At 64.3% G+C, this 57,141-nt stretch carries 52 protein-coding genes (2 of these 52 running past the window's edge); 17 read left to right on the forward strand and 35 right to left on the reverse strand.

From position 1 onward, the window contains the following. Positions 1 to 1,155 carry the 3' portion of a caspase family protein gene (locus XH98_RS21755; protein WP_271619873.1) on the forward strand. 588 nt of this gene lie to the left of the window's left edge, so only the last 1,155 of its 1,743 coding nucleotides appear in the window; its start codon lies off the left edge, out of view; the stop codon is at positions 1,153 to 1,155. Between the two features lie 203 nt (positions 1,156 to 1,358). Here the strand turns inward: XH98_RS21755 and XH98_RS21760 are convergent, their stop codons facing one another. From XH98_RS21760 to thiD, 4 genes are all read right to left on the reverse strand, one after another. Then, entirely contained in the window at positions 1,359 to 2,342 is a 984-nt protein-coding gene (locus XH98_RS21760; RefSeq protein ID WP_271619874.1) for a threonine/serine dehydratase, read from the reverse strand. Between the two features lie 122 nt (positions 2,343 to 2,464). Then, entirely contained in the window at positions 2,465 to 3,508 is a 1,044-nt protein-coding gene (locus tag XH98_RS21765; protein WP_271619875.1) for a glycosyltransferase family 4 protein, read from the reverse strand. Continuing rightward, positions 3,508 to 4,320 (reverse strand): UDP-2,3-diacylglucosamine diphosphatase, encoded by an 813-nt coding sequence (locus XH98_RS21770; protein WP_057749037.1) that lies wholly within the window; start codon positions 4,318 to 4,320, stop codon positions 3,508 to 3,510. Before XH98_RS21770 ends, XH98_RS21765 begins: the two co-directional genes overlap by 1 nt. A 216-nt stretch (positions 4,321 to 4,536) precedes the next feature. Then, positions 4,537 to 5,337, reverse strand: coding sequence for a bifunctional hydroxymethylpyrimidine kinase/phosphomethylpyrimidine kinase (gene thiD, locus XH98_RS21775; protein WP_271619930.1), 801 nt, complete (start codon positions 5,335 to 5,337; stop codon positions 4,537 to 4,539). 261 nt (positions 5,338 to 5,598) lie between these two features. Between thiD and XH98_RS21780 the strand changes: the two genes are divergently transcribed. Continuing rightward, entirely contained in the window at positions 5,599 to 7,578 is a 1,980-nt protein-coding gene (locus tag XH98_RS21780) for a PAS domain S-box protein (RefSeq protein ID WP_271619876.1), read from the forward strand. Positions 7,579 to 7,675: 97 nt separating this feature from the next. Then, positions 7,676 to 7,921, forward strand: coding sequence for an Lrp/AsnC ligand binding domain-containing protein (locus XH98_RS21785; protein ID WP_018642903.1), 246 nt, complete (start codon positions 7,676 to 7,678; stop codon positions 7,919 to 7,921). Positions 7,922 to 8,059: 138 nt separating this feature from the next. Here XH98_RS21785 and XH98_RS21790 read toward each other — a convergent pair whose 3' ends face one another. Further along, positions 8,060 to 8,986: a c-type cytochrome gene (locus tag XH98_RS21790; RefSeq protein WP_271619877.1), complete on the reverse strand. Its 927-nt coding sequence runs from the start codon at positions 8,984 to 8,986 to the stop codon at positions 8,060 to 8,062. 153 nt (positions 8,987 to 9,139) lie between these two features. Between XH98_RS21790 and XH98_RS21795 the strand changes: the two genes are divergently transcribed. After that, complete coding sequence (locus tag XH98_RS21795; RefSeq protein WP_057749031.1) at positions 9,140 to 9,559, forward strand: CHRD domain-containing protein; 420 nt, start codon at positions 9,140 to 9,142, stop codon at positions 9,557 to 9,559. 83 nt (positions 9,560 to 9,642) lie between these two features. Here XH98_RS21795 and XH98_RS21800 read toward each other — a convergent pair whose 3' ends face one another. The 5 genes from XH98_RS21800 to XH98_RS21820 all read right to left on the reverse strand — a co-directional run bounded on the left by XH98_RS21800 (position 9,643) and on the right by XH98_RS21820 (position 15,257). Continuing rightward, entirely contained in the window at positions 9,643 to 10,926 is a 1,284-nt protein-coding gene (locus XH98_RS21800; RefSeq protein ID WP_220003068.1) for a cystathionine gamma-synthase family protein, read from the reverse strand. A 304-nt stretch (positions 10,927 to 11,230) separates the two neighbouring features. Continuing rightward, positions 11,231 to 11,680 carry a cytochrome c gene (locus XH98_RS21805; protein ID WP_271619878.1) on the reverse strand — a complete coding sequence of 150 codons (450 nt, stop codon included), beginning with the start codon at positions 11,678 to 11,680 and terminating at the stop codon, positions 11,231 to 11,233. 102 nt (positions 11,681 to 11,782) lie between these two features. Continuing rightward, positions 11,783 to 14,092, reverse strand: coding sequence for a xanthine dehydrogenase family protein molybdopterin-binding subunit (locus XH98_RS21810; protein WP_271619879.1), 2,310 nt, complete (start codon positions 14,090 to 14,092; stop codon positions 11,783 to 11,785). A gap of 172 nt (positions 14,093 to 14,264) precedes the next feature. Continuing rightward, positions 14,265 to 14,825, reverse strand: a complete 561-nt coding sequence (locus XH98_RS21815; protein ID WP_271599877.1) for a GNAT family N-acetyltransferase — start codon at positions 14,823 to 14,825, stop codon at positions 14,265 to 14,267. A gap of 39 nt (positions 14,826 to 14,864) precedes the next feature. After that, positions 14,865 to 15,257, reverse strand: coding sequence for a DUF1127 domain-containing protein (locus XH98_RS21820; RefSeq protein ID WP_271619880.1), 393 nt, complete (start codon positions 15,255 to 15,257; stop codon positions 14,865 to 14,867). Between the two features lie 346 nt (positions 15,258 to 15,603). Here XH98_RS21820 and XH98_RS21825 point away from each other — a divergent pair, with 346 nt between their 5' ends. Further along, positions 15,604 to 16,101: a hypothetical protein gene (locus XH98_RS21825; protein WP_271619881.1), complete on the forward strand. Its 498-nt coding sequence runs from the start codon at positions 15,604 to 15,606 to the stop codon at positions 16,099 to 16,101. 258 nt (positions 16,102 to 16,359) lie between these two features. On the opposite strand, the gene XH98_RS21830 is transcribed toward XH98_RS21825, so the two are convergent. Both XH98_RS21830 and XH98_RS21835 read right to left on the reverse strand, forming a co-directional pair. Next, on the reverse strand, positions 16,360 to 16,785 hold the full coding sequence (locus XH98_RS21830) for a GFA family protein (protein WP_271599875.1): 426 nt from the start codon (positions 16,783 to 16,785) through the stop codon (positions 16,360 to 16,362). Between the two features lie 88 nt (positions 16,786 to 16,873). Further along, a complete protein-coding gene (locus XH98_RS21835; protein WP_271619882.1) occupies positions 16,874 to 17,299 on the reverse strand; it encodes an SRPBCC family protein in 426 nt (141 codons plus the stop codon). Between the two features lie 274 nt (positions 17,300 to 17,573). On the opposite strand from XH98_RS21835, the gene XH98_RS21840 reads away from it, so the two are divergent. After that, a complete protein-coding gene (locus XH98_RS21840; protein ID WP_271619883.1) occupies positions 17,574 to 18,272 on the forward strand; it encodes a winged helix-turn-helix transcriptional regulator in 699 nt (232 codons plus the stop codon). Between the two features lie 21 nt (positions 18,273 to 18,293). Here XH98_RS21840 and murJ read toward each other — a convergent pair whose 3' ends face one another. From murJ to XH98_RS21865, 5 genes are all read right to left on the reverse strand, one after another. After that, entirely contained in the window at positions 18,294 to 19,820 is a 1,527-nt protein-coding gene (gene murJ / locus XH98_RS21845) for a murein biosynthesis integral membrane protein MurJ (protein WP_271619884.1), read from the reverse strand. Between the two features lie 189 nt (positions 19,821 to 20,009). Continuing rightward, positions 20,010 to 21,197 (reverse strand): DegT/DnrJ/EryC1/StrS family aminotransferase, encoded by a 1,188-nt coding sequence (locus XH98_RS21850; protein ID WP_271619885.1) that lies wholly within the window; start codon positions 21,195 to 21,197, stop codon positions 20,010 to 20,012. Between the two features lie 10 nt (positions 21,198 to 21,207). Next, complete coding sequence (locus XH98_RS21855; protein WP_271619886.1) at positions 21,208 to 22,212, reverse strand: Gfo/Idh/MocA family protein; 1,005 nt, start codon at positions 22,210 to 22,212, stop codon at positions 21,208 to 21,210. A gap of 180 nt (positions 22,213 to 22,392) precedes the next feature. Next, positions 22,393 to 23,805 (reverse strand): mannose-1-phosphate guanylyltransferase/mannose-6-phosphate isomerase, encoded by a 1,413-nt coding sequence (locus XH98_RS21860; RefSeq protein WP_271619887.1) that lies wholly within the window; start codon positions 23,803 to 23,805, stop codon positions 22,393 to 22,395. Between the two features lie 7 nt (positions 23,806 to 23,812). Continuing rightward, complete coding sequence (locus tag XH98_RS21865) at positions 23,813 to 24,802, reverse strand: SDR family NAD(P)-dependent oxidoreductase (protein ID WP_271619888.1); 990 nt, start codon at positions 24,800 to 24,802, stop codon at positions 23,813 to 23,815. Between the two features lie 290 nt (positions 24,803 to 25,092). Here XH98_RS21865 and XH98_RS21870 point away from each other — a divergent pair, with 290 nt between their 5' ends. Next, on the forward strand, positions 25,093 to 26,052 hold the full coding sequence (locus XH98_RS21870; RefSeq protein ID WP_271619889.1) for a lysylphosphatidylglycerol synthase transmembrane domain-containing protein: 960 nt from the start codon (positions 25,093 to 25,095) through the stop codon (positions 26,050 to 26,052). Further along, the gene (locus tag XH98_RS21875; protein WP_271619890.1) at positions 26,049 to 27,056 is read left to right on the forward strand and encodes an MraY family glycosyltransferase; all 1,008 of its coding nucleotides are present in this window, start codon (positions 26,049 to 26,051) and stop codon (positions 27,054 to 27,056) included. Before XH98_RS21870 ends, XH98_RS21875 begins: the two co-directional genes overlap by 4 nt. Here the strand turns inward: XH98_RS21875 and XH98_RS21880 are convergent. The 6 genes from XH98_RS21880 to rfaD form a co-directional block, all read right to left on the reverse strand. Continuing rightward, positions 27,044 to 27,991, reverse strand: a complete 948-nt coding sequence (locus XH98_RS21880) for an NAD-dependent epimerase/dehydratase family protein (RefSeq protein WP_271619891.1) — start codon at positions 27,989 to 27,991, stop codon at positions 27,044 to 27,046. The two genes, XH98_RS21875 and XH98_RS21880, sit on opposite strands and share 13 nt — an antisense overlap. Continuing rightward, on the reverse strand, positions 27,988 to 29,220 hold the full coding sequence (locus XH98_RS21885; RefSeq protein ID WP_271619892.1) for a glycosyltransferase family 4 protein: 1,233 nt from the start codon (positions 29,218 to 29,220) through the stop codon (positions 27,988 to 27,990). The genes XH98_RS21880 and XH98_RS21885 overlap by 4 nt, the downstream gene beginning before the upstream one ends. 2 nt (positions 29,221 to 29,222) lie before the next feature. Beyond that, on the reverse strand, positions 29,223 to 31,133 hold the full coding sequence (locus XH98_RS21890) for a nucleoside-diphosphate sugar epimerase/dehydratase (RefSeq protein WP_271619893.1): 1,911 nt from the start codon (positions 31,131 to 31,133) through the stop codon (positions 29,223 to 29,225). 84 nt (positions 31,134 to 31,217) lie between these two features. After that, complete coding sequence (locus XH98_RS21895) at positions 31,218 to 32,516, reverse strand: O-antigen ligase family protein (RefSeq protein ID WP_271619894.1); 1,299 nt, start codon at positions 32,514 to 32,516, stop codon at positions 31,218 to 31,220. Further along, a complete protein-coding gene (rfaE1, locus tag XH98_RS21900) occupies positions 32,513 to 33,997 on the reverse strand; it encodes a D-glycero-beta-D-manno-heptose-7-phosphate kinase (RefSeq protein WP_271619895.1) in 1,485 nt (494 codons plus the stop codon). The genes XH98_RS21895 and rfaE1 overlap by 4 nt, the downstream gene beginning before the upstream one ends. A gap of 13 nt (positions 33,998 to 34,010) precedes the next feature. Further along, the gene (gene rfaD / locus XH98_RS21905; RefSeq protein WP_271619896.1) at positions 34,011 to 34,991 is read right to left on the reverse strand and encodes an ADP-glyceromanno-heptose 6-epimerase; all 981 of its coding nucleotides are present in this window, start codon (positions 34,989 to 34,991) and stop codon (positions 34,011 to 34,013) included. 172 nt (positions 34,992 to 35,163) lie between these two features. Here rfaD and waaF point away from each other — a divergent pair, with 172 nt between their 5' ends. The 3 genes from waaF to XH98_RS21920 all read left to right on the forward strand — a co-directional run bounded on the left by waaF (position 35,164) and on the right by XH98_RS21920 (position 36,821). Next, positions 35,164 to 36,234 (forward strand): lipopolysaccharide heptosyltransferase II, encoded by a 1,071-nt coding sequence (waaF, locus tag XH98_RS21910; protein WP_271619897.1) that lies wholly within the window; start codon positions 35,164 to 35,166, stop codon positions 36,232 to 36,234. 93 nt (positions 36,235 to 36,327) lie between these two features. Then, positions 36,328 to 36,510, forward strand: coding sequence for a hypothetical protein (locus XH98_RS21915; RefSeq protein WP_271619898.1), 183 nt, complete (start codon positions 36,328 to 36,330; stop codon positions 36,508 to 36,510). 2 nt (positions 36,511 to 36,512) lie between these two features. After that, on the forward strand, positions 36,513 to 36,821 hold the full coding sequence (locus tag XH98_RS21920) for a hypothetical protein (RefSeq protein ID WP_271619899.1): 309 nt from the start codon (positions 36,513 to 36,515) through the stop codon (positions 36,819 to 36,821). 221 nt (positions 36,822 to 37,042) lie between these two features. Here XH98_RS21920 and XH98_RS21925 read toward each other — a convergent pair whose 3' ends face one another. Beyond that, positions 37,043 to 38,080, reverse strand: coding sequence for a glycosyltransferase family 4 protein (locus XH98_RS21925; protein ID WP_271619900.1), 1,038 nt, complete (start codon positions 38,078 to 38,080; stop codon positions 37,043 to 37,045). A 125-nt stretch (positions 38,081 to 38,205) separates the two neighbouring features. Here XH98_RS21925 and galE point away from each other — a divergent pair, with 125 nt between their 5' ends. The 3 genes from galE (at position 38,206) to XH98_RS21940 (ending at position 41,877) form a co-directional block, all read left to right on the forward strand. After that, on the forward strand, positions 38,206 to 39,219 hold the full coding sequence (gene galE / locus XH98_RS21930; RefSeq protein ID WP_271619901.1) for a UDP-glucose 4-epimerase GalE: 1,014 nt from the start codon (positions 38,206 to 38,208) through the stop codon (positions 39,217 to 39,219). 118 nt (positions 39,220 to 39,337) lie between these two features. Beyond that, positions 39,338 to 41,140: an ABC transporter ATP-binding protein gene (locus XH98_RS21935; RefSeq protein WP_271619902.1), complete on the forward strand. Its 1,803-nt coding sequence runs from the start codon at positions 39,338 to 39,340 to the stop codon at positions 41,138 to 41,140. Between the two features lie 35 nt (positions 41,141 to 41,175). Next, complete coding sequence (locus XH98_RS21940) at positions 41,176 to 41,877, forward strand: fumarylacetoacetate hydrolase family protein (protein WP_271619903.1); 702 nt, start codon at positions 41,176 to 41,178, stop codon at positions 41,875 to 41,877. Between the two features lie 62 nt (positions 41,878 to 41,939). On the opposite strand, the gene XH98_RS21945 is transcribed toward XH98_RS21940, so the two are convergent. From XH98_RS21945 to XH98_RS21960, 4 genes are all read right to left on the reverse strand, one after another. Continuing rightward, positions 41,940 to 42,398: a YybH family protein gene (locus XH98_RS21945; protein ID WP_271619931.1), complete on the reverse strand. Its 459-nt coding sequence runs from the start codon at positions 42,396 to 42,398 to the stop codon at positions 41,940 to 41,942. A 6-nt stretch (positions 42,399 to 42,404) separates the two neighbouring features. Further along, a complete protein-coding gene (locus tag XH98_RS21950; protein WP_271619904.1) occupies positions 42,405 to 43,334 on the reverse strand; it encodes an aspartyl/asparaginyl beta-hydroxylase domain-containing protein in 930 nt (309 codons plus the stop codon). 141 nt (positions 43,335 to 43,475) lie between these two features. Further along, positions 43,476 to 43,631, reverse strand: a complete 156-nt coding sequence (locus XH98_RS21955) for a hypothetical protein (protein WP_162832013.1) — start codon at positions 43,629 to 43,631, stop codon at positions 43,476 to 43,478. A 153-nt stretch (positions 43,632 to 43,784) separates the two neighbouring features. Further along, a complete protein-coding gene (locus tag XH98_RS21960) occupies positions 43,785 to 44,708 on the reverse strand; it encodes a LysR family transcriptional regulator (RefSeq protein ID WP_271619905.1) in 924 nt (307 codons plus the stop codon). 204 nt (positions 44,709 to 44,912) lie between these two features. Here XH98_RS21960 and XH98_RS21965 point away from each other — a divergent pair, with 204 nt between their 5' ends. Together XH98_RS21965 and XH98_RS21970 are read left to right on the forward strand one after the other, a co-directional pair. Beyond that, on the forward strand, positions 44,913 to 45,623 hold the full coding sequence (locus XH98_RS21965) for an SDR family NAD(P)-dependent oxidoreductase (protein ID WP_271619906.1): 711 nt from the start codon (positions 44,913 to 44,915) through the stop codon (positions 45,621 to 45,623). Positions 45,624 to 45,643: 20 nt separating this feature from the next. Continuing rightward, entirely contained in the window at positions 45,644 to 46,939 is a 1,296-nt protein-coding gene (locus tag XH98_RS21970; RefSeq protein ID WP_271619907.1) for a YbfB/YjiJ family MFS transporter, read from the forward strand. Here the strand turns inward: XH98_RS21970 and XH98_RS21975 are convergent. The 6 genes from XH98_RS21975 to XH98_RS22000 all read right to left on the reverse strand — a co-directional run bounded on the left by XH98_RS21975 (position 46,901) and on the right by XH98_RS22000 (position 54,026). Further along, a complete protein-coding gene (locus XH98_RS21975) occupies positions 46,901 to 47,527 on the reverse strand; it encodes a phasin family protein (protein WP_271619908.1) in 627 nt (208 codons plus the stop codon). The two genes, XH98_RS21970 and XH98_RS21975, sit on opposite strands and share 39 nt — an antisense overlap. Then, complete coding sequence (locus tag XH98_RS21980; protein ID WP_271619909.1) at positions 47,496 to 48,155, reverse strand: ParA family protein; 660 nt, start codon at positions 48,153 to 48,155, stop codon at positions 47,496 to 47,498. The genes XH98_RS21975 and XH98_RS21980 overlap by 32 nt, the downstream gene beginning before the upstream one ends. Positions 48,156 to 48,295: 140 nt before the next feature. Further along, positions 48,296 to 49,756 carry a flavin-containing monooxygenase gene (locus tag XH98_RS21985; RefSeq protein ID WP_271619910.1) on the reverse strand — a complete coding sequence of 487 codons (1,461 nt, stop codon included), beginning with the start codon at positions 49,754 to 49,756 and terminating at the stop codon, positions 48,296 to 48,298. Positions 49,757 to 49,917: 161 nt separating this feature from the next. Beyond that, entirely contained in the window at positions 49,918 to 51,339 is a 1,422-nt protein-coding gene (gene ahcY, locus XH98_RS21990; protein ID WP_271619911.1) for an adenosylhomocysteinase, read from the reverse strand. A gap of 73 nt (positions 51,340 to 51,412) precedes the next feature. After that, the gene (gene metK, locus XH98_RS21995; RefSeq protein WP_057749239.1) at positions 51,413 to 52,609 is read right to left on the reverse strand and encodes a methionine adenosyltransferase; all 1,197 of its coding nucleotides are present in this window, start codon (positions 52,607 to 52,609) and stop codon (positions 51,413 to 51,415) included. Positions 52,610 to 52,670: 61 nt separating this feature from the next. Further along, positions 52,671 to 54,026 carry a hypothetical protein gene (locus XH98_RS22000; protein WP_057749242.1) on the reverse strand — a complete coding sequence of 452 codons (1,356 nt, stop codon included), beginning with the start codon at positions 54,024 to 54,026 and terminating at the stop codon, positions 52,671 to 52,673. Between the two features lie 163 nt (positions 54,027 to 54,189). On the opposite strand from XH98_RS22000, the gene XH98_RS22005 reads away from it, so the two are divergent. Then, positions 54,190 to 55,920: a caspase family protein gene (locus XH98_RS22005; RefSeq protein ID WP_271619912.1), complete on the forward strand. Its 1,731-nt coding sequence runs from the start codon at positions 54,190 to 54,192 to the stop codon at positions 55,918 to 55,920. 193 nt (positions 55,921 to 56,113) lie between these two features. Here the strand turns inward: XH98_RS22005 and XH98_RS22010 are convergent, their stop codons facing one another. Continuing rightward, on the reverse strand, positions 56,114 to 57,141 hold the 3' portion of the coding sequence (locus XH98_RS22010; protein WP_271619913.1) for a cobalamin-independent methionine synthase II family protein. Its footprint extends 91 nt past the window's final position; 1,028 of the gene's 1,119 nt are visible here — the last part of the coding sequence; its start codon lies beyond the right edge, outside the window — the gene reads right to left on this strand; its stop codon occupies positions 56,114 to 56,116.

The raw sequence follows: 57,141 nt of genomic DNA on the forward strand, positions 1-57,141 counted from the left end.
ATTGTCGGCTATTCGACCGCGCCGGGCGCCGAAGCGCTCGACGGCACGGGCGGCCACAGCCCCTATACGCAGGCCTTCCTGAACGTCGCGCGCGAGCCCAACGTGCCGATCGAGCAGCTGTTCAAGCGCGTGCGGCTCGCGGTGAACCAGACCACCAGCGGTGCGCAGGTCCCCTGGGAGAGTTCCTCGCTGACCTCGGACTTCACCTTCTTCGGCGACACGGCCGTGGCCGCGAGCCGTGCGCCGGTGCATGCGCCGGTGGTGCAGATGGCCTCCAACCTGCCGAGCCGCTCGGCGCGCCAGGCCTATGATTACGTGCTGTCCGAGGGCAAGCCGGAATATTATCAGGAGTTCGTCGCGATGTATCCGCACGACCCGCTATGCGATCATATCCGCTGGCTGCTGGCGAACCTCTTGATCTCGCAGGCCTGGCACGAAGCGGTGCTCGCGAACTCGCCGATCGGCTACCAGACCTTCTACAGCCACTACAGCAACAGCCCCTATGCACAAGCCGCGCTGAAGCTCGAGGCGCAACCCAAAATCATCCCGCTGCTGCAGGCGACGAAGTTCCTGGCTCCGCAGAACATTGCCCCGACCTTGAAGATCGGCAATCTCGGTCAGCCCAAATACATGCCGCTGATCCAGCAGCAGGGCAATGGCGGCTCGCCGACGAACGGCAACCTGCCGGTCGTGCAGAAGCCGGTCGATGGCAAAGTGATCAGCAAGATCGTCACCCTGCCGGCGCCGACCAAGGCCACGACGAACAATGCCGGCATCAGCAAGATCGTGACCTTGCCGGTGACCAACACCACGCCGAACACCGGCAACAACAATGCCGGCCCGGCGGGCAAGATCGTGAGCATGCCGGTGAATGTCGCCAAGGGTGGCTCGACGGTTGATGTCAAGAGCACCGACGTGAAGACGACGAATGTTCAGCCCCAGAACCAGCCGATCCGGGTCAATAACGGCAACACCGGCATCGTGAAGCTCAACAACAACCCGGTGAACAAGGTGCAGGTGCAGAACGGCCAGGTGAACAACCACCCGCAGTTCAATGCGATCGGCAACGGCGGCGGCAACAACAACTTCCGCCAGTCGATGAACCAGTCGCCCGCGATGAACGGCGGCAACAACCACCGCGGCTTCATGCATTGATCGCAGAGGGAGCGCTCCCTCCCCCACTTGCGGGGCAAGCACGATATAAGGGGCAGAGCGGCAACGCTCTGCCCCTTTCTTGGTATCAGCTCTTGGATTTTGTCATTCCGGGATGCGCCGTAAGGCGCAGACCCGGAATCCATTGTGCGGCAGAGAAACGGGATGGATTCCTGGCTCTCGCTTCGCGAGCCCCGGAATGACGCCTAAGCCACCAGCTCGGCGAACAGATCCGCATCGACATTGCCGCCCGAGAGCACGATGACGACGCTCTTGCCGGCGACATCGAGACGTCCCGCCAGCAGCGCGGCAAGGCCGACCGCTCCGCCCGGCTCGACCACGAGCTTCAGCTCGTGATAGGCGAAGGCAACCGCCGCGCCGACTTCCTTGTCCGACGCGGTCACGCCGCGCGCCAGCAGCTTGCTGTTGATCGCAAAGGTCATCTCACCAGGGATCAGCGCCATCAGCGCATCGCAGATGGTGCGGCCGGCGGGCGGGTGCGGCTCGCGATGGCCTGCGGTCAGCGAGATGCCGTGATCGTCGAACGCTTCCGGTTCGGCCACCACGATCTGGGCCTGCGGATAGCGCGCCTTCACGGCGGTGGCGACGCCCGCGATCAGGCCGCCGCCGGATGCCGGCGCCACCACGATATCGGGTGCAAGACCGAGCGCTGCCATGTCCTCCGCGATCTCGCGGCCGGCGGTGCCCTGGCCTGCAATCACGAAGGGATCGTCATAGGGCCGCACCAGCGTCGCGCCGCGCTTCTCGGCGATGCCGCGCGAGATCGCCTCGCGGTCGTCGTTGTAGCGGTCGTACAGCACGACCTCGGCGCCATAGGATTTGGTGCGCTCGCGCTTCGACAGCGGCGCGTCCGCCGGCATCACGATGGTCGCGTGCATGTCCAGGATTTTTGCCGCCGCCGCCACCCCCTGGGCATGGTTGCCGGAGGAGAATGCGACGACGCCGCCGGCGCGCTTGTCCTGCGGGATCGAGTACACCTTGTTGAAGGCGCCGCGGAACTTGAAGGAGCCGGTGCGCTGGAGCATCTCCGGCTTCAGGAACACTTTTGCGCCGACGCGCTCGTTGAGCACGGGGAAAGACAACAGCGGAGTGCGGACGGCGAAGGGCGCGAGCACGCGCGCTGCGGCGTCGATATCGGCGGGGCCGATCGGAAGGGGCTGTTCGGACATGGCGGGATGTTATCGCGCCCGGCGCGGCGCGGGCAAGACACCTCCGCGCGAGGATTTTCCCAAAGCGTTTTCGAGCGAAGTGGGGACCGGTTCGCCTGAAGAAAACGCGTCAAAACAAGAATCTAGGCCACGAAGCGCGGCTGTTCCGCCCTGTCCCGGCCCGGCAACACGGCGCCGGCGGCGCGGATGCTGTCGATAAAGGCCCGCGCCGAGGCCTCCCAGGTGTAGGCGGCGGCGAATTCGACGCAGGCCTGCCTGGAGATGTCGAGTGCGGCAAAACAGGCGTTGCGCAAATCATGGTCCAGCGCGCCGACCGGCGCATCGCCGATGACGTCGCGCGGACCCTTGACCGGGAAGGCCGCGACCGGCAGGCCGCTCGCCAGCGCCTCGAGCAGGACCAGGCCGAACGTATCGGTCTTGCTCGAAAACACGAACACGTCAGCCGCCGCATAGATGTCGGCCAGTTCCTCGCCGTGCTTTTCCCCGAGGAAAATCGCCTCGGGATAGGCCTCCTCCAACGCGTTGCGCGCCGGGCCGTCACCGACGATCACCTTGGTGCCGGGCAGATCGAGATCGAGGAACGCTTCGAGATTCTTCTCCACCGCGACGCGGCCGACCGAGAGGAATATCGGCGCCGGCAGGCAAAGATCGACAGCGCGAGGATGGAACAGGCGGGTGTCGACGCCGCGCGGCCACAGCACGACATTGTCGAAACCGCGCTCGCCGAGTTCCCGGGCCAGCGCCGGCGTCGCCGCCATCACGGCCCGGCTCGGGCTGTGGAATCGGCGCAGCGCCCGCCAGATCAGCGAAGCCGGCACCGGCACGCGGGCGCGGACATATTCAGGAAAGCGGGTATGGAAGCTGGTCGTGAATGGCAGCTTGCGCTGGCCGCAATAGCGGCGGACCATCAGGCCGATCGGCCCCTCCGTCGCGATATGGATGCTGTCGGGCCGGGCGTCCTCGATCAGCTTTGCAATGCGGGCCGGGCGCGGCATTGCCAGCCGAACGTCGCGATAGCTCGGCATCGCGAAGGTGCGGAATGATTGCGGCGTCAGGAACATGAACTCGGCGTCGAGCGATTTGGCGGCGTCAGCGAGCTTGGTCAGCGTCCGAACCACACCGTTGACTTGCGGGTGCCAGGCATCGGTCGCGACCAGGATGCGCATCAAGCTGCCCTTGCTGCCACTTGCGGCACTTGTGCGGGTTTCTGCAGATGATCCGCCCAGGTGATGATCTCGAAATGGCCGTCGTCATGCTCGACCAGCGCGGTGCAGCTTTCGACCCAGTCGCCGCAGTTCATGTAGCGAATGCCGTTCTCGTCGCGGATCACGGCATAGTGGATGTGGCCGCAGATCACGCCGTCGGCGTCATGGCGCCGCGCTTCGGCCGAGAGCGCCTGCTCGAACGCGCCGATATAATTGACCGCGTTCTTGACCTTCTGCTTGGCCCATTGCGACAGCGACCAATAGGGCACGCCGAACAGGCGGCGGAAGAAGTTGACGAAGCGATTCATCTGGATCGCGAAGTCGTAGGCCTTGTCGCCGAGATGGGCGAGCCAACGCGCGTTCTGCACCACGAGGTCGAAGATGTCGCCGTGGATGACGAGATAGCGCTTGCCGTCTACGCCGGTGTGCACCGTGTTCTCGACGACGTCGATGCCGCCGAAATGCGTGCCGTAATAGTTGCGCAGGAACTCGTCGTGATTGCCGGGCACGTAAATGATCTTGGCGCCCTTGCGCGCCTTGCGCAGCAGCTTCTGCACCAGGTCGTTATGCGATTGCGGCCAGTGCCAGCTCGATTTCAGCGCCCAGCCGTCGACGATGTCGCCGACGAGATAAATCGTATCGGCATCATGGTAGCGCAGGAAGTCCAGCAAAAGATCGGCTTGAGAGCCGCGGGCTCCGAGATGAACGTCGGAGATGAACAACGTGCGAAAGCGCCGCTCCGGGCTCTCGTCACTCACATCGTAACTTCCCATGCGCCAGCCTGTAACCGTGTCCCGTGACAGGGGGATGACCGATTGAACCCTTGAGGCCCCTCAGATACGAATCGAACCTTGCCTCGCCCTCCTCGCGAATATCAGTCACATGCGACAATCAGGCGACATGATCAGCCGATGATGGCCCGCAAGACCGCGGCCCCCCCGGCCTCATTGGTTAATATCGGTACGGACGGCGCCAGCAGGACGCCGGCGTCAGTAAAACTTGTGGAAATGATGGATCGGCCCGTGGCCATGACCGACGCTGAAACGGTCGGCAGACCCGATCGCCGCGCTGATCCAGCCTTTGGCGTTGCGTACCGCCGTCGCGAGATCCTCGCCCTTGGCGAGGCCCGCCGCCACCGCTGACGACAGCGAACAGCCGGTGCCGTGGGTGTTGCGGGTGGCGACGCGCGGTGCGGCGAGCGCCAGCGTGGTGTCCGCAGCGACGAGATAATCGGTGCTCTCCGCGCCCTCGCCGTGCCCGCCCTTGATCAGAACCGCGCGGCAGCCAACAGACAGCAGGCGGCGTCCCTGGCTTTCGATCTCGGCCTCGCTTCGCGCGATCGGTTCTTCGAGCAGCGCGGCCGCCTCCGGCAAATTGGGCGTGATCACGGATGCGAGCGGCATCAGTTTCGCGCGCAACGCCGTGACGGCCTCTGCGGCGAGCAGGCGGTCGCCTGATGTTGCGACCATCACGGGATCGAGCACGACATGGCGAGGCTTCCAGCGCGCCAGCGCAGCAGCGATCGCATCGATGCTCGCGGCCTGCGCCACCATGCCGATCTTCACCGCGGCGACATCGAGATCGGAAAACACGGCATCGATCTGCGCTGTGACGAACGCTGCCGGCACCGCGTGAATGCCGGTGACGCCCTTGGTGTTCTGTGCCGTGAGCGCCGTGATTGCGGATGCGCCGTAGACGCCGAGCGCAGCAAAGGTCTTCAGGTCGGCCTGAATCCCGGCCCCGCCGCTCGAATCCGAGCCGGCAATGGTGAGCGCCACGGGCGTCGTCATCGCAGGATATTCCTGCTCGAAAAGGACATTGGCCATCGCCTGTCCTAGCGCGCCGGCGCAGCCCCAGCAAGCCGGCGAATCAGGCGGAGCCGGTGCTGCGCGGGATTGTCGTCCCGTAGGCGTGCATATCCTGAGAAAATATGACCACGGCATCGCCCGGCCTTGGCGCCCGACTGTGCGAATGACACGTTAGTGAGTGGATTCGTTCAGCGACGCCAAATTGCGGTCCGGCTTCGGCCGCAATCCTCTCGGGAAGAAATCATGTGGGCCTTTTTTCAACGTCTGCTCGATTCGTCGACGCTTTCACCGCACGGCATCTGCCTGTTGTGGGAGCCCGAGCTGATCTGGCTCCACGTCGCCTCCGACGCCATCATCGCCGCCGCCTATTTCTCGATCCCGTTCGCCCTCACCATTCTCGTCACCAAGCGGCGCGACCTCCAGTTCGGCTGGGTCTACTGGGCGTTCGCGATCTTCATCATGGCCTGCGGCCTGACGCATGTGCTGTCGATCTACACGCTCTGGGTTCCGATCTACGGCATTGAGGGCATGGTCAAGGCGGTCACGGCCGCGGCCTCCATCTTCACCGCCGGTGCACTATGGCCGCTGCTGCCGAAGATCCTGACGATCCCGTCCCCGTTCGACCTGCAAAAGGTCCAGGCCGCGCTCGAGGAGGAAGAGATCAAGAGCCGGGACGCGGCGCTGCTGCTCAAACAGGTGGGGGACGCCCAGCGCGCGATGCGCGAAAGCATGACGCGACTCACCGCTGTCGTCGAGACTGCGGTCGACGGCGTCATCCTGTTCGACGCGCAAGCCCGCATTCTGCTGTTCAACCCTGCCTGCGAGCGGTTGTTCGGCTATCGCGCTGACGAGATCATGAATTGCGACATCGGCATGCTGATGTCCAATGAGGAAAGGCCCTCCTCCGCAGCTCATGCGCGGCGTTTCGCAACCGGCGAAGCCGTCGGCCTGCGCAAGGATGGCTCGACGTTTCCGATGAACCTCTCGGTGGGCCAGGCATGGCAGGATGGCGAGCTGATCCACGTCGGCATCATCCACGATCTGACCACGCGCAAGCTCACCGAGCAGCAGCTCCAGCAGGCACAGAAGATGGAGACGGTCGGCCAGCTCTCGGGCGGCATCGCCCACGACTTCAACAATCTCCTCACCGTCATCATCGGCAACGCCGAGCATCTCAGCGAGCAGCTCAAGGCGCGGCCCGATCTGCGGCAATTTGCCGACGACATCTGCGAATCAGGCGAACGCGGTGCGGAGCTGACGCAGCGGCTGCTGGCGTTCAGCCGCCGCCAATTGCTCCAGCCGCGCGCGATCGATTGCGGCGAGCTGATCCTGTCCATGCTGAAACTGCTCCAGCGCACCTTGCGCGAGAACATCGAGATCAGGACGACGTTCGGTCCCGGCACCATCCAGGCCTTTGCGGACCGCGCCCAGCTCGAATCCGCCGTGCTGAACCTTGCGCTCAACGCGCAGGACGCGATGCCGTCAGGCGGACATCTGACGCTGAGCACGGAGATCGCCGTGATCGACGACGACTATCGCGCCCTTCACCCGGAGGTCGCATCCGGAAGCTATGCGCTGATCTCGGTCACCGACGACGGCGAAGGCATGGCGCCTGAGGTCATCGAGCGCGCGTTCGAGCCGTTCTTCACCACCAAGGAGGTCGGCAAGGGTTCCGGCCTCGGGCTGAGCATGGTCTATGGCTTTGCCAAGCAATCCGACGGCCATGTCTCGATCTATAGCGAACGGGGCCTGGGGACGACGGTCCGGATCTACCTGCCCCGCCCCGGCGGCGGACAATCGCTGGCCGACATGCTCGAGACTGACGAGGCTGCGCCGCGCGGCCGTGAGACCATCCTGATCGCGGAGGACGATCCGTTCGTACGCTCCTCGGTGATCCAGCGGGTGGAGGCGCTGGGCTATCGCGTCGTCGCCGCCGTCAATGGCAAGGAGGCCTTGCACCGGCTGCGCGCGGATCCCGGCATCGACATGCTGTTCACTGACATCGTCATGCCCGGCGGCATGAGCGGCTGGGAGCTCGCCGAGCAGGCCCGGCGTATCAGGCCCGGCCTGCCGGTGCTGTTCACCTCGGGCTATGCGCTGGAGACCCTGGTCGAGCAGGGCCGCGCGCAGGCTGAGGCCGTGGTCCTGACCAAGCCCTATCGCAAGGCCGAACTGGCCCAGCGGCTCAGGGATGCCTTCGCAGCAGCGGTGGTGGCGTCGTAAACCCCGGACGGCTCTCTGGCGGTCGGCCGGCCCGCTTGCTAAATCGCGCCGGTTTTGGCCTATTAGCCGCCAAGACATGTCTTCGGAGTTGACTGCAATGGTTCCTTTCTTTGTCCAGATCAAATGCAAGCTTGGTCAGTCCTACACGGTGGCCAATGCGCTCGCCGAAGCCGAGATCGCCTCCGAGATCTACTCCACCGCCGGCCAATACGATTTGCTGGTGAAGTTCTATGTCGACAAGGACACCGACATCGGCCACTTCGTGAACGAGAAGGTGCAGGTGCTGCCCGGCATCCAGGACACGCTCACCATCATCACCTTCAAGGCGTTCGGCACCGGCTAGAGCATGATCCGGAAAAGTGTGAAGCGGTTTTCCCTCGCGACATCAGCGGAGCGCGTTTGCGCGGAGATCATGCTCAAACAAAGAGCTAAAGCGCCATGACGATTCAACCCGATCTCATCGCGCTTTAACCGGACGCGCTCAGCCGCCGTCCTCCTTGCGCTTGGGCGGCGTCGGGCCATCGACCGGAGGCAGCGACTTCAGGTACGCCGCCATCGCGGCGCGATCCTCCGGCTGCAACTGCGCGAGGTTCTTGATCACCGGCCGCATCGCGCCCGATGCGCTGTCACCCTCGGGCATGTCGCCGGTCTCGAGGAAGTCGGCGATATCCTTCTCGCTCCAGTCACCTAAGCCCTTCTGCGTGATGTTCGGCACCCAGCCCTCGCCTTCGGGATTGGGACCGCCGGCAAAGCGCTGCGAGCTGATGACGCCGCCGAGAACATTGCGCGGGCTGTGGCATTCGGCGCAATGGCCAAAACCATTCACGAGGTAGGCGCCGCGATTCCACTGCGCGGAGCGCGTTGCGTCAGGCACGAACGGCCTGAGATCCATGAACAGCAATTTCCAGATGCCGACATTGCGGCGGATATTGAAGGGAAACGGCAGTTCGTGGTCGCGCACGCGACCCGAGACCGGCGGCAGCGTCTTCAGATAGGCAAAGAGATCGCGGACGTCGTCGACGTCAGCAAGATGATAGGACGTGTAGGGAAATGCCGGGAAGTAGTGCCTGCCCTCGGGCGAAATGCCGCGCATCACCGCATTGACGAAATCAGCCTCGCTCCAGCGGCCGATGCCGTCGGTGGGGTCAGGCGAAATGTTCGGCGCATAGAACGTCCCGAACGGCGAGCCCAGCGCGAGGCCGCCGCCGAGCTTCAAGCGATCCGGCTGGTTGGGCACGGCATGGCAGGAGGAGCAGCCGCCCGCATTGAACAACTCCTGCCCATTGGCGAGATCAGGCTTGCGCGTCGGCGCCGGCAGCGCCGAGGCGCTCGGCGCGGTCAGCCACCAATAGACGGCAAAGGCTGCGACAGCAGCGATCAAAGTAACGTAAATTGTTCGTCGCAGCATGAAGAATCCCATTGAGCTCAAGCGTATTTACGGGTCATCCCGCCGCAGCTCCAGCCACGAATAATTTAGATGGTGTGACTGTAATCCGGGAATAAAATCGCAGTCGCACTGTTTGCAAGGTGACAGCAATCAGGCGTCAACAGGGAGAGACCCATGAACAAAGCGCTTTTTGCCACGCTGGCACTCGGAGCCGCCGTCGCATTCGCAGGCCCGGCCAGCGCGGAGAAGCTGAAGGCGACACTGGACGGCAAGTCCGAAGTGCCCGCCACCACCACCAGTGGCACCGGCACCGCCGATATCGACTATGACGCCCCAACGAAAAAGCTGTCCTGGAAGGTGACCTATTCCGGCCTCTCCGGCCCCGCCACTGCCGCTCATTTCCACGGCCCCGCCGAGGTCGGCAAGAACGCCGGCGTCGCGATCCCGATCCCGGGCATCGCCAACAGCCCGGCCGAAGGTTCGGCGACGCTGACCGACGCGCAGGCCTCCGATCTCCTGTCCGGCAAGCTCTATGTCAACATTCACACCGCCGCCAACCCGGGCGGCGAAATCCGCGGCCAGGTGACGAAGTAGAGATCATCACGACCTCATCGTTGAAGGCCGGGCGCGAGCGTCCGGCCTTTTTGATTCCGAAACGACAGGTGATGCCCGTGCACTCAAGCCGCACTCAGCGCATGCTCGAGATCGGCGATCAGATCGGACGGATTTTCGATGCCGATCGACAGGCGGATGGTGCAATCGAGCACGCCGATCTTGCGGCGGATATCGGCGGGAACGCCGGAATGAGTCATCGTCGCCGGCAGGCTCGCCAGCGATTCCGTGCCGCCGAGGCTGACCGCGAGCTTGAGGATCTGCAAGCCGTTGAGAAACTTCTCCGCCGCCGCCTGGCCGCCGACGATGTCGAACGAGAACGTCGATCCCGCGCCTGAGCATTGCCGCGCGAACACGCGCCCCGAGGGCGAGGTCTCCTCGTGATGGCCGAGATAATGAACCTTCGCCACCTTGGCGTGATCGCGCAGGAAATCCGCGACGAGGCGCGCATTGCTGTTGGCCTTCTCCATGCGCAGGCTGAGGGTCTCGAGCGAGCGGTTGATCATCCAGCAGGAATGCGGATCGAGCTGGGTGCCGATGGCACCGCGCAGCGCCTTGATGCCCTTCATCACCGCCTTGGTGCCGAGCGCTGCGCCCGCGATCAGATCGGAATGGCCGCCGACATATTTGGTCAGCGAGTACAGCGAGATGTCGGCGCCGTGCTCGATCGGCCGCTGAAACACCGGGCCGAGCAGCGTGTTGTCGCAGGCGATGATCGGCGTGTAGCCCTGGGCCTTGCCGATGCTGTCGGCGACGCGGCGCATCAGCGCGATGTCGACGAGCCCATTGGTCGGGTTGGCCGGCGTCTCGACCAGGATCATCGAAACCCGCCCTCGACGCATGGCCTCTTCCGCGGCCTGGTTGACCACCGCCTCATCGACGCCGTCGGCAAAGCCGACCGCGCCGATCGAGAAGCGCGACAGCGTGTTCGTCAGCAGGGTTTCGGTGCCGCCATAGAGCGGCTGCGAGTGGAGAATGACATCGCCCGGGCGGACGAACGCCAAAATCGTCGTCGAGATCGCCGCCATGCCCGAGGAGAACAGCGCGCAGCTCTCGGTGCGCTCATAGACCGCGAGCCTGTCCTCGACAATCTCGCTGTTGGGATGGTTGAAGCGCGAATAGACGAGCCCGGCGCCCATCCCCTCCGGCGGCTCGCGCCGGCCGGCGACGTAGTCGAAGAAGTCCTGCCCGTCCTCGGCCGTTTTGAACACGAAGGTCGAGGTCAGGAACACCGGCGGCTTGATGGCGCCTTCCGACAGCTGCGGATCATAGCCATAGGTCAGCATCAGCGTTTCCGGATGCAGCATATGGTTGCCGATATGGGTTTTCGACGGGAACGGTTTTGCCATGGCCTGTCTCGCTGTTGCCTGCGATCGCCGCCCGCGGCGCGACTCTCGATAGCGTCAGGCATCAACGCCGCGGCGGCGCGACCAAACATAGTCCTTCCGACGGCGATCCGTCAGGGCGTGGGAGGAGAATTTGCGGCACTCACGGCTGTCATCCCCCGCGAAGGCGGGGAATCCAGTATTCCAGAGACGTCAAACGTTCCCTGCACCGTCGCGGCGTACTGGATCGCCCGCCCCAGTGCGCAAGCGCGCACAAGGCGGGCGATGCACTGAGTTTGTAGCTATCGTTGACGCAACCTACGTCGCCTTACTTCAGCTTCAGCCGATACGTCTCGTGGCAATCATTGCAGCGGTCGTTGATGGTGGTGTAGGCCGCCTTGAGGCTGGCGACATTGTGGATCTTGCCCTTGACGTCGGCGATCGCCTTCTGCACCGGCGGGATTTTTGATTCGAAATCAGCCTTCTGCTGCCACACCTTTGGCGACGAACCATAGGTGGCGTTGACCACGTCCTGCTTGGGATTGACCTCGAAGGTCTTGGCAATCTTGGCGACGTCCGCCTCCAGGCTGGCGATTGCCTCGTCGACTTGCTTCTGGTTGTAGGGAATGTCGCCCTTCGCCATCTTGAGGATCACGCCGTACATGCTCTTGGCCTGCGAGCGCATCAGATTGTCCTGCTGGACGGCGACCTCCTGCTGCGCCATCACGGCGCCTGCACCCAGAAACAGGGCGCCCGCGACAACAAACATTCGTTTCATGAGTCTTCTTCTCCGGCTCGCAAGTCGGTTGGGGGAACAGGCCATTGATGGTTAGAACCCGGCCGCGGGCGATTATTCCCACCGCGAGCCGGGCGCCACGCCTTACAGGCTGTGGCGGCGGTGGTGCTCGTTGATCGCGATCCACACCCGCTCCGGCGTGGCCGGCATGTCGATGTGATCGATCTTGTATTCGCGCCAGAGCGCATCGACGATGGCGTTGACGACGGCCGGGCAGGACCCGATCGCGCCGGCCTCGCCCGCGCCCTTCACACCCATCGGATTGGTCGTGCAGGGAATGTTGTGGGTCTCGAACACGAAGGACGGGCCGTCAGCCGCGCGCGGCAGCGCGTAGTCCATGTAAGTCGCGGTGATGAGCTGGCCATCGGTCGCGCCATAGACCACCTGCTCCATCAGCGCCTGGCCGATGCCCTGCATGGCGCCGCCATGCACCTGGCCCGCCAGCAGCAGCGGATTCAGCGTCTTGCCGAAATCGTCGACGATCACGTAGTTGACGATTCTGATGATGCCGGTGGCCGGATCGATCTCGACCTCCGCCAGATGCGTGCCGTTCGGGTAGGTGCCGTCTGCGCTGGCGAAGGTCGCGCTGCCATTCAGCTTCGACGGATCGACGCCGGGCCGCTTGGCGAGATCCGCGAACGAGATCGAGCGGTCGGTACCGGCGATCCTGATGATGCCGTCGGTGATCTCGAGGTCACCGGGGCTGGCTTCCAGCGCCTGCGCCGCGATCTCCTTGAGCTTTTGCCCGAGTTCGCGCGTGGCGCGCTCGACGCTGACGCCGCCTGATGGAATCGAGGCCGAGCCGCCGGTGCCGAGGCCCGTGGCGATCTCTGCCGTGTCGCCCTGGCGGACGTGGACGCGCTCCGGCGCAACGCCGAACTGCTCGGCGACGATCTGCGCATAGGCGGTCTGGTGGCCCTGCCCGCTCGACTGCGTGCCGATCAGGACGGTGACGTCGCCATTGGGGTCGAGCCGCACATTGGCGGTCTCCTCGCCCATCACGCCGCAGATCTCGACATAGCTCGCAAGGCCAATGCCGCGGATCAGCCCGTGCTTCTTCGCCGCCTTGGCGCGTTTTCCGAATTCCTTCCACTCGCCGATTTCCATCGCGCGCTTCAGATGCGCGGCGAAATCGCCTGAGTCGTAGACCTTGCCGGTCGCGGTCTTGTAGGGCAACGCCTTCGGCGGGATGAAGTTCTTGCGACGGATCGCATCCGGCGTCATCTCGAGCTTGCGCGCACAGGCATCGACCAGGCGTTCGATGACGTAGGCGGCCTCAGGCCGGCCCGCGCCACGATAGGCATCGACCGGCACGCTGTGGGTGAAGATGGTGCGCACCCGGCAGTGGAAGGCCTGGATGTCGTAAAGGCCCGGCAGCATGCCGGCGCCGCCATGCGGGATATAGGGCCCGAAGGTCGACAGATACGCGCCCATGTCGCCCATCAGGTCGCAATCCATCGCCAGGAACTTGCCGTCTTCAGTCAGCGCCATCTTGGCGGTGGTGACGTTGTCGCGGCCCTGCGCATCGCCCATGAAATGCTCGGAGCGATCGGCCGACCATTTGACGGCCTTCTTCAGCTTGCGCGCGGCGACGGCCATGAGGGCGTATTCGCGGTACGGGAACAGCTTGGTGCCAAAGCCGCCGCCGACATCGGGACAGATCACCCGCATCTTGTCGGTGGGGATGTTCAGCACATTCTGGCAGAGGATGTCGCGCAGACGGTGGCTGCCCTGGCTGCCGACCGTCAGGGTCAGATGATCGGCCTTGGCGTCGTATTCGCAGACCGCCGCGCGCGTCTCCATGAAGCTTGCAACCACGCGCGGATTGACGATCGAGATTTCGGCAACCGTATGCGCCTTGGCGAAGGCGGCTTCAGTCGCTTTCTTGTCGCCGATCGAGACGTCGAACAGCACATTGCCCGGCTTGTCCGGCCAGACCTGCGGCGCGCCTTTCTTGACGGCGTTGACGACGCCGGTCACCGCCGGCAGCGGGCTCCATTTGACGTCGATGGCCTCGATCGCGTCGCGGGCCTGGTCGATGGTCTCGGCAACCACGAAAGCGACGGCATCGCCGACATGCCGCACCTCGTCCTTGGCCAGGATCGGGTAAGGCGGGCCGGTGAACGGATCGGTCTCCAGATTGAAGAGGCAGGGCAGATTGCCGAGATCGCCGACCTCGGCCGCGGTGAGAATCAGTGCGACCCCAGGCAGCGTCCGGGCGCGGCTCGCATCGACGGTGAACTTGGCGTGTGCATGCGGCGAGCGCAGCACCAGGCAGCGCAGCGCGGCCTGCGGCGTGTAATCGTCGGTATAGCGGCCCTTGCCGCGGATCAGCGCGTCGTCCTCCTTGCGCAGCACGCTTTGGCCGACGCCGAATTTGATGGGGGCTGCCATTGTCTTGTCCCGTCCTATGGTTGTTTTGCCGGCATATTGCCGTGGAAAAACAGGCAGTGCAAACGGGTTTAGGCAGGCGGCCCCCGCGAAAAAATGACCCGTGCCTAGCGCCTCAGAGCGGGATCGGACGGAACGGCCGCAGCGCGGTCATTTCCCTGTGGGGCCTGGTGCGTCAGGCCCCAATGGAAGCCGGGCTGTCGGGGCCGGCGCTAGTGCTGAATTTCCTCATCATCAGGTAATGGTCATAGGTGGTATCACCGATGCGAATGACACTGGGATCGGTGCCATAGATCTCGAAACCATTTCGCTGATAAGTCTTGATGGCAGCAACCGCCGTCGATCCCACGGCAAGGTGCACCTGCTCGACACGCGCCTCGGCTTGGGCAAGAAGCTCCTTGACGAGCCGATCTCCGACACCCTTGCCGCGTTCGTTCTCCCGCACATAGACCGAGAAGATATGTCCCCTATGCTGCGATTTCCTGTATCGCGAGACATAGAAGCCCGCCACTCCGATCAGACCCTCACATCCAAACGCGCCGAGGATCGTCTCGCCGAGCCATTGGCGATAGGCCGCCATCATCACATCGCCGCCTTCGTCCTCTTCAGGAGATCCAAACGTCTGAGGATGCGCCCGAATTGCCTCCGCGCGAATCTCGCGGAGACAATCCAGATCATCGACAGTCAATCGTCGGATTTCACAATCCGCCTGAGAAATGACCGCGTTTGAGACCATGATATCAGTCCTTCTCTTATCTTAGCGCGGCATGGTCATTTACATCCCACGGCCGCTCCATAGATACATCGTGCTATCCCTCAACTTGTCGATGGCGCGTTGTGGCGAGAGATAGTCGACCTCGCCGCGCGTCAGGCCGATATCCATCAGCTCCCTGTCGCTCAGATCTTGCAAGGCGACCTGCGGATTCTGGCGCCGCGCCAGAAACGCAAGCCAGGCTCGCTTGAGCAGACCGAGGAGGCTTGGCCTTGGTGCGGCCGTTGGTCCGGCAGCATCCGGCAAAGCGCCATCCAGCGCCGAGGCAGACGCCTTGAGGCGCTCCGCTAACGCCTGGTCGATCGCGCTCTTTGCCTGGACGATCGAGAGCGTGAGGCCGCGCCTTGCGGCCTCTCCCTCAATTCCGGGTGAGATATCCGTGAGTTGTGGTGGCATCGTATGCTCCTGCTGTCGTGCCGGCAGGGAGCGTGGCCAAACAAAAGGCCCCGTCCGATGCCGGCGGGGCCTGGTGGAAGAGATGTCGTCGTCGAATTGCTAGCGCACGACTCCTTCCACGGCCCAACCGAAGCGGGTCATGTTCCAGAAGTTGACTTTGCGCGAGCATTTCATCATGAGCAGCCAATAGCACGGCAATCGCGCAAAATCAAGAGATGTGCAAGAGCTGGTTGCACCCTGCAGGCGAGCCCCTCCCGCGGCGACTTCCGAGCCTCTGCGGTCGCGCCCCAAATTCCGCCCGAATGCTCACCTCCACTCGCGGTCATTGTCTTCCGGGGCATTCTTGATGCGCGTTCGAACCATCGCTGCTGCCATTGCCATTGCGATAAGCGTACCTGCGGCCGCCGATCCTTTCCTTCAGCGTCCGGTTATTCGAACGAGTCAGCCGCTCCGGATTGCGCTGCCTGACTTTATCGTAGGCGGCCCTTCGGAGACCGAGCTCTCCGATACGATCGTGCGGACCATTGCATCAGACCTGAGACAAACCAGCGTGGTCGAATTGGTTGATCAGGTGGCTTTCCTGAACAAGAACGTGAATGTCGATCTGCCGCCTGTATTTGCTGATTGGCGCAGAACCAGCACACAGGGATTGGTCGTTGGCCGCATCGGCCGTCAACCCGATGGCCGCATCAAGGTCGAGTTTCGGTTTTGGGACGTCTCCAGCGGCAAACAACTTACGGGCTGGCGGTATATCGGCAGTCCCGGCGATGTCAGCGGCGTCGGCCATTTGATTTCCGGCGAAATCTACCAGAGCATCACGAACGAGAAACATACATTTGAGTAGTAGCTCTGCAGGATGCGCATCCTGTTTTCTTTATTTGCAGGCATCATCATTTTGGTCGGTGCATCTCTGCGATCTGGCGCAGAACAACTTCAAGCGCTCACCCCACTCACAATCAGGCTTCTTTTCCGCGGCTGCACGCCGCGGAAAAAAGATCGCCGGACGATCAGACGGCTGCTCTCCTGTTAAGAAGTTCAGCTGAGGTCATGAAGGATTCCGGCCATGGACAAGATCAGCGCGATCAACGTCCAGACCAGGGGGCTATTCAGAAACGGCGACACCTGAGCCTCCGAATTCGGCGGGAAAATCCTTCAGTTTCGGCAGGCCGTCCCTGATCGGCAACACCGTCTCGGAATAATTGACGTGCACGCCCGGCGCGAAGTTCAGCGTCGGCAATGTGGCTGCGTAGACGTCGACGAGCCCAAGCGGCGGATGGTCGCACATGAGATGCCCCCCGCACCCCTTGCAGTATTGCCGATGGCTCAGCTCCGATTGTGCGTAGGTGGCGACGAATTCGGCGCCCTTGGTCACCCGCACGTTCTGCGGCTTCCACAATGTGAATGCGTTCACTGGGGCGGCCGACCAGGAGCGGCACGACGAGCAATGGCAATATCCCATGGCCTCCGGTGCGCCCTCCGCTTCGATTTCAACCGCGCCGCAAAAGCATTTGCCGCTGTAAATCGTCATGATGTCGATCTCCTTGATCTGATCTGTTGAACGTCTGAAGCTTCGGACCTATTTCGCGAATCTTGCCTGGATTTCAGCGAGGCCCGCTTCATAGACGCCGAGCAACGCTTCGCTCGCGGCCTTCTCCTGCCCTGGCTCGGGCGTATAGGAGCCGTTCCCAGGTAATGGTGGAAGCGCCATTGGCTTTCGCGGTCACCTTGATCGTTGCGGTGTAGTTCGAGACGGGCAGCGGGCTCGTCAGGAACTTGTAGGAGTAGCTGTACTCGGCCTCATTCCGGGCGACTTGCGTCTCGACGAAAGCGGCCTTTCCGTCCTTCGTGACGAGAATGCGCGTCGATGGCGCCTTGCCGTCCTCGATGCACTGACCCACCGGGGGCAGCCAATCCTTGATCGCGCAGAACGGCCCGATCAGCGACCAGACGTCCCGGGCAGCCGCCTTCACGTCAACGCTGCGGCTGATCGTGGCCACAGCGGCGGATGCTGTGCCCGAGTGGAGCAACACCGTGCCGAACATCGCAACGCTCGCCATGGAGAGCCTGGGCCTGCAGAAAATCCTTGTCATCGCAATTACCCTGTCATTGTGAGTTGATGCCATGAGGCTCCCGGCCGACGCGACGCGGCGGTCCTTCAAGCCCGGTGGAGCGGTCCAAATCCGCATGCTGAGAGGTAGCAAGGGCCCTCTGCGCGCCACTAGTTCACGAACTGAATCGATGCCGGTACAGATTTTGAACTGGAAGCCCCTGCGAATTCCGCAGTACGTTCGCAAATGGTCCACCAGGAGAGAGAACATGGCTGCTGGCAGCTACAAGCAGTTCTGTCCCGTCGCGATGGCCGCCGAGGTTCTGTGTACACGCTGGACTGTGGTGCTGCTGCGGGAGCTGATGGCCGGTTCGACGCGCTTCAATGATCTGCGACGTGGTGTTCCCCGGATGTCGCCCGCGCTGCTATCGCAGCGGCTCAAGGATCTCGAGTCGGCGGGGATTGTCGCGCGGGAAGCATTGGCTTCGGAGCCTGGCCTCTATGAATATCGGCTGACCCCGGCGGGACGTGAACTCACTCCCATCGTCGAAGGATTTGGAATCTGGGGCCAACGCCGGATCAAGGCCGACCTGTCGCTCCAGCACCTCGACGTTCAACTGCTGATGTGGGATATGCGGCGAAATCTGAATCCGACGCCGATGCCCAGGCGGCGAAACATCATCCAGTTCGTCTACCCCGAGCTTTCGGCGACGCAACGACACTGGTGGCTGATCGTCGATCCCAAGGAGGGCGTCGACCTGTGCTCGGTCGATCCCGGATTTGACGTCGACCTCTATATTTCCGTCGATCTGCGCAGCATGACTGCAATCTGGATGGGGCTCGACACGGTCCGGGCGGCCGTGGACAGTCGTCGGATGCTTCTGACCGGCGACCGGCAAATCGCGTCCTCGATGCAAACCTGGCTTGGTCTCAGCCCGTTCGCCAAGGAGAGAAAACTGGCGAGTTGAATGCCGACCATTCGCTCGGGTCTAACCGCGCACCAGCGAGACCAGCCAGCTGCGGCCGAACAGCACGAGGATCGCGAGCGCGTAGACGATCGTGCCGCCAACGGCGAGCAGGACCAGAGTCACCTCATCGTGGAAGCGCATCGCATCTAGCGCAGACCCGCTGGCGCGCGCGATCAGCCAGAACGCCGCGGCGAGGAGGATCCCGGTCAGCAGGAATTTGCCGAGCGACATCAGCCAGGCGCGGTCGAGCACGAGAAAACCGCGCCGCACGGCGAAGAACAGCACCAGCAAGAGATTGGTCCAGACGCCGACGGCGGTCGCGAGCGCAAGGCCGATCTGGGCCAGCGAGCCCATCAGGGCGACTTTCAGCGCGACGTTGACCGCAATACCGGTCAGTGAAGCGCGCACTGGCGTCGCCGTATCCTTGCGGGCGTAGAAGGTCGCGACCGCGCTGCGGATCAGCACGAAGGGAATGAGGCCAATCGCATAGGCTGCGAGCGTGCCGCCGGCGGCAACTGCATCGGCCTTGGAGAACGCGCCGCGGGCGAACAGCGCGCGCATGATCTCGTCGGGCACGGTCAGGAAGGCCGCGACGAACGGGATCGAGAACAGCAGCGTGAAATCGAAGGCGCGGCGCTGCGCCTTCATCGCGCCGTCGTGATCGTTGGCCGTGATCCGTTTCGACATTTCCGGCAGCAGCACCGTGCCGATGGCGATGCCGATGACGCCGATCGGCAATTGATTGAGACGGTCGGCGTAGTACAGCGCCGACAGCGCGCCTGCCGGCAGGAAGGTCCCGATGATGGTGTCGGCGAACAGCGCGATCTGCGTCCCCATCGAGCCCAGTGTGGCCGGCCCGAGCGCCTTGAAGAAGCTGCGGACGTCCTCGTCGAGCCTCAGCGGCGCGAAGCGCGGCAGACCGCCATGGCGGGCGAGATCGCCGGCGAGCAGGAAATATTGCAGGAAGCCCGAGATGAGGACGCCCCAGGCCGCAGCATGGCCGGCGGTCGGAAACCAGACGGCGACCGCCAGCGTCATCATCATCGCGACGTTGAGGAAGATCGACGCGGCGGCGGCACTGGCAAAGCGCTGCATCACGTTCAGCATGCCGCCATAGAGCGTCACCAGCGTGATCAGCAGCAGATAGGGAAAGGTGATCCGGGTCAGCTCGATCGCGAGCTTGCGCTGCTCGGCGTCCTCGGAAAAGCCTGGCGCCAGAATGCTCATGGCCTGAGGCATGAACAGCCAGGCGACGATCAGCAGCACAACTTGAGAGGCCAGCAGCAGCGTGAAGATGCGGTCGGCGAACAGGTGTGCCGCAGCCTCCCCCTTCTCGCCATGGACATGTGCATAGGCCGGCACCCAGGCGGCGTTAAAGGCACCCTCGGCGAAGATTGCGCGGAAATGATTGGGCAGTCGCAGCGCCACGAAAAAGGCGTCGGCCACAGGGCCGGCGCCGAGGATCGCCGCGAGCATGATGTCGCGGGCAAACCCCGTCAGCCGCGAGAGCAGCGTGTAACCACCAACCGTGAAGATGCGTCCGAGCATGCGGACTGTTCTAGAGCATGGCGCGATTAGGTCTAGATGCAAACCGCGACGGAAGTGCGCCCCCTCCCCCGCTTGCGGGGGAGGGTTGGGGAGAGGGTGTCTCGACAACGAAGACTCTCCCAGAGGAGAGAGCCCTCACCCGGATCGCTCGCGCGATCCGACCTCTCCCGCAAGCGGGAGAGGTGAACCTCACCTAGCGAGCGCGCCGTGCACGGCGGCGATGATTCGCTCCTGATCGGCTTCGGTCAAATAAGCGTGCATCGGCAGGCTGATGACGTCTTGCGACAGGCTCTCGCAGGCAGGCAGGCCGCCCTCCGCGATCGGATACTGCCTGTAGGCGGATTGCTGATGCATCGACTTGCCGTAATAGACCGCGGTCGGCACGCCCTGCGCCTTCAGCGCAGCCGCGAAGCCGTCGCGGTCGGTGCCTTCAGGCAGGCGGATCGTGTACTGCGCCCAGACCGAGGTATTGCCCGGCGCCAGACGCGGCACCGTGACCACATTGGAGAGGCCGCGCGCGTAGCGCTCCGCGACCTTGTTGCGGGCGGCGATCTCGTCGTCAAAGATCTTCAGCTTCTCGATCAGGATCGCGGCCTGCATGGTGTCGAGCCGGCCGGTGAGGCCGAGGCGGATATTGTCGTATTTGTCGACGCCCTGCCCATGCACGCGGATGCTGCGCAGCGTCGCCGCGAGCTCGTCGTCATCGGTCAGGATCGCGCCGCCGTCGCCGAAACAGCCGAGCGGCTTTGCCGGGAAGAAGCTGGTCGTGGTGGCGAGCCCGAAGGTGCCGAGCTTGCGACCCTTGTAGCTTGCGCCAAAACCTTGCGCGGCGTCATCGATGATGAAGAGTCCTTCGGACGCGGCGATCTCGGCGATGGCATCGTGGTCGGCCGGCTGTCCGAACAGATCGACCGGAATGACCGCCACAGGCTTCAAGCCGGCCTTGCGCGCAGCCGCAATGCCCCGCTTGAGCGATTCCGGGTCCATGTTGAAGGTCGTCTCATCGACGTCGACATAAACAGGCGTCGCGCCGGTCCGTGCCGCCGGCGAGGCGGTCGCAATGAAGGTGAAGGAAGGACACAGCACGGCATCGCCGGGCCCGACGCTCTTCGCCATCAGCACCATCAGCAGCGCATCGGTGCCGTTGGAGCACGCCACCACGTGCTTGGCGCCGCAATAAGCCGCAAGCTGCTTCTCGAGCTCGAAGACCTCAGGACCGTTGACGAACTGGCAATGGTCCATCACGCGCTTGACGGCGGCATCGAGCTCCGCGCCGAGCCGGCGGCGCTGCGAGGCGACGTCGATGAAGGGAATCGGTTCGGAACGAAGATGCTGGTTCATGATCTGGTTCTTGGCGCCTTCTTGCCTGGTCGACATGGAAAGGGAGTTAGCCGGCGACGCGGCGCGGGCCTTTGCGGGCGGGCGACGTCGCTGCGGGCCGCGATGGCGTCTCGAGGCACTGCGTCGCGATCTCGAGGCTGGCGACGCCTTCGTCGCCGGTGACCGCAGGGGTCTCGCCGTTGCGAACGGCCTTGAGGAAGGCGATCAGCTCGGCGCGCAGCGGCTCGTCATGCCCGACAGGCAGATGCCGCATCGAATAGCTGCCGTCAGGCTTGAAGCCGAAGCATTCGGTGACCTGGCGCGTCAGCAAATCGCCCATCACGTATTTGCCGCGGGTCGCGACCGTGACGCTGCGCGCCTTGAACGGCGTCAGCCAGTTGGTGTTGATGTGGGCAAGCACGCCATTGGCGGTGCGGAACTGGAGCAGCGCGATGTCCTCGCGCTCGGCGACCGCGCTCGACAGCTGCGGCTGCACCTCGACGATGTCGGATTCGGTGAACCAGCGGATCAGGTCGATGTCGTGTACGGCAAGGTCGATGACGACGCCGACATTGGACATGCGCGGAGGGAACGGGCCGACGCGGGTGATCGCGATGGAGAGAATGTCCTCGCCCGCGATCGCCTGCTTGACCGCGGCAACGGCCGGATTGAAGCGCTCGACATGGCCGACCATCAGCGTGACGCCGGCCTTTTGCGCGGCGGCGACGATCTCGCGACCCTCTTCCACCGTGGAGGCGATCGGCTTCTCGACCAGCACGTGGATATTCCTGGCGATGCAGGCCAGCGCGACTTCGTGATGCAGATGCGTCGGCGCTGCGATGGTGACGGCATCGACGCCCTCGGCGAGGAGTTGGTCGAGCGTCTCGAAGCTGTCGCAATTGGCGAGCTCCGTCGCGCGCGTCCGATGCGCGGGTGAAGGATCGACCACGCCGACCAGGGTGACGCCGGGCAGACCGGCGAGCACCCGCGCATGGTTGCTGCCCATCACGCCGGCGCCGATGACACCGACGCGCAGGCCGGCCTTTGCCGGCTGTGATCCCATGGAACTCATCTGAGCAACCCCCGATTCAGCGCAAATCCCCGGGCTGCTTCTAGCACGGGCGCCACAGATGTGGCGAACGCCGGCCAAATTGACCGGACACGATTTGATTCAAAAAGTTACACGTTCTCCGGGCCTTAGCCGCCGAAAGCAGGCTTTGGGGCCCGGATCGCGTGATTCGGAGTTCGCTGGTTACGACCTTTGATAGTCGTCTTCAATCCGGATGATGTCGTCTTCCCCGAGATAGGACCCGGTCTGGACCTCGATCAGCTCCAGCATGATTTTACCGGGGTTCTCCATCCGGTGCACCGCGCCCATCGGGATATAGATGGACTCGTTCTCGTGCACCGTCTTCACCGTCTCGTTGACGGTGACGCGGGCGGCACCGCGGACCACGATCCAGTGCTCGGCGCGATGGTGATGCTTTTGCAGCGACAGCCGTCCGCCCGGCTTCACCACGATGCGCTTGACCTGGTGGCGCTCGCCATTGTCGACCGACTGATAGCTGCCCCAGGGGCGATGCACCTTGAGATGCTCCTCGGTGACCTTGGGCGCGACCGCCTTCAGCTTGGTGATCAGGCGCTTCAGCCCGTTGGCGTCCTGCTGGCGCGAGACCAGCACCGCATCCGCGGTCGCGACCACGACGAGATCGTCGACGCCTTCGAGCGCGACCAGCGCATGATCGGTCGTGACGTTGCAGTTGCGCGAATCCTCGAACACGGCGGTGCCGTGCGCCGCATTGCCTTGCGCATCCTTGTCGGACAATTCCCACACCGCGCGCCAGGAGCCGACGTCGGACCAGCCGCACGAGACCGGCACGACCGCCGCGCGCGAGGTCTTTTCCATCACGGCATAGTCGATCGAGATCGCCTTGGCCGCGCCAAAAGCCTGCGGCTCCAGCGTCACGAAGCCGAGATCGCGACCGGCATTGTTCACCGCCGCGGACACCGCATCCACGCTCGCCGCATCGACCTTGCGATATTCGTCGAGCAGGAGGCTTGCGGGAAACATGAAGTTGCCGCTGTTCCAGAGATAGCCGGAATTGACGTAATCCGAAGCCTTCACCGCATCCGGCTTCTCGACGAAGCGCGCGACTGCGTGGACCTCGCCTGAGATCACCTCACCCGGGCTGATATAGCCGTATTCGGTCGCCGGCCGCTCCGGCTTGACGCCGAAGGTGACGATGCGTCCCGTGCTCGCAGCGCTGAGGCCCTCGCGGCATGCCGCGATGAAGGCGGCATTGTCCCGCACCACATGGTCGGCGGCGAGCGCCAGCACGATCGCTTCACTGGTGCGGTTTTGCGCGAATGCCGCGCCGGCGGCGATCGCAGGACCGGAGTCGCGGCGCATCGGCTCGAGGATCACGTCGGCCTCGATGCCGATCTCGGCGAGCTGCTCCAGCACCATGAAGCGGTACGCCGCATTGGTGATGACAACAGGCCGCTCGAACAGCGACACATCGGAGACACGCAGCAGCGTGTCCTGGAAGGTCGAGCGCGGGCCGAACAGCGGCAGGAACTGTTTTGGCCGCACCTCGCGCGAAGCCGGCCACAGCCGCGTGCCGGCACCACCGCACATGATCAGGGGGATAATGCGTTTGTCCATCGTCGTTTCAAACCTTGTAGTGGTCGCGATACCAGGTGACAAAATTGTGGACCCCGTGCTCGATCGGCGTTGACGGTGCAAAGCCGGTGTCGCGCATCAAATCCTCGACATCCGCGAACGTTTCCACCACATCTCCCGGCTGCATCGGCAGCAATTCTTTGATCGCCGTCCGGCCCAGCTCCCGCTCCAGAAGTCCGACGACATGCATCAGCTCTTCGGGGCGGTGATTTCCGACATTGTAGGTTCGAGACGGCGCATTTGCGGCAGCCGGATTGTCCGCAGGCACAAGATCGATCAGTTTGGACACGACCCGGGTCACGTCGTCGATATAGGTGAAGTCGCGGCGCATCCTGCCATGGTTGAAGAGCCGGATCGGCTTGCCGGCCAGGATGGCGTTTACGAACAGAAACATGGCCATATCAGGCCGTCCCCACGGGCCGTAGATGGTAAAAAACCGCAAGGCCGTGACCGGCAGCCGGTACAGATGGCTGTAGGACTGCGCCATCACCTCGTTCGCCTTCTTGGTCGCGGCGTAAAAGCTCACGGGATGATCGGCCCGGTCCTGCACGGAAAACGGCAGTTTCGTGTTCGCGCCGTAAACGGAGGATGACGAGGCGTAGACGAGATGACGACAGCCATTGTTCCGACAGCCCTCCAGCACGTTGAGAAAGCCCTGGAGGTTGGAATCGACGTAACTGTGGGGCTGGTCGATCGAGTAGCGGACGCCGGCCTGGGCCGCCAGATGCACGACTTTGGCAAATCGATGTCGCGCAAACAGCGCCGCCATCGCCTCGCGATCGGCAAGATCGGCCTGCACGAAGGAGAAACCGGCCTCGCTCCGCAACAGCGCCAGCCGCGCCTGCTTCAGCGCCGGATCGTAATAGGTGTTGAGATTATCCAATCCGATGACAGGCCTGCCCTCGGCCAGGAGCTGCCGGGCGACGTGAAAGCCGATGAAGCCCGCGGCTCCCGTGACCAAAATCGCCTGATCCGTCATCCTGTTCCCAAGGTAAATCCGCGAAGGCAAATCCGAGGACATGCTTCGCCACACTGGCCATGCCAGTCTCTTTAGACGGCGTCCCGAGGGGGCCGCAATAGCCAGCCATTTTAACAGTAAAGGGCCCCCCACAAGGGCTTAAGAGCCATTGCAAGAGAGCTCAAGAGGGCTTCAAGAGAGCTTCAAGAGGGCTATTGCAAGATCGGCGCCAAAACCATACCAAAGCGGCCGAATTCGGCGCCTGGCGTCGGGTGACCTCAACCTTCGCCAACCCAGTTCATGCGGACGAGATGCGCCGAATCCTGCTGTCGACGGCCAAAATCCTGATCTCCGCGGCCCTGCTCTATCTGGCATTGCGCAAGGTCGATCTGACCGAGCTGGTCTCGCGCTTCACCGTGTCCAGCCTGCTCTGGATCGGCCTGGCGATCGCGGTGACATTCCTGCAGATCTTCATCGGCGTGTTGCGCTGGCGCGATGTCAGCGCCGCATGCGGCGCGCCGCTCGAGCTCGCCCGCGCCATGCGCTACAACGTGATCGGCTCCTTCTTCAACCAGACCCTGCCCTCCGCGATCGGCGGCGACGCGGTCCGGCTGTGGCTGGTCGCGCGCGCCGGCGCCGGATGGCGCGCGGCGACCTATTCGATCTTCGTCGATCGCGCGATTGGCCTGATTGCGCTGGCGATCCTCATCGTCGCGAGCCTGCCCTGGAGCTATCGGCTGATCACCGACCCGCACGGCCGCTCGGCGCTGTTGCTGGTCGACTTCGCCGCGCTCGCCGGCGGCATCGGCTTCCTGATCTTCGGCGCGCTGAAATGGTCGTGGCTGAAGACCTGGTGGGCGACCCATCACCTCCACGCCTGTGCCGTGATCGCCAATCGCGTCATCTTCAACGCGGCGCGCGGACCGCGGGTGGCGATCCTGTCGCTCCTCGTTCACGTGCTCACCGCGGTCATCGCCTGGTGCGTCGTGCAGTCGATCGCCGCCCCCATCAGCTTCGCCCAGGTCTTCCTGCTGGTGCCACCGGTGATCCTGATCACGTTGATGCCGATCTCGATCGCCGGCTGGGGCGTGCGCGAGGCAAGCATGGGCCTGGCTTTCGGCTTCGCCGGGCTCGCCGCCAGCGAAGGCGTCAACGTCTCGCTGTTGTTTGGCGCGGTCTCCTTCATCGTCGGCGCCGTCGGCGGCCTGGTCTGGATCGTGAGCGCGGAGAAAGCCACGCAGGGCTCAGCGCAGCTCGGGGTCCCGGAGTGACCGCGCTTCCAATCCTGCCGTCGCTGCTTGCCGTTGCGGTCGCCGCGCTGATCTCGGCGCTCATCACCTGGACCAGCCATCCCCTGCTGCAGCGCTATGCGCTGGCGCGGCCGAACGCACGCTCCTCGCACACGATTCCGACACCGCAGGGCGCGGGCATTGCGGTCATCCTGGCGACACTCGTGGTCGCTTTGGGCTGGGCGGCCTGGGGCCTCGTGACGATCCCGGCGGCACTCGTCCTCGCGACGATCGTGATCGCCCTGGTCGGGTTCGTCGACGATTTGGTATCGCTTCCGCTGTTCACGCGGCTCTTGCTGCAGACAGCCTGCGTCGGTGCGGTCGTGTTCACGGCGCCCGGGGACGCGCGCATCGTGCCGGCCCTGCCGCTGGCGCTGGAGCGTTGCGTGATTGTGCTCGGCGGTGTCTGGTTCGTGAATCTCGTCAACTTCATGGACGGGCTCGACCTGATGACGGTGGCGGAGGTGGTGCCCGTCACGGCCGCGCTCGGGTTGCTCGGATGGTGGGGCGACCTCCCTTCCTCCGCAGCGCTGCTCGCAACGGCCCTCTGCGGCGCCCTGCTCGGCTTCGCGCCGTTCAACAAGCCGGTCGCAAAGGTATTCCTGGGCGATGTCGGCAGCCTGCCGATCGGCCTTCTGCTCGGCTGGTGCCTGCTTGAGCTCGCCTGGAGCGGACAAATCGCGGCGGCGCTGTTATTGCCGGCCTATTATCTCGTCGATTCCACCATCACGCTGTTCCGCCGCATCGCGCGCCGCGAACAATTCTGGTTGGCCCATCGCTCGCACTTCTACCAGCGCGCCACCGACAACGGCTTCACCGTCCCCCGCGTGGTCGGCGAGATCTTCGCGCTCAACCTTGGGCTGGCGGGGCTGGCCATCCTGACCGTTCGCGCCGGCTCGACGACGGTCACGCTGCTCGCGCTCCTGGCGGGCGTGATCGCGGTCGCTGTCATACTACGGCGGTTCTCGCGCCCTCAGGCTTCCTGAGCGGCGAGCGCCAGCCGCAAGCCCTCGTCAAGCGACACCTCCGGCTGCCATCCCGTTGCGATCGCCTTCGAGACGTTGAGCTCGAACGAGCCAAAGAGACTGTGATGCGTGTCCTGCCGGCCGACCAGGCCGAGCAGCCGGCCCAACAGCTCCGGCGACACGCCGAACAATCGCGGGCTCTTGCCGGACGCGCGGGCCAGACGCTCGACAAGTTCGGGCGTCGAGACCTGCTCGTTGTCGGCGACAAGGAATGTCTCGAAATTGCTCGCCGGATCCGCGACAGCCAGCCGGCGCAGGATGAAGGACGACAGGTTCTGCACCGACAGGAATGCACGGCGGTTGCGGATCGCAGCAAGGGGCAGCGGCAATCCCAAACGCACCGCGCGCGTCAGGAGCGCGAAATTGCCCTTGGCGCCGGCGCCATAGACCAGCGGCGGCCTGATCACCGAGATCTCCATGTCGCTGTCGCGCGCCAGGATGCGCAAGCCTGCCTCGGCCGCGGCCTTGGACATGCCGTAAACGCCGCGCGGGGTCAGGGTGTCCTCCTCGCTGAATGGGGCGCGGCCTTCATTGCTGCTGCCGTGCACGAGGGCGGTGCTGAGGAAGACGAACCGGCGCACGCCGGCAGTCGCCGCAGAGTGTGCCAGGTGCAGCGTGCCCGCGGTGTTGACGTTGCGGTAGAGCTCGCCCGCGTGCTCCTCGCGCGGGTGATGCACCCGGGCGGCGAGATGCACGACGGCATCGACGCCGTCGAGCGCGGCCTCCCAAGCGGTGTCGGGGCCGATCGACCCGACGACGACCTCGCCCTCGAGGCCTTTCGGGCTGCGAACCGCTGCGCGGACCGACCATCCCGCGCGCGCAAGCGCCGGCGCGACGTGACGCCCGACAAAGCCGCTCGCTCCAGTCACCAGCACGATCCCCTTGCTCTCGGTCATCGTTGCTCCGAGAGGCTGGGATGACGCAGCAATTCTTCGATCAGGTCGGCATACGCGCTCATCGCAACGCTGCGATCGAACTTCGATGCCGCCTTCACCGCACGTTCGGCCATGGCAGCATCGCAGGAGGTCGCCGCCATCAGGATTGCGTCAGCAAGCTGATCGGGTCGGCCCGGCGCCACCACCCAGCCAAGGCCGTTCTCCACCACCGTCAACGCGGCTTCGGCCTCAGGCTCGGAGACCAATACGACGGGACGGCCGACCGCAAGCAGATTATAGAACCGGCTCGGCACCGACACCCCCGCGACGTTCTTTCGGTATGGAATGATCCAGAGATCGGCGGAAGCCAGCAATTTTTCGAGTTCGGCATCCTCGACCCGCGGCACGAAAGTCACATTCGGCAATTTCGCATTCGCCTGCAACTGCGTCAGCCTGTCGAAGCCGATCCCCCAGCCCGAGAGCAGGAAATGAATGTCAGGCTGGTCCGTCAAAAGCCGGGCCGCCTCGAACACGATCTCCGGATCGTGGGTGAAACCGAGATTGCCCGACAAGCCGACAATGAAGCGAGCCGCGAGCGGCTGACGAAACGGATTGTCCGATGTCACCGGCCGCACCGCCGGCACCAGCGTCGCCCAGTTCGGGACGAAGCGGATCTTGTTGCGCGTCATGCCGGCATAGCTGAGCAGCGGCCGCTCCGCATCGCGACCGATCGTGATGACGGCATTGAGCGCGTGGAACATCAGGCTGTTGCCGGCGCGCATCGCCCCCGCGACGAACGAACCAGGCTTCAGCATGCCGGCCATCACGAGCACATCAGGGAAGAGGTCGTGCATGATCAGCGCCGAACGCGCCCCCTTCATCCACGCCGCCGCGACAACGGCGTAAGGCAGCATGAACGGCGCGGTGACGGTCAGCACGACATCGCCGCGCCTCAGCTGTCGCATCAGCGCGACGAAGATGCGCAACACGAACAGGAATTCGAACAAGCCGCGGCGCACCAGCGCCCCCTTGCCCGCGATCCGGTTCTTGATGGCAACGACGCGCGGCTTGCCGGAGCCGGTCTGCGCGGCCGGCAGCGCGCCGGGCGAGCCCGACAGCACGACGACCTCGTGCGTCGAGGCGAGGTGGCAGGCTATCTCGGACATGATCGCCGCGGTCGTGCTCGGATCCGGGGGATAATGCTGGCTTGCGACGACGATCTTGGCAGCGATCCTGTCTTGCGACTGCATGGTCAGGCCGCGGTCGACCCGAACTCGGGGACCGCTTCCTGCAGGATGGTCCTGATGGTCGCCCGGTCGTCGCGTGCGATCGCCTGGTCCAGCGCCGTGATCCATTTGCGCAGGGTCTGCATCGGCGGCTCGTTCGGCTGCGCCGCCATAATGCCGGCGACGCCTATCTCGCGGGTCGGCTCCTCCGAGGCGAACAGAATTTCGTTCAGGCGCTCGCCCGGCCGCATCCCCGTAAACACGATCTCGATGTCATAGCCCGGCTGCAGGCCGGAGAGACGGATCATGCGCTCGGCGAGATCGGCGATCCTCACCGGCTGGCCCATATTGAGGACATAGACCGACACGTCCGAGCGCACCGTACCAAGCGCATGCGTCGCCGCGGTGATGACAAGGTCGCAGGCTTCGCGGATGGTCATGAAATAGCGAACCATATCGGGATGCGTCACCGTCACCGGGCCGCCGGCTTCGATCTGGGCCTTGAACTTCGGCACCACCGAGCCGTTCGAGGCCAGCACGTTGCCGAACCGAACCGAGATCAACCGCATCGGCGGCTTGGCGCGAGCGGCTCCCGCAGCAAGATCATGGTCGAGCGCCTGGCAGTACATTTCGGCGAAACGCTTGGTCAGGCCCAGCATCGACACCGGCTCGATCGCCTTGTCGGTCGAGATCATCACCATGGCCTCGGCGCCGGCGGCAAGTGCCGCGTCGGCAACGTTGATCGAGCCGAAGATGTTGGTCTTGACGCCCTCGCTCCAGTCGCGCTCGAGGATCGGCACGTGCTTGAGGGCCGCCGCGTGGAACACGATGTCGGGCTTGAACTCGGCCATCAACCGCATCACGCGCTCGCGGTCTCTGATGTCGGCGATCCGCCCCTCGATCGCAGCCGTAACCTGCGCGGCGAGCTTCTCCGTGATCGCGTAGAGCGCCGGCTCGGAATTCTCCAGGATCAGCAGGCGCGCGGCGCCGAAGGCGACGACGCGCTCGCAGATCTCCGAGCCGATCGAGCCGCCGCCGCCGGTGACGATCACTGCCTTGCCCCTGATCAGGGCTTCGAGGCGCGCATAGTCGATCTTTTCGCTCGGCCGCAACAGGAGATCCTCGACGGCGACAGCCGTCAGTCGCGGCGTATCGCCACTGTCGAGCGAGGGCATCCGGTTGACGATCACACCCAGCTTGCGCGCGCGCATCAGGATCGATTCGGGATGGGATTCCGGCTCGAACGCCGACGGCGTCATGACGAAGCGCGCGATCGGCTTGTTGCGCTTGGCGTAGTCGGCGACGACGTCCTCGATATCGTGGAGCCCGCCCAGCACCGGCACGTTGCGGATCAGCTGCCCGCGATCCGCGCCCGACGGCGACAATACGCCGACCGGCCAGATCCGCTTGATCGACCCGCTCTCGATACCCCGCAACAGCACCTCGGCGTCTGCCGCGCGACCGATCAGCAGTGTCGGCGCGGCATCGTCGGAGCGGGCGTGGCGCCTTACCCGCGTATAGCGGAAATAACGGTAGGCCATGCGCAGCGCACTGAGCGCGAAGATCTCCAGAAACCAGTAGAGGACGATCGTCACCTTGCCGAGGAAGAAGGCGCCGCGAATGTTGGGGGAAACGAAGATGTAGTCGAGCGCCAGCAGCGCGGCCGTCAGCACGGTCGCGACGCGGATGATGTTCAGCGCGTCCGGCAGCGAGATGAAGCGCCACTTCGCCGTGGTCAGGTTGAAGACGTAGAAAACGACCACGCTGAAGGTCAGAAAATAGGGCAGGATCCGGAACAGCAACGGCAGGCGGTCATAGAAAGCGTCGCCCCCCTCGAAGCGCAGGTAGAAGGCCGCGAACAGCCCCGCTGTCGTCGCCAGCAGGTCGTGGAGCGCGATCAGGAAATTGCGCAAGGTAAGATGCGAAAGACGCGTCATCCGCTGACCGATGAATATCCCAATGGCCGCAACCTGACCGCGCTGATAGCCCATCTCGACAAGACTTGCCAGCCGCGCGGCCGTTCAGGAACCAGCTCCCCCAACCTTCGCCTTGGCCTGTTGTGACCGGATCACCATGCCGCCGGCAACCCCGACACCGATGACGTACATCCAGCCCTCGTGGAAGTCGAACAGATGGGAGTTGAACAGGGACGTGAAGATGTTCTGCACCACGACCAGAAGGCCTATCCAATTGGCAATCCCGTCGCCGCGAAACAGCAGGAGATGTGAGATCCAGATTGCGTAGAGGATGACGATGCCGATGATGCCCCACTGGATGGCGACATGCAGCGTCTGGTTATGCGGATTTGGAAACACCCTGACGCCCGGTATCCATGAGGGATCTGCGGCGGCCCGTTCGAACAGTCCCTGCGAGGAGCCGGTACCATGCCCGGCAAGCGGCGCCTGCTTGAAGAATTGAATGGCGTGGCGCCAGTACTCGAGGCGTTCGCCCATCGAAGTCGGAATGTTTCTCTGGCTGTAGAGTTGATACTCGCTGACGAAAGTGTCGGCGGTCTTGCGCAATTGCGGCGAGCCCTGCCACGCGATCGCAGCGCCTGCGATCAGTGCGACGGAGATCATCGCGATACTGCGCCATCTCAAATGCAGCAGGGCGAACACGCCGAGCATGATCGGAACGGTGACGAGCGCGGTGCGCGACACCACCACGAAAGCCATGTTGACGAAGAAGCTCAGCGCCAGCGCCGTCAGCAATCCCGCGAGCCAATACCGCTTCTCGCGCAGCAGCAGGGTGGTCGGATAGGCCAGCGCGACCGCGCAGAGCGTAAACTCCTGGCTCTGGTCGATGTAGTTCTTGACGAAGATGCCGCGCTCGAGCGGATCATAGGGCCTCAGTGCCAGGTCGGGATAAAAAGCAACCAGCCACGACATCACCGACAACAGCGCGCAGGACACCAGGAAGGCGACGAATATCCAGGAGCCGCGTGGCGATCGCTGGAAATGGTAGAGCAGCACGGGAAGCACGAGCAGTTTGATGGTCGGACCGACGGCATAGAACCGCGCTCCCCAGGCTGCGTCCGACCACAGCGTTCCCACCAGCGCGAGCACGAACAGCGCGATCGGCGCCGCAGAGATCGGACGGGTCAGCGATTGCAGGAATGCCTTGATGTCGAGGAACGGCACCATGCAGACCAGGAACGCGGTGTTGAAGATCGCCGTCAGTGAGGTCGACCACGGCAGCGAGGCGACCGTCAGGATCGCGAACAGATCCACCGTCTCGCCCCACGCCACCGGGCTGCGGAAACGCCGCCACAACATCTGGGCGGTTGTCTCCCGGGCAAGCGCGGTCGCCTGGTGCGTCACTTGCCGCCTCCGCGCGCACGATGGACCAGCGCCGTCGTGCTGAAGCCCTGGAGGATGTCGACCAGCACGACCACCCCGCCCGCGGCCTCGACCACCTCGTGACCGACCACCTGCTCGCGGGTGTAGTCACCGCCCTTCACCAGCACGCTCGGCGTAATCCGCCTGATCAGGTCGATCGGCGTGTCCTCCTCGAAGACGACGACGAGATCGACGGCCTCGAGCGCGGCCAGCACCTCCGCGCGCGCCCGCTCGTCCTGGACCGGGCGATCCGCGCCCTTCAGCCGCCGCACCGAGGCGTCGCTGTTCAGCCCGACGATGAGACGGTCGCAGGCGGCGCGCGCCGCGGTCAGCACCTTGACGTGACCGGGATGCAGGATGTCGAAGCAGCCATTGGTGAAGCCGATCCGCAGCCCCTCCCGCTTCCATTCGGCGAGCTGGGCCTCGAGCTGACCTGGCGCGCTGACGACCTTTTCCTCGGCCGCCAGTGTCGCGTGCGGCAGGATCTTCCGGCGCAGTTCGGCGGCGCTGACGCTGGCAGTGCCCTGCTTGCCGACGGCGACCGCGGCCGCGGCACTCGCGATCCGCAGCGCCGTGTCCCAGTCCGCGCCCGCCGCGATCGAGACCGCGAGCGCAGCGGCGACGGTGTCGCCGGCACCGGAGACGTCGCGCACCTTCACCGGAAAGGCCGGAACATGAACCTCCTCGCCCTGTCGTGGCACCAGCGTCATGCCGTGCTCGCCCTGCGTCACCAGAATGGCCTCGCAATCGGCCAGCCGCATCACGTCCTCGCTGGCATCGACGATGCTCTGTGGCGTGTCGGCGCGGCTGCGGGTGGCTTCCGCAAATTCCTTGCGATTGGGCGTGAGCAGCGTCGCGCCGCGATAGATCGCCCAGTTCAGGCTCTTGGGATCGACGATCACCGGCTTGCCGGCCGTGCGCGAGGCATCGATAGTATGGCGGATCACGCGCGCGGTCAGCACGCCCTTGGCATAGTCGGACAGCAGCACGATATCGGCGCGCGCGATCTGTGGCAGGATCGCCTCGATCAGCCTGGTCTCGACCTCGTCGGAGGCAGCTTGCGCCTGCTCCCAATCCGCGCGCAGCATATGCGTGGAAAAATGCTCGGAGACGAAGCGGACTTTTCGCGTGGTCGGCCGTGACGGGTCACACACCAGCGCACTTTCGATCCCGGCATGGTCTGCGAGCGCGGAGGCGAGCTGCCTGCCGGCATCGTCCTCGCCGACGAGGCCGACGAAGACACAGCGCGCACCGAGTGACGCGATGTTTCGCGCGACGTTGCCTGCGCCGCCGATATGGATCTCGCTGCGCTGGGCCGCAATGACAGGGGTCGGCGCCTCCGGCGAGATCCGCGATACCTCGCCATAGACGAACTCGTCCAGCATGATGTCGCCGATGCAGAGCACCGTGCGGCCGGCGATGGCTTGCGCGAGGGCATCGAAATCGAGAATGGGCGTCGCCATGATCAACAAAGCCTCAGCGGAAACGGTCGGGCCGGTCGAGATAATCCCCGACATAGGCCTTCACCGCATCCTCGAGCGTCGTGAAGCCGCCGTTATAGCCGGCGCGGCAGAGGCGATCGACCTTGCTCTCGGTGAAGTACTGGTAAGCGCCGCGGATGTTCTCGGGCATGTCGATATATTCGATGTTGGGCCTGGTGCCGAGCGCAGCATAGGCCGCGAGCATCAGGTCCTTGAAGCTGCGCGCCCTGCCGGTGCCGACATTGAAGAGGCCCGACACTGAGGGCGTCGCCAGCAGCCACAGGATGACGCGCACGACGTCGTCGACATAGATGAAATCGCGGCGCTGGTCGCCGTCGGCGATGCCGTCGCGATGCGACTTGAACAGCTGCACCACGCGGCCCGCCTTGACGTCGTCGAAGCGGCGCGCCAGCACGCTCATCATCGGGCCCTTGTGGTATTCGTTGGGGCCGAACACGTTGAAGAATTTCAGGCCGGCCCATTGCGGCGGCAACCTCTCGCCGCGCGCGATGCGCTCGGCGACCGCGAGATCGAAGAGGTGCTTGCTCCAGCCGTAGAGATTCATCGGCCGCAGCTTCTTCAACGCAGCCGGCGAGGCATCGTCGTCAAAACCTTCCGCACCGTCACCATAGGTCGCTGCCGATGACGCGTAGATCAGCGGCACCGCACCCGCCGTGCACCAGTCCAACAGACGCATCGAGAAGCGGAAATTGGTCTCGATCACGAGATCGCCGTCGGTCGCGGTGGTCTCGGAGATCGCCCCGAGATGGATCACGGCATCCAGCTTGCGGCCCTTCAGCCAGTCAGCGAGCTCGGCCGGCGGCACGATATCCACAAGCTGCCGCTTGGCGAGGTTGCGCCACTTGCCGTCGCTGCCGAGGAGATCGCAGACCACGACGTCGCTGCGGCCGGAATCGTTCAGCGCAGCCACGACATTCGATCCGATAAAACCGGCACCGCCGGTCACCAGCAACATTCCAACCACCCTGCCCGATCTTGTGCGGCCCGACACCTGCCGTAGCGCATCATCCGCCAAAGTGTAAGCATTTTGGGCCGACCCTTTTGGACTCGCGCGTTTGCCGGCTTTACCTGTCGGCCCGGAGCGGCTAACCGAACCGCCGTCTGGAGCATTGCGGTCCAACTAACGAATGAATATTGATTCACATTTTGGCGGGAATGAGGAACGGGACGACACGCGCCCGATTCTGATCGTCCCCTACATGTGGATCGGCGATTTCGTCAGGAATCATACCGTGGTCCGGGTCCTGAAGGAGCGATGGCCGAACCGGCCGGTCGATCTCCTCACCACCACCCTTTGCGCTCCCCTGGTCGACTACATGCCCGGCGTGCGCGCCGGAATCGTCTGGGACCTGCCCCGCAGCCGCTTGGCGCTACGCCGCCAGTTCGGCCTCGCCAAGCTTCTGCGCGAGCGGAACTACGGCACGGCCCTGGTGCTGCCGCGCACCTGGAAGGCCGCCATTGCGCCGACCCTGGCCGGCATTCCCGAGCGGGTCGGCTGGGTCGGCGAGTTCAGGTTCGGACTGATCAACCGCTGGCGCTGGGGCGAGAGCAAGCTCCCCCGCTTCATCGACGAGAATGCCGCCCTGGCTCAGCCCGACGGCGCGCCGCTGCCGCCGGAATGGCCGGTGCCGCAATTGCGGGTTCCGCCTGAGGAGATTGCCCGCTGGCGCCAGGCCAACGGCCTCAGCGCCGGCGCGGCCGTGGCGCTCGCCCCCGGCTCGGTCGGGGTCTCCAAGCGCTGGACTGGATATCCCGAGGCCGCCCGGCTGCTGGTCGAGCGTGGCCTCGAAGTCTGGGTGGTCGGCGGCCCCGCGGAAAAGGGTCTCGCCCAGGAGATCGTGAACGCTGGCGGCCCGGGGGTGCGGGACCTCACCGGTAACGACTTACGCAACGGCGTCCTCGCCATGGCCGCGGCCGGCGTCGCCATCTCCAACGATTCCGGCCTGATGCATATCGCGGCCGCGCTGGGCACGCCCACCATGGGCATTTTTGGCCCGACCAGCCCACATCTCTGGGCGCCATTGAACGGCCTTGCCGCGACCGTGGTCCAGAACAAGAGCGTCCTGTCGTGCCAGCCCTGCCAGAGCACGGTCTGCAAGATGAACGACCACCGCTGCATGCGGGATATTGCGGCCGAAGAGGTGGTGGCGATTGCGCAGCGGGTGCTGGGTGAGGCTGCAGCACGCGCGACGACCTGAGTGGCGCCACCGTGCATGGCGCTTGACCTAACATATGTTGCTTACACCTTCGGGAAGGCTTGGCATCCTCTCGCTTTCCGGGGGATACAGCCGATGGACGAAGACTTCATCAAAGGACGCGCTCAAGACATCCGCGAGCTCGCGACGAAAGCGGACCCGTTCACCAGAAAACGCCTGCTCGATCTTGCTGACACCTACGAGCGCAGGCTTCACCCGGCGCCCCATGCCGCGCCAAGACTCGCAGGTGGACATTCGCAGCCGCAGATGAAGCGCTAGCCATGCCCAAGGAGAAAGAGCGCGAGAGCCAGCGCGTTTCGTTCGAGCGGCCGCTGCCGGCGCAGATGATGGCGATCGACGGCACCTGGCGTCGCCCCTGCCTGGTCAAGGACGTATCGGAGGGCGACGCAACGCTTCGCGTCGAGACATCGATTGAGGGTCTGGCGCTGACCGAGTTTTTCCTTCTGCTCTCCTCGACCGGACTTGCCTATCGGCGTTGCCAGCTCGACCGCGTCAACGGCGACGAGCTCGAGGTCAGCTTCCTGCGTCAGAAGGCCCGGAAGAAGTCGAGCCGCGAGACGACGGCTTGATGAAGGCGTGACCATTGGGTTCGCCGAAATTCAGTGACCGCCGGCACCCCCGCGAAATGTCGTTGGGGAGTTTGGGATGATGCCAATCTACACCTGTTTTGCCCGACGCCTCAAGCAAAATTCGTAAAATCCGTATTCTGACCGAACGCGCCCGGCAAGCCGTTGATTTGGCTGGCACCGGCTACTGTGCATGGGGTTGTTTTCGCGTTTCGGAAACCAGCTCAGAGCAGCGGCCGATAGACCTCGCCGATCCGGGCCGCTTCCGCACCGAGGCTGAACTTCTCGAGAACCCGTGCCCGCCCGCGCTCGCCCATCGCGGTCGCCAGCGCCACATCCCGCATCAGCGGCTCGAGCGCGGCCGCCAGCGCCTCGGCATCACCTGTCGGGATCAGCACGCCGCTCACGCCATCTTCGACCACCAGCGTCGCGGCTCCTGCGCGCGCGGCAACCAGCGCGCTGCCCGCGGCCATCGCCTCGATCAGCGTCAGGCCAAAGCCTTCATTGCGCGAGGTGAAGGCGTAGATCGTCAGCCGCTGGTACCAGCGCTGCACCTCGTCGATCGGCAGCTCGCCGGTCATGACGATGCGCGATTGCAGGTTTGCCGCCTCGATGCGCTGCTTCAGATCATTGGCAAACGGTGTCTGCTCGGCCGTGACCTGACCGACGATGACAGCCGTAAAGTCCGGATAGCGCGGCAGCATCAGGCACATCGCATCGACGAACAGGTCGGTGCCCTTCTGCGCCCGGACGCGGCCGAAGCAGCCGATGGCGTAACGGCCGGGCAAGCCGCTTTCCGCGAACGCCGCGGCGCGATCGACCGGAGGCGTGTAGACGTCGGTGTCGACGCCGTGCGGGATCACCGTCGATGGCACCTTCAGAAACGAGGCGGAGATGTCTGATGTCGCGATGATCGCGTCCATCCGGCGGATCAGCCAGCGCGTGATCCAGGTGTGATGGCGCTGCCCCGCCGAGGTGAAGACCAGCTTGAGCGGCCAGCCCAGTGCGCGCAGCGCAACGCCTGCGATCATCTCGTTGTTGCGCCGCGCGTGCCAGATCACAGGCCGCTTGCGGCGCCACAGTTTCAGGACATCGCCGACGGCGAGCCGCGCAATCCCCTCCGGCGCATCCGAGCCGAACCAGCCAGCGCGATAGAGCTTTGCCAGAAGCGGCGCCACCATCCGGTTGGTCGCGGTGACCCCGGAATAGCGCCTGTGCAGATTTGGCACGATCACGTCGAGATCATCAGGGGAATTCGCCACGTCACGCTCCGTTGGTGGGTCCCCTATACGCAACATTAAGCATAGTGACCAGTTCAGGGCTGCCGAAACCCCCTCTTCACCGCGCAAACGTTAACTTGGCGCGCTGATCGAGGACGGGTGAGATCATGACTGTGCTAGTCACCGGCGGTGCCGGCTATATCGGAAGTCACACGGTCCTGGCGCTGGCGGAAGCCGGCGAGGACGTCGTCGTGATCGACGATCTCTCCACCGGTTTCTCCGCCTATCTGCCCGAGGGCGTGCCGCTGTTCATCGGCGATGCGGGCGATGAGAATTTGCTCGAGGGCGTGATCGCCCAGCACGACATCGAGAGCATCATTCATTTCGCCGGCTCGGTGGTCGTGCCGGATTCGATGCGCGATCCGCTCGGCTACTATCGCAACAACTTCACTACCGCGCGCAATCTGCTCAACGTCGCAGTGAAGCGCGGCATCAGTCGTTTCATCTTCTCCTCGACCGCCGCCGTCTACGGCAATCCGGATCAGGTGCCCGTGCCCGAGCACGCGCCGACGCGGCCGCTGTCGCCCTACGGCTCGTCGAAGCTGATGACCGAGATCATGCTGCACGACGTCGCCGCCGCCTACGGCATGCAGTACGTGACCCTGCGCTATTTCAACGTCGCCGGCGCCGATCCGCAGGCGCGCATTGGCCTTGCCACCGTCGGCGCCACGCATCTGCTCAAGATCGCGGTCGAGGCCGCGACCGGCCAGCGCGCCAAGATCGACGTGTTCGGCACCGACTATCCGACCCCGGACGGCAGCTGCATTCGCGACTTCATCCACGTCACCGACCTGTCGCAGGCGCATCACTCTGCACTGGCCTATTTGCGCAACGGCGGCGCCTCGACGACGCTGAATTGCGGCTATGGCCGCGGCTATTCGGTGCTGGAGACCATCGACGCGGTGCGCCGGGTGTCGGGCCGCAGCTTCGCCGTGCAATACGCCCCGCGCCGGCCCGGCGATATCATGACTATGGTCGCCGACACCGGCCGTATCCGCGGCCTGCTCGACTGGAGGCCGCAATACGAAGACCTCGAGACCATCGCGGCCCACGCGCTGGCCTGGGAGGACAAGCTGTTCCGGGAGCGCCACGGCGAGCTCCGCCACGCCGTCTCGGCCTAAAATCACATCCTGTGCAAGCCCTTAATTGGGCTTGAAAAGCGGAGCTTTAGCGGGCACAGAGGCCATTCGATCCCTGACGCGCGGGCAGGCTTTTCCCAGCGCCGTCAATGGACACCGGATGGCCCAGTTTCCAAAGAAAATCACCGACGATCCCTATGCGGCGATGGTCCTCATTCGCCGCCTTGTCATGGAACAGGGGGTCGTCTACTGGCGGCGCTACCTCGTTGCCTTCACGCTGATGGCGGCTGCCGCGGGTGCGACCGCAGGCGCGACCTATGTGCTCGGCCAAGTCATCAACCAGGCCTATGTCGACAAGAACATCCCGGGCATCGCGATGTTCTCCGCCATCACGGTGATCCTGCTGTTCATCAAGGGCGTGGCGACCTACGGCCACATGGTGATCCTGACCAAGATCAGCAATGCCATCCTCGCCACCAACCAGCGCCAGCTGTTCGCCAAGCTGATGCGCGAGAGCGTCGGCTTCTTCTCCGAACGGCATTCGTCCGAATTCCTGGCGCGGCTCACGGCCGGCGCCAAATCGATTACCGACGTGCTCAACATGCTGGTCAACGCCATCGGGCGCGACCTCTTGATGCTGCTCGCCATGATCGGCGTGATGGTATGGCAGGACCCGCTGATGTCGTTGATCGGCCTCGTCGCGGTGCCGCCGGCGATGCTGGTGCTGCGCAAGCTGGTCAAGCGCATCAAGGGCCTCGCCTTCAACCAGTTCACCGGCACCGCCGACATCATGGAGACGATGCAGGAGTCGCTGCAAGGCATCCGCACTGTCAAGGCGTTCACGCTCGAAGACACGATGCAGAAGCGCATCGACGAGAACATCGCGATCGTCGAGCGCAACGCCAACAAGATGGCCCGCGTCGCCAACCGCTCCAATCCGCTGATGGAGATGCTCGGTGGTTTCGCCGTCGCCGGCTGCCTGCTGTACGGCGGCTACAGCGTGGTCGCGCTCAACGCCACGCCCGGCGCGTTCTTCTCGTTCATGACCGCGTTCCTGATGGCGACCGAGCCGGCCAAGCGGCTGGCGCGGCTGAACATCGACCTCAACAGCCAGCTCGTCGGCGCGCGCATGTTGCTCGAGGTCGTCGACAGCCCGGCGAGCGAGCATTCCGACGACGACAAGCCGGCGCTGAAGCTCACCGACGCGCGGATCGAGCTGCGCGACGTCAGCTTCTCCTATCGCTCGGGCGAGACCGTGCTCAACCGCATGAGTTTCACGGCCGAGCCCGGCAAGGTCACCGCGCTGGTCGGGCCGTCCGGCGGCGGCAAGTCGACCGTGCTGGCGCTGCTCCTGCGCTTCTACGAGGTGACGCAAGGCGACATCTTGATCGACGGCCAGTCGATCGGCGCGGTCTCGCGCAAATCGCTGCGGGCCCAGACCGCCTATGTCGGCCAGGATGTCTATCTGTTCCGCGACACCATCCGCAACAACATCGCCTTCGGCAAGCCGGGCGCAAGCGAGGACGAGATCATCGAGGCCGCGAAAGCCGCTTGCGCGCATGATTTCATCACGAGCTTCCCGCTCGGCTATGATACGCCGGTCGGCGAGCACGGCACCCAGCTCTCCGGCGGCCAACGCCAGCGCATTGCGGTGGCGCGCGCGCTGATCAAGAATGCGCCGATCATTCTACTCGATGAAGCAACCGCCGCGCTGGATTCCGAGTCCGAGCGCCAGGTGCAGGAGGCGATCGAGCATCTTTGTCAGAACCGCACCACCATCGTAATCGCGCATCGCCTGCACACCATCATGCACGCAGACAGCATCCTGGTGGTCGAGGGCGGCGAGATCGTCGAGCAAGGCCGGCATGACGAGTTGCTGCGCCGCTCCGGGCGCTACGCCTCGTTCTTCCGCCTGCAACATCACGACGCCGGCGCTCTGGCGCCGATCAGCGCCACCGCCTAGAGTTCCCTCCACCTCAAGAGCAGCGAGACCGCCTCATGAACGCCGCCTCCTACGTGATCCCGCTTCCGCCCCAGGCTTCGCTTCCCGTAGTCGGCGAGAGCGGCCGCTACCCGGTGCGTCGCATCTGGTGTGTCGGCCGCAACTATCTCGAGCACATCCGTGAGATGGGCAATGACGAGCGCGCGCCGCCGTTCTTCTTCGCCAAACACGCCGACATGCTGGTGCCCGATGGCGCCACCATCCCCTATCCGCCGCTGACCAAGGATCTGCATCACGAGGTCGAGCTCGTGGTCGCGATGAAGAGCGGCGGGCTGAACATCCCCGCCGACAAGGCGCTCGATCATGTCTACGGCTACGCCGTCGGCATCGACCTGACGCGCCGCGATCTCCAGATCGCCTCGCGCAAGAAGGAGCGGCCGTGGGAGATCGGAAAGTCGTTCGATGGTTCGGCGCCCTGCTCTGCGGTGCAGCCGGCGTCGAAGATCGGCCATCCCTCCAAGGGCAAGATCTGGCTCACCGTCAATGGCAAGGAAGCGCAGAAGGGCGACCTCTCCGAGCTGATCTGGAACGTGCCGGAGATCATCTGGCAGCTCTCGCAGCAGGTGAAGCTCGCCGCCGGCGACATCATCATGACGGGCACGCCGGCCGGCGTGTCGCAGCTCCAGCCCGGCGACCAGCTCGAATGCGGCGTCGACGGCGTCGGCACGCTGAAGGTCTCGATCGGCCAGCCGGAGTAAGCCTCCAATATCCCGAAATCAAAAGGCCCCGGACCTGTCCGGGGCCTTTTCTGTTTCAACGTCTACCAGGCCTTCACCGACCGATTGGCGTGGCTTGCCTGCGGCACACCGCGATTGAGCGACATGTGCGAATGTACGCACAGCCACCCATCGCCATTCCTTGAAAACACCATGGTGGCTCGGCCCGGCCGCACAAACGCGCTGCCATCGGGATGATAGCCCGTGCTCGTCCATGGCGCGATCACGGTCACCATCTCGCCATCGCGTGACGCCAGTATAGCGGTCTGATCGAGAACGAAACGGAAGCCGGTCGTCCTGGGCCAGACGTTATTCCATTGCGTCGTGACCCATTGGTCGAGGCCCCGGATGACATCGTTGTGCGTGCCGAAGGCAAGCACGTCAGGGTGAAAGAGCGGCCGCGCCGAGGCGTAGTCGACCTCGCGGACATAGCCCGCGAATGTTTCCAGCCAGCCCTGGAAGAACTCCACGACATCAGCGCTCGCCGTCGGCAAGGGCTCCACGGCCATTCAACGCAGCGCCGAAAACACGATGAGTCCGAGCACCAACGCTGTCAGCGAATATTTCAGCGTGTAGTAGACGTTCCGGTTCCACTCCTTGACCTTGCGGCTGCCGAGATGGATCTCGTAGAGCTTGCCGAATACCTTGTTGAGCGCGCCGACATGCTCGCCATCGACGTTCTGGGTCGCCGACGCCTTGACGATGTGATGGCTGACCCAGCGGTTGATCGCGGTCATGAAGCCGTACTTCATCGGGCGCTCGACGTCGCAGAACAGGATGATGCGATTGACGTCGGTCGCATTCTCCGCGCTATGGATGAAGGTTTCGTCGAACATGAAGGCTTCGCCGTCACGCCAGACACATTCGACGCCGTCGACGAGGATGCGGCACTTGTTCGAGTTCGGCGTGACGAGGCCGAGGTGGTAGCGGAGCGAGCCCGCGAAGGGATCGCGGTGGGCACCGAGCTTGCCGCCCGGCGGCAGCATCGCGAACATCGCACCGTGCACGCTCGGGATCGACTTGAGCAGCTCCACCGTCTTCGGACACAGCGCGTTCGCCGAAGGCAGGAAGTCGTCGTACCATTTCAGGTAAAACCGCTTCCAACCGCTCTTGAAGAACGAATAGAAGCCCCAGTCATTGTTCTTGGCAGCGGCGCGGATGAAGCCCTCGTCGAACAGGCGCACCGCCTCGTCGCGGATGGTCTCCCAGTTCTCGCTGAGCGGCTTCAGCTCCGGAAACTGCTCGACCGAGATCACCGGCTTGTTCGGCACCGCCGAGCCCGCATACATCAGCACATTGTAGGGCGCGAGGTAGGTCGAGTGATCGCCGAGCTGGCGCGCAAAGCGCAGCCGTTGTTTGCCGCGGAAGTGAACGTAAATCGTCGATGCCACAAGCACGTACAGAATGACAAGTTGCGGCGCAAAAAGCTGTTTCAGCATTTCCCCAATCCCGAGTGACCCAGCCGGGGTGTCGTGTAACCCGCGGGGCCCCCAGCGGCAAGATATTCACCGGGGGTTGCGGTCACGCTCGGGAGAGGTTCGGGATGGAACGGGGGCGAAAACGGACCGAAACGAGCCGAATCACGCCCGGGACAGCGCCTGCAGACCTTTGAAAGTCAGGCGCTTGGGATCGGTGACGCCGGCAAGATAGAGCCGGCGAATGAATGCAATGACGGCTTCGCGGTCACAATCGGTCAGCGCCACAACGGCGTCGACCGCGATCTTCTGGGCTTCCATTGGGCTCACCTCGGGCTTGCGAGTAACCCCGGCCGAGACAGGCTAGGACCCATCCGTTAAATCGGCGTTAACCGTTCGGGAACCATCGCCGATTCAGCCGGGCGGCCGCATACGCAAAACAACGCATTGGCGGTCGCGGCGTGGCCACGATCTCTAGCGCGCACCAAGACTCTTCTTGAGCAGTGCAAACTGCTTCCTGAGCCGGGGGACTGCGAAGTCGGTGAAAGCCCGCACCTTCGGCACCGAGAGGCGACCCTGCGGGCAGATCAGGTGAACCGGCATCTCGGGGTCCTCGTCACCAGCAAGCACGATCTCGAGCTCGCCGCGCGCGACCTGCTCGGCGACCTGATAGGAGTACATTCGCGCCACGCCGCGCCCGGCGACGGCGGAAGCCACGGCGGCATAGGTGCTGTTGACCGTGAGACGAGGAGTGAACCGGACCGTGCGGGCCGCTGACGAGTTTTTCGGGGGCTTGAAGGTCCATGAATTGGGCAGATGGGCCATCGCCACGACCTGATGCTTGGCAAGGTCGCCGGGCTCTTCGATCCGCGGATGTTGCATGAGATAGCGCGGAGCTGCCACGACGACACGGCGGACCTCGCCGATCCGCGTCGCCACCATCGCCGAGTCCGCCAGCGGACCGATGCGAAGCGCGACATCCACGCCTTCGTCGATGAGATTGACCGCGCGGTCGAACAGCAGGAGCTTCGCCGACACGGTCGGATAGGCGTCCAGAAACGCATCCAGGATCGGCCGCAGCACCATCTCGCCTGACACCACCGGAGCGGTGATCGTCAGCAGGCCGCGCGGCGCGGTACGCGGGCCGGCTGCGATGTCGTCGGCTTCTTCCAGCTCGACCAGCACGCGGCGGCAGACCGCGACATAGCGCTCGCCCTCCTCGCTCAGCTTGATTGATCGCGTCGTCCGATGCAGCAGCTCGGCGCCGACCCGCTCTTCCAGAAAGGCGATGGCGCGGCTGACCGCCGCCGGCGAACGACCGAGCTTTCGCCCCGCGGCGGCAAGGCTGCCCTCATCCACCGCAAGGACGAACACCTTCATTGCATCCAGACGATCCATGCTGTGCCGCGGTCCTTCTGAAATTCCCCGGCAAGCTAGGCGTTTGCCACAACCGCGACAACTGCCGCGAGGCGCCGGCACGGCATTCATACGCGCCGCGAAAGAGTGTCTGCCGGACAGCGCGCATTCGCAGCTGGCCCGCCGCGGCCTATGTCGGAGCTGAAGCCGGCGATTGCTGGCACGGATCAACAACAGGAGCCCGTCATGGGTATCGAGCAGAAGGTTGCCATCATCACCGGTGCATCGCAGGGCATCGGTGCCGCCCTGGTCCAGGGTTTTCGCGATCGCAATTATCGCGTGGTCGCCACAGCGAGGTCGATCAAGCCGTCAGGCGACGATGATGTTCTCGCCGTCGCCGGCGACATCGCAGACCGCAAGACTGCCGAGCGCGTCGTTGCGCAGGCCGTCGCGCGCTTCGGGCGCATCGACACGCTGGTCAACAACGCCGGCATCTTCGTCGCAAAGCCGTTCACGCAATACACGGCCGAGGACTACGCGGCCGTGATGGGCACCAACGTCGCCGGCTTCTTCAACATCACACAGCTTGCGATCGCCGAGATGGAGAAGCAGGGCTCTGGCCACATCGTCCAGATCACGACGACGCTGGTCGATCAGGCCAATTCGAACGTACCCTCAGTGCTGGCCTCGCTCAGCAAGGGCGGGCTGAACGCCGCGACCAGGTCGCTTGCGATCGAATACGCCAGGCGCGGCATCCGCGTGAACGCGGTGGCGCCAGGGATCATCAAGTCGCCGATGCACCCGATTTCGACGCACGCCCAGTACGGCGCGATGCACCCGGTCGGCCACATGGGCGAGATGTCCGACATCGTTGATGCCGTGCTCTATCTGGAGGGTGCGTCCTTCGTCACCGGCGAGATCCTGCATGTCGACGGCGGCCAGATCGCGGGCCATTGAGCCCGCCCATGAGGATGACAATGACCGAACTCAATGCAAATCCTGGGCGCCACGCCCGGCCGCATCAGCGGCCGAACGCGGCGTCAGAGCCGACCTGGCGATATGCCGTCGCCGGCCTCTCCGCATCGCTGGTCGGGCTTGGCCTTGCCCGCTTCTCCTACACGCCGCTGATCCCGGCGCTGATCGCAGCAAAGTGGTTCAGCGCTTCCGAGGTGGTCTATCTGGGCGCTGCGAACCTTGCCGGCTACCTCGCCGGCGCGCTCGCAGCGCGAGCAGTCGCCGCCCGCATCGGCGCGGTCGGCGCGCTGCGGGCGATGATGCTGCTTGCAACCCTCTCCTTCTTTGCCAGCTCTGCGCCGGTGTCTTTCATCTGGTTCTTCGCCTGGCGCTTCCTGTCAGGTCTCACCGGCGGGATCATCATGGTGCTGGCTGCTTCCGTTATTCTTCCGCGCACCTCGCCCGGCCGGCGCGGCATCGTCGGCGGCGTGATCTTTGCCGGCGTCGGCCTCGGCGTTGCCGCATCGGGCACGCTGATGCCGCTGCTCCTGCAACAAGGCTTGCAGCAGAGCTGGTATGGGCTTGGCGCGCTCTCGGCCGTGCTCACTGCGACGAGTTGGTGGAGCTGGCCTGGCGAGGGCAATTCCGATGTCGCACCCTTGCACCAGGCGAAGCAGCATCACGCCTCGCCTGCCGCCCGTAAACTGCTGATCCAGTACGGCCTCAATGCCGTGGCGCTGGTCCCGCACATGGTCTTCATGGTGGACTTCGTCGCGCGGGGCCTCGGCCAAGGCATCGCAGCGGGATCGCACTATTGGGTGCTGTACGGCCTCGGCGCGATCGTCGGCCCGCTCGTCACCGGCCATCTCGGCGACCGCTCCGGATTCGGACCGGCCTTACGCGCTGCGTTCCTGATTGAAGCGGCGGCCGTACTGCTTCCGACCATCAGCACCGCACCGGTTTCGTTGATCGTATCGAGTGTGGTGATCGGGGGCTTCACGCCGGGCATCGTGCCGCTGGTGCTCGGCCGCATCCATGAGCTCGTCCCGCACTCCGGCGAGCAGCAGCGCTCGACGTGGAGCCACGCCACCACCAGCTTTGCGCTGTTCCAGGCGGCCGCAGCTTACGGCTTCTCCTGGATCTATGCGCAGACCGGCGGCGACTATCTCGTCCTGTTCGCTCTCGGCGGTGGCGCCGTGGTGCTGGCGCTCGCGATCGATCTCGGCTCGCCCTGGTCGTCCCGCGCAGATCCTGAGCGCCATGATGGCAGGCGAGCGGCACTACCTGGCGCTGGGCTTGGTCATCCTTTGAGCAGCTGACCTCAGCAACTCGGTTTGCTCGAGGACCAACTCACATTGTTTTCGTGCATGCGTGGCCGACAGCTCCACCAGCTCCGCCAGCGTTTTTGCACGGCCCAGCTCCTGCGCATACTCCAGGGTCGCGCCAGCATTGACTTTCATCAGTTCGAGCACGACGGCGCGCCACTCAGATGCCGTTCCAATCGCGTCGATGATGTCGCTTCCCACGACGACTGTTCCATTGGCCTCCGATGTCACACCGGCCAGCCGTGACTTTGCGAGGTCATTGGCGTAGTTGAACGTAGCGCTCATGCCGTCCAAGGCGCGGGCTTGATACGCCTTGGCCATATCCACAATGAGATCAGTGGTTGTACTGCCCGGAAGTTGAGGACTTGCAAGGGTGACGCCGGCTTTTCCGTGTACCGGAACGGTCATCGGAGCAGGCTCTTCTTGCACGATCTGCGGCGCATCTTGGGCGACGGCGACCGAGCCCGGTGGCATGGCCAGACCCTCATCGACCGCACGGTTCACTTCCGCCGCCAATTCCAGCAGCGAGCGACGCCCGGCGCGTGCAACATCAGCAGGCCGCTTTGAGCGTGCCTTTCCCATGATCGTCCAACTCTTCCAAGTGCCCCGCGATCCAACCCCACAAACTGCCAATTTCGTCCGAAGCTTTGCCCGCGGGTGCGAACTCAGTGACGCCAAACCCCGCTCCGAGCGCATCCTGGTGATCGTTACGCTGCGCAATAAACGGGAGCGCAAGCGCACCGATCGAGCTCAGCGATGTCGCAGCTTCGCTCAGCCGGCAGCCCCGCGTCGGCGTCTGATTGAGGATGAAGGCAAAGCGGCGGTTGAGCCTGCGAATGGCGATCAGCGTAGGGATTGCGGCTTCGATATCGGCCGGGCTCGGGCGCGCCGGGATGAGACAGAGATCGGCGCAGGCGATGACGCGCATCGCCAGGCTGTTGGTCGTCGCAGCTGTGTCGATGATGGCGAGCCAGACGCCTTCGGCGCTCAGGCGCGCGATCAACGGTTCGATCTCGGCAGGATCGGTAACGCGCTCGACGCAAGGATAGGGATTCTCGCGGCGCTCTTTCCATTTCGAGATCGTACCTTGCGCGTCCGCCTCAATAAGAGCGACGCGCTCGGCGCGCTGCATTGCTGCCACCGCCAGTCCAACGGACAGCGTACTCTTGCCGCTTCCGCCTTTTTGCGTGACCAGGGCAAGGACGTGCATGTCCTGCGCTCCCCAAGGACGGCAACGACGTGGAACTCAGGTGCTGTCGGAAACGAACCTGTTGCAGCGCAAGATACTACCACAAGTCGCGATTCGTCTCAAGCGAACGCGAGACCATCCCGCTATCCTGCGTGGCGCGATCAGGAATACCGCATCACGCCGTCGTCGATCTTGCCGAAGCGCAAGGAAACGATGTCGAGCGCATAGTTCTGATACAGCCGCCACGGTCGCTTCGAGCCCTGCTTAGGCATTTTTGCGACAGAGCGCTGCACATAGCCCGAGGTAAAATCCAGCGACGGCTGTGCGGTGATATCGGGATCGTCATTGTGCGGCATGGCTTGCCGGAAATTGTGCCGGTCCATGTAGTTGATGAGCCGGCAGACATATTCACAAGTGAGATCGCATTTCAGCGTCCAGGACGCATTGGTGTAGCCGAAGGCCGACGCCATGTTGGGCACGTCTGCATACATCATGCCCTTGTAGGTGAGAGTTTTGGCAAAATCGACGGGACGGCCATTGACGCTGACCTCGAGGCCCCCGACGACCTGGAGCACCAGGCCCGTCGCGGTCACGATGATGTCGGCGGCAAGCTCGCTGCCGTCCTTGAGGCGGATGCCATCGGGCGTGAAGATGTCGATCTCGTTGGTGACCACGGCGGCGCGCTTCTCGCGGATCGCCTTGAAAAGATCGCCGTCCGGCACGAGGCAGAGCCGCTGGTCCCAGGGATTGTAGCGCGGCGTGAAATGGGTTGCGATGTCGTAATCCGGCCCGAGCGCAGCCCTCACGCCCGTCAGGATCAGGTCCCTCACCTTCGCCGGCTTGCGCCGGCTGAGCTGGAAGAAGAACATCCCCCACATCACGTTGCGCCAGCGGATCAAATGATAGGCCAGCCGCGCCGGCAAGTTGCGGCGCAGTTTGTTGGCGAGGGGATCCTGCGCCGGACGCGACACCACATAGGTCGGCGAGCGCTGCAGCATGGTGACCTGCGCCGCCGTCTTGGCAAGCTCCGGCACCAGCGTCACCGCGGTCGCGCCGGAGCCGATCACGACGACGCGCTTGCCGGCATAGTCGATATCCTCGGTCCATTTCTGCGGATGCACGATCCGGCCGGCGAAGTCGGCAGCGCCCGCGAATTCCGGCGTGTAGCCCGCTTCGTATTTGTAGTAGCCCGCGCACAAAAACAAGAAATTGCAGGTGAAGCGCACGAGCTCAGCCGCGCCCTCGCCTCCCGCGGGCTCGGCCTCGATGGTCCAGCGCGCGTCACTGGTCGACCACGCCGCGCGCTTGACGCGATGATGGAAGCGGATGTGCTTGTCGATACCGTTCTCTACCGCGGTCTCGCGCACATAGTTCAGGATCTGCGGCCCGCCGGCAATCGCCTTCGGATCGGTCCACGGCTTGAAGGAATAGCCGAGCGTGAACATGTCGCTGTCGGAGCGGATGCCGGGATAGCGGAACAGATCCCAGGTGCCGCCGATGCAGTCGCGCCCCTCCAGAATGACGTAGCTCTTGCCCGGGCACTTGCTCTGAAGATGATAGCCCGCGCCAATGCCTGATAGCCCGGCACCGACGATCAGCACGTCGAAATGTTCTTGTTGCATGGTTTCCTCCGCCGCGCGAGGATTGTCCGCTCGACACCGCTGGGCGTCAATCGGCAATCGGGGCGTGCGGAAGCCACCAAACGGGTTGAATTCCACGGGCCGAAACGACAAAGCCCCGGATCGCTCCGGGGCTTCGCGTTGTTGATCGACAGGCCTGCGGCTCAGTAGCGGTAGTGATCGCTCTTGTAGGGACCTTCCGGCTTGACGCCGATATAGTCGGCCTGGTCCTTGCGCAGCTCGGTGAGCTTGACGCCGATCTTGGCGAGGTGGAGACGCGCGACCTTCTCGTCGAGCGTCTTCGGCAGCACGTAGACTTCCTTTTTGTACTTGCCGTCCTTGTTGTTGGCGAACAGCTCGATCTGCGCCAGCGTCTGGTTGGTGAAGGACGCCGACATCACGAACGAAGGATGGCCCATCGCGTTGCCGAGGTTCACGAGGCGACCTTCCGACAGCAGGATGATGCGGTGCTTGTCGGGGAATTCGATCTCGTCGACTTGCGGCTTGATGTTGGTCCACTTCAGATTGCGCAGACCGGCGATCTGGATCTCGTTGTCGAAGTGACCGATGTTGCAGACGATGGCGCGATCCTTCATCGCGCGCATGTGGTCGATGGTGATGATGTCCTTGTTGCCTGTCGCGGTGACGAAGATGTCGGCGCGGGGCGCGGCGTCTTCCATGGTCGTGACCTCGTAGCCTTCCATCGCGGCCTGCAGCGCGCAGATCGGATCGACTTCGGACACCATCACGCGGCACCCGGCCTGGCGCAGCGAGGCCGCCGAGCCCTTGCCGACGTCGCCGAAGCCCGCGACCATCGCGACCTTGCCCGACATCATCACGTCGGTGCCGCGGCGGATGCCGTCGACCAGCGATTCACGGCAGCCATAGAGGTTGTCGAACTTCGACTTGGTGACGCTGTCGTTGACGTTGATGGCGGGCCACAGCAGCGTGCCGGCCTTCTGCATGTCGTAGAGACGATGCACGCCCGTGGTGGTCTCTTCCGAAACGCCCTTGATGCTCTCGGCGATCGCGGCGAAGTAGCCCTTCGGCTTCTCCTTCAGCTGCTTCTTCAGAAGCGCGAAGAAGACTTCCTCTTCTTCCGAGCCCGGCTTGTCCAGGAACGCGGTGTCGCCCTTCTCGGCGCGCAGACCCAGATGGACGTACATGGTGGCGTCACCGCCGTCATCGAGGATCATGTTCGGATGACCGCCGCCGTGCCAGTCGAACAGTTTTGCGGTGTAGTCCCAGTAATCCTTGAGCGTCTCGCCCTTGACGGCGAAGACGGGAATGCCGGCGGCCGCGATCGCGGCGGCGGCATGGTCCTGCGTCGAATAGATGTTGCAGGAGACCCAGCGGATGTCGGCGCCGAGCGCTGCCAGCGTCTCGATGAGCACGCCGGTCTGGATCGTCATGTGCAGGGAGCCGGCGATGCGCGCGCCCTTCAAAGGCTGTTTGGGGCCGAACTCCTCGCGGGTGGCCATCAAGCCGGGCATCTCGGTTTCGGCGAGCGAGAGCTCCTTGCGGCCGAAATCGGCGAGCGAAATGTCCTTGACGATGTAATCGGTGAAGCCGGGCTTCGCGTTCATTGGGGGTTCCTGTCTGTTTGGCTCGTCACTCCGGGGCGCTGCTGTGGCGGCGCCCCGGAACGACGCAAGAGAACTAGAGCGCGCGCTTCAGCTGCTCGACGAGGTCGGTCTTCTCCCAAGAGAAGCCGCCCTCGTTGTCGGGCGTGCGGCCGAAATGGCCGTAGGCCGAGGTGCGCGCGTAGATCGGGCGATTGAGGTCGAGATGGCTGCGGATGCCGCGCGGGGTCAGGTCCATCGCCTTGGCGGCAGCCTTCTCGAGCTGATCCTCCGACACCTTACCGGTGCCGTGGGTGTCGATGTAGATCGACAGCGGGCGCGCCACGCCGATGGCGTAGGCGAGCTGCAGCGTGCAGCGATCGGCAAGACCGGCGGCGACGATGTTCTTGGCGACGTAGCGCGCAGCATAAGCGGCCGAACGATCGACCTTGGTCGGATCCTTGCCGGAGAACGCGCCGCCGCCGTGCGGGGCGGCGCCGCCATAGGTGTCGACGATGATCTTGCGGCCGGTCAGGCCGGAATCGCCATCGGGACCGCCGATGTAGAACTTGCCGGTCGGGTTGATGTGCCAGATGGTCTTCGGCGTGATCCAGTCCTTCGGCAGGGCCTCGCGCACATAGGGCTCGACGATCTCGCGGACCTGGTTCGAGGTGAGGTCCGGAACCAGGTGCTGGTGCGAGACCACGATCTCGCGCACGCCGACCGGCTTGCCGTTCTCGTACTGCACGGTGACCTGGCTCTTGGAGTCGGGGCCGAGCACCTTCTCCTTGCCGGAGTGGCGGGCTTCCGAGATCAGGCGGAGGATCTTGTGGGCGTAGAAGATCGGCGCCGGCATCAGATCGGGCGTCTCGTTGGTGGCGTAACCGAACATGATGCCCTGGTCGCCCGCGCCTTCTTCCTTGACCTCGCCCGGCTGCAGCGCATCGACGCCCTGCGCGATGTCGGCCGACTGCGGGTGCAGCAGGATCTCGATGTCGCAGGTCTTCCAGTGGAAGCCTTCCTGCTCGTAGCCGATGTCCTTGATCGCGCCGCGCACGACGCTCTCGATCTGCTCGTTGGTCACGGACTTCGGACCGCGAGTCTCACCGGCGATCACCACCTTGTTGGTGGTCGCCAGCGTCTCGCAGGCGGCACGGATCTGCCAGGGATCGATGCCGGCTTTCGGCCCTTCGCGGTAGAACAGGTCGACGATTTCATCCGAGATCCGGTCACAAACCTTGTCCGGATGGCCTTCGGACACGGACTCGCTGGTGAAGAGATAGGACGCGCGCATCAAGAAACCCCTTGTTCCACCGCTACCGGCGGACGTTTGCGATGTTTACAGTTGGATTATGTCAATCACGCCGGCGCGAGATGACGTAGGATTCGTCAAGAAACCAGAGCCCGTTGTACTTCCGCAGCACATCTCTGGCGGCATCCAGAGTGCGGCCGTTTTGAGTCATATCTGTCAACCGGTCGTCCTCAATCTGAGCGACATACACCGCCGCATTCCACGCTGCAAAGGCCGTCGAGGTCCCGATGGTACCCGTCACCTCGTTGGGCAGCGCTTCCATATCATACCTGAAGATCGAACGGTTGTCCGCGTAAGCATTAAAATTTAGGTCGCGGCCCAACGATCCGAGTTCATACTTAACGGCGCGCAATAGCTCATGACGGCTCACCGAGAAAGGGTTTTCTCCGGGCCAGATGGCCTGGATCATTTCCATGCCGGGATCGTGGCCATGAGAGTGGATTCCGATCAGGCGGCCGCCCGGCCGCAACGCCCGCGCCAGCGGTGCAATGATCCGCTTAGCCCGAAAATTGACCGAGGACAGGGCCCGGTATGGCTGGGATGCGATCACGAGGTCGAAATTGGCCTCGGTCTGCCCCGGCCGGGGAATGGTCGAATCGAGCAGGAATCGATGGTCGTCGCGGTAGAGCACGAGCACGACCGGCCGCTCGTAAAGCGGCATTGCCGTACGCGGGCTGATCGCGGCCCGCCAATTCTGCTCCAGGAATGGCCGCAGCTCGGCGATCTGCTGCTCGAACTCGCCCGACGAGGCCCCCCTCAGCGGGACCTCGTGCCAGACGGTGGCCGCGGCTGCAGCAGGCGAGGCCGGCGTCAGCCACGGCGCCTCCGAATAGAACATGTTGGTGAAGACGAAAACCGATGCCGGATGCTCGAAAATGCGGTCCGGCACCTTCTCGAGCGTCAGCCGCAGATCCTCGAGACTAAGCTCCTTGCCGGCAACATAGAACGGCATATGCGGGTAGCGCTGATGCGTGGCGCGCAGCACGCGCGCCAGCACCGTGCCGTCGCCGACACCGGCATCGAAAATGCGCAGCGCCGGCGGGCGCGGATGGATGGTGGACAGCTCCAGCGCCACCCGGTCGGCGATCACCCGCTTTTCGCTGCAGGTGTGGACGAACAGCAGATATTTCTGCCGGTTCTCGAAGAAGCGGAAATTGCCGCGCGGATCGCGCTTCTCCGGGGGGACCTGGAGCCCCCGCGGCGGCGGCAGGCCACCGGTCGTCGATGCCGCGATATAGGCCTGAATCCGCTCCAGCGTGTCGATGGTGATGCGCTTGCCCTCGCGCAGGCGCTGCACGAGCTTCCCATCGTTCACCGCCCGCCGGCCAAACGTCGATTCCGCCATGTCAGCCTTGCGGCAGAACTCGGTGATTTGGCTCAGGATTTCGTCGTTCTTCATCGATGGGCAAGCGGTGGGCAGGAAAGTTGGGACCAACCTCGTAGCAAATTCTGCCCACCGAGGGAATACCGCTGCCTGCGTTACCCCACAGCCGATGACATGCGCGTGAACCCCGACCTGCCGCCGGACAACAAACAAGCACGTCTCCTCGAGGAAACACCCCATGAGCCGCCTGCTCGTCGTGCTCGCTTTGCTCGCCGCGACCCTTTGGTCGGCGCCCTGCTCCGCCCAGTCGCGCAGCCAGCTGGGGCCGCTCTGCACCACCGAGACCACGCCGGCAGACCAGATGGTCGACGCCTGCACCAAGATCATCGCCCTGAAGGTTTTCAAGGGCGGGCAGCTCGCGACCGTCTATTTCTGGCGCGCGGTGGGCTGGAACAAGAAAGGCGACTACGCCAAGGTCATTGCCGACACCACCGAGGCGATCCGGCTGCAGCCGAGCCAGGCGGTCTACAACCTCAGGGGCTCGGCCTATTTCGACAAGGGCGACTACGACATCGCGATCGCCGATTTCGATGATGCGCTAAGGCTCGGTCCGCCAAGTGGCATCATCTTCCACAACCGCGGCAATGCCTGGCGCGGCAAGGGCGACTACGCCAAGGCGATCGCCGACTACGACATGGCGATCAAGGCGGATCCCAGGTCGGCGTTCTCATTCCAGAATCGCGGCATCTCCAAGGAGGCGCTCGGCGATCTGGACGGCGCGCTCGCCGACCTCAATCAGGCGATCCGGATCGACCCGACGCTGCCGCAGCCGCTGATCCAGCGCACCGCGATCTGGCGCGCCAGGGGCGATCTCGATCGCGCGATCGCCGATGGCACCGAGGCGATCCGGCTGGCCAAGGACAAGCCCCCAGCCAACATCATGACGCCGCCGAACAGCGTGCTGATCTCCGGCTATGCCCATCGCGCGCTCGCCTATGAGGCCAAGGGCGACTACGCGCATGCCCGCGAGGACTACAACGCGTCACTGGCGATCACGGCCTCCGACGCCGGCAGCAAGGCGGTCCAGGCAACCGCAAAGGTGCGGCTGTCGCTGGTGACCGACGCAGCCGCGCCGATGCCGCGCGATGCGCCACCGCCGCCGACGCAACCGGCGGCAGCGCCAGCCCCGCAGCGGACGGGCGCGGCACCGGCGCCTTCTCCTGCGCCCTCGCCTGCACCGGCCGTTCGCGGCAGCCGCATGGCGCTCGTCATCGGCAACGGGGCCTATGCCCATGTGAAGGCGCTGCCCAATCCGCCCAACGACGCGCGCGCGGTCGCAAAGAGCCTGCGCGACATCGGCTTCACGGTATCGGAGGGCGTCGACCTCGACCGCGCCGCGATGCAGAAGATGACGCGCGACTTCCTGCGCGAGGCCGCGCGGGCGCAGGTGGCCCTCGTCTACTATGCCGGCCACGGCGTGCAGATCGACGGCCGTAACTATCTCATTCCCGTCGATGTCGCGCTGAAGCCAGGCAGCAGCATGACCGAGGCCATGATCGACATGGACACGATCATGGCGGGCCTAGACGACCAGGTTCGCACCAACATTTTGATCTTCGATGCCTGCCGCAACAACCCGATGGCGCAGCAAGTCGCAAGCGCCGGCAGCAGTCGCGGCATCGAGGGCGCGTCGGGCCTCGCCGCACCGTCCAGTCTCGGATCCGGTGCGACGCTGGGGGCCGGCACGCTGATCGCGTTCGCAACCGCGCCCGGCCAGGTCGCGCTCGATGGCGAAGGCGCCAACTCGCCCTTCTCCGCGGCGCTGTCCCGTCATCTCGGCACGCCGGGCCTCGAAGTGCAGCAGATGCTGACGCGGGTGCGGGCCGAGGTGGTGTCGGCCACGAAGAACAAGCAGGTGCCGTGGTCGAACTCGTCGCTGCTGGGCGAGGTCTATCTGGCGGAGAAGTGAGGCTGGCGGGCTGAAGTTGAATGTCGGCTATTCGCCCAACACTCAGGTGTCATCGCCCGGCCTGACCGGGCGATCCAGTAATCCGAAATAGTTCTGATTGAATCGATGGGCCGCGGCGTACTGGATTCCCCGCCTTCGCGGGGAATGACAGTGAGTGTGAGGTGAGGACTCGGCGTCACTCACGCATCGAGGCTTAGTTGCCCCACACTTCCTTCGCGATCTCGACCGCAAGGCTCAGCTTGGCCCACTGCTCTTCCTCGGAGAGGATGTTGCCCTCTTCGGTCGAGGCAAAGCCGCACTGCGGCGACAGCGCGAACTGCTCCAGCGGCGCGAACTTGGCGGCCTCTTCAAGTCGACGCTTGATGTCGTCCTTTTTCTCGAGCTCGCCGAACTTCGAGGTGATGACGCCGACCACGACGACCTTGTTGCCCCTGGGCAGGAAGCGCAGCGGCTCGAAGCCGCCGGCGCGGTCGGAATCGTACTCCAGGAAGTAGCCGTCGTAATTGGTGCCGGCGAGCAGGGTCTCGGCCACGGGCTCGTAGCCACCCGAGGAAATCCAGGTCGAGCGGAAATTGCCGCGACAGACATGCGTCGTCACCACCATGTCGGCAGGCTTCTCGGCCAGTGCATAGTTGATGATGCGGGAGTAGATCTGCTGGAGGCCGTCCGGATTGTCGCCGCGCTCACGCGCCTTATGCAATTCGTCCTGCGAGCAGAGATAAGCCCAGACGGTGTCGTCGAACTGCAGATAGCGGCAGCCCGCGTCGTAAAATGCCTTCACGGCCTTGCGGTAGGTCTTGCCGAGATCCTCGTAGAAGGGCTCGAGGTCGGGATAGACGTCCTTGGAGATCGACTTGCGGCCGCCGCGGAAGTGCAGCACGGCTGGCGAGGGGATCGTCATCTTGGCGGTGACGTGGGCCTGGTCGGCGACCTTTTTCAGGAAGCGGAAATGGTCGAGCATCGGGTGATTGTCGGGGAAATCGAGCTTGTCGATCACGCGCACTGCGTCGTGACGGGTCTGCACGCCCGCGAACTGGATGCCGGTATCGGGGTGGAACAGCTCGCAGCCGGTGAGCTTGGCCAGGAAGTCGAAATGCCACCAGGAGCGGCGGAATTCGCCATCGGTTGCGAGCTTCAGGCCGATCGAGGCCTGCTTGTGCACGACCTTCTCGATCTCCATGTCCTCGATCTTGCGCAGATCGTCGGCCGAGATCTCGCCCT

This window comes from Bradyrhizobium sp. CCBAU 51745 (assembly GCF_028128715.1).
GTDB lineage: Bacteria > Pseudomonadota > Alphaproteobacteria > Rhizobiales > Xanthobacteraceae > Bradyrhizobium > Bradyrhizobium manausense.

Coding starts and splice junctions, on each gene's coding strand:
- ahcY (WP_271619911.1), bottom strand. CDS start 51,339: ATGAACGCGAAGCCCGGCTTCACCGATTACATCGTCAAGGACATTTCG.
- XH98_RS21770 (WP_057749037.1), bottom strand. CDS start 4,320: ATGGGAAGTTACGATGTGAGTGACGAGAGCCCGGAGCGGCGCTTTCGC.
- XH98_RS21810 (WP_271619879.1), bottom strand. CDS start 14,092: ATGGCAGCCCCCATCAAATTCGGCGTCGGCCAAAGCGTGCTGCGCAAG.
- murJ (WP_271619884.1), bottom strand. CDS start 19,820: ATGCTCGGACGCATCTTCACGGTTGGTGGTTACACGCTGCTCTCGCGG.
- rfaE1 (WP_271619895.1), bottom strand. CDS start 33,997: ATGGCGACGCCCATTCTCGATTTCGATGCCCTCGCGCAAGCCATCGCC.
- XH98_RS21935 (WP_271619902.1), top strand. CDS start 39,338: ATGGCCCAGTTTCCAAAGAAAATCACCGACGATCCCTATGCGGCGATG.
- XH98_RS21805 (WP_271619878.1), bottom strand. CDS start 11,680: ATGAAACGAATGTTTGTTGTCGCGGGCGCCCTGTTTCTGGGTGCAGGC.
- XH98_RS21885 (WP_271619892.1), bottom strand. CDS start 29,220: ATGCAGTCGCAAGACAGGATCGCTGCCAAGATCGTCGTCGCAAGCCAG.
- rfaD (WP_271619896.1), bottom strand. CDS start 34,991: ATGTTGCTGGTGACCGGCGGTGCCGGTTTTATCGGATCGAATGTCGTG.
- XH98_RS21780 (WP_271619876.1), top strand. CDS start 5,599: ATGTGGGCCTTTTTTCAACGTCTGCTCGATTCGTCGACGCTTTCACCG.
- XH98_RS21765 (WP_271619875.1), bottom strand. CDS start 3,508: ATGCGCATCCTGGTCGCGACCGATGCCTGGCACCCGCAAGTCAACGGT.
- XH98_RS21890 (WP_271619893.1), bottom strand. CDS start 31,133: ATGACGCGTCTTTCGCATCTTACCTTGCGCAATTTCCTGATCGCGCTC.
- galE (WP_271619901.1), top strand. CDS start 38,206: ATGACTGTGCTAGTCACCGGCGGTGCCGGCTATATCGGAAGTCACACG.
- XH98_RS21970 (WP_271619907.1), top strand. CDS start 45,644: ATGACCGAACTCAATGCAAATCCTGGGCGCCACGCCCGGCCGCATCAG.
- XH98_RS21815 (WP_271599877.1), bottom strand. CDS start 14,825: ATGGTCTCAAACGCGGTCATTTCTCAGGCGGATTGTGAAATCCGACGA.
- XH98_RS21800 (WP_220003068.1), bottom strand. CDS start 10,926: ATGGCAAAACCGTTCCCGTCGAAAACCCATATCGGCAACCATATGCTG.
- XH98_RS21855 (WP_271619886.1), bottom strand. CDS start 22,212: ATGAGTTCCATGGGATCACAGCCGGCAAAGGCCGGCCTGCGCGTCGGT.
- XH98_RS22000 (WP_057749242.1), bottom strand. CDS start 54,026: ATGAAGAACGACGAAATCCTGAGCCAAATCACCGAGTTCTGCCGCAAG.
- XH98_RS21980 (WP_271619909.1), bottom strand. CDS start 48,155: ATGCACGTCCTTGCCCTGGTCACGCAAAAAGGCGGAAGCGGCAAGAGT.
- XH98_RS21850 (WP_271619885.1), bottom strand. CDS start 21,197: ATGTCGACCAGGCAAGAAGGCGCCAAGAACCAGATCATGAACCAGCAT.
- XH98_RS21960 (WP_271619905.1), bottom strand. CDS start 44,708: ATGGATCGTCTGGATGCAATGAAGGTGTTCGTCCTTGCGGTGGATGAG.
- waaF (WP_271619897.1), top strand. CDS start 35,164: ATGAATATTGATTCACATTTTGGCGGGAATGAGGAACGGGACGACACG.
- XH98_RS21785 (WP_018642903.1), top strand. CDS start 7,676: ATGGTTCCTTTCTTTGTCCAGATCAAATGCAAGCTTGGTCAGTCCTAC.
- XH98_RS21955 (WP_162832013.1), bottom strand. CDS start 43,631: ATGGAAGCCCAGAAGATCGCGGTCGACGCCGTTGTGGCGCTGACCGAT.
- XH98_RS21865 (WP_271619888.1), bottom strand. CDS start 24,802: ATGACGGATCAGGCGATTTTGGTCACGGGAGCCGCGGGCTTCATCGGC.
- XH98_RS21880 (WP_271619891.1), bottom strand. CDS start 27,991: ATGACCGAGAGCAAGGGGATCGTGCTGGTGACTGGAGCGAGCGGCTTT.
- XH98_RS21795 (WP_057749031.1), top strand. CDS start 9,140: ATGAACAAAGCGCTTTTTGCCACGCTGGCACTCGGAGCCGCCGTCGCA.
- XH98_RS21825 (WP_271619881.1), top strand. CDS start 15,604: ATGCGCGTTCGAACCATCGCTGCTGCCATTGCCATTGCGATAAGCGTA.
- XH98_RS21985 (WP_271619910.1), bottom strand. CDS start 49,756: ATGCAACAAGAACATTTCGACGTGCTGATCGTCGGTGCCGGGCTATCA.
- XH98_RS21835 (WP_271619882.1), bottom strand. CDS start 17,299: ATGTTCGGCACGGTGTTGCTCCACTCGGGCACAGCATCCGCCGCTGTG.
- XH98_RS21760 (WP_271619874.1), bottom strand. CDS start 2,342: ATGTCCGAACAGCCCCTTCCGATCGGCCCCGCCGATATCGACGCCGCA.
- XH98_RS21975 (WP_271619908.1), bottom strand. CDS start 47,527: ATGGGAAAGGCACGCTCAAAGCGGCCTGCTGATGTTGCACGCGCCGGG.
- XH98_RS21820 (WP_271619880.1), bottom strand. CDS start 15,257: ATGCCACCACAACTCACGGATATCTCACCCGGAATTGAGGGAGAGGCC.
- XH98_RS21790 (WP_271619877.1), bottom strand. CDS start 8,986: ATGCTGCGACGAACAATTTACGTTACTTTGATCGCTGCTGTCGCAGCC.
- XH98_RS21870 (WP_271619889.1), top strand. CDS start 25,093: ATGCGCCGAATCCTGCTGTCGACGGCCAAAATCCTGATCTCCGCGGCC.
- XH98_RS21965 (WP_271619906.1), top strand. CDS start 44,913: ATGGGTATCGAGCAGAAGGTTGCCATCATCACCGGTGCATCGCAGGGC.
- XH98_RS22005 (WP_271619912.1), top strand. CDS start 54,190: ATGAGCCGCCTGCTCGTCGTGCTCGCTTTGCTCGCCGCGACCCTTTGG.
- thiD (WP_271619930.1), bottom strand. CDS start 5,337: ATGACGACGCCCGTGGCGCTCACCATTGCCGGCTCGGATTCGAGCGGC.
- XH98_RS21940 (WP_271619903.1), top strand. CDS start 41,176: ATGAACGCCGCCTCCTACGTGATCCCGCTTCCGCCCCAGGCTTCGCTT.
- XH98_RS21840 (WP_271619883.1), top strand. CDS start 17,574: ATGGCTGCTGGCAGCTACAAGCAGTTCTGTCCCGTCGCGATGGCCGCC.
- XH98_RS21860 (WP_271619887.1), bottom strand. CDS start 23,805: ATGGACAAACGCATTATCCCCCTGATCATGTGCGGTGGTGCCGGCACG.
- metK (WP_057749239.1), bottom strand. CDS start 52,609: ATGCGCGCGTCCTATCTCTTCACCAGCGAGTCCGTGTCCGAAGGCCAT.
- XH98_RS21920 (WP_271619899.1), top strand. CDS start 36,513: ATGCCCAAGGAGAAAGAGCGCGAGAGCCAGCGCGTTTCGTTCGAGCGG.
- XH98_RS21950 (WP_271619904.1), bottom strand. CDS start 43,334: ATGCTGAAACAGCTTTTTGCGCCGCAACTTGTCATTCTGTACGTGCTT.
- XH98_RS21830 (WP_271599875.1), bottom strand. CDS start 16,785: ATGACGATTTACAGCGGCAAATGCTTTTGCGGCGCGGTTGAAATCGAA.
- XH98_RS21915 (WP_271619898.1), top strand. CDS start 36,328: ATGGACGAAGACTTCATCAAAGGACGCGCTCAAGACATCCGCGAGCTC.